A 57,671-nucleotide genomic window follows, 5' to 3' on the forward strand; every position below is an offset into this window, starting at 1 on the left:
TTTCTAAGGTGTCCGATATTCGCGGTAGGGATCAAAGGAAGTAAGCAATGCTTATCAAATCGTAAACACCATTGCAAAAAGAATTGGAATTTATGCAGGTATCACAACGAAGGATACACCTCTATTTATATCCGCTGGATATTTGGGACTAACCGCCACAAAGAATATAGATATTGAAAACATAAAAATTAATTCCTCAGGAATGAAATCGCAAGAATGTTATGAGTATTTATACTCCAGTAATTTTATGATTAGCGAAGAAGATCTTAAATTTCTTTATAAAATAGATTCGTTCAAGGCATGGAGTGAGTCCCCGGAATTTAAAGTTGGTGAAAAATGGCGGTTTACAACCCACCAGCTAAGGCGATCTCTTGCATATTACATTTCACAATCTGCGCTCGTTTCATTACCAACACTAAAAAAACAACTAAAACATTTGAATAGAGAAATGACTGTATATTATTGCCAGTCTAGCCTACCAGAAGACGACTTTTCCGAGGGCGGTCATATTTGTACATTACTTCAAAAAACAAAACCGGATGCCGATACAATAGCCTATCTAGACCAAGTGGCATTATCTGATGACTCACTATATGGATGTCATGGTAAATTTGTTGAAAAAAATATTGCTGCTAATGACATAGAAATTTACTCACAACAAAATAGAAATGATCTTAGAAAACAATTTTTATATGGTGAGATAAGCTATAAGGAAACTGCTTTAGGGGCATGCACAGCTTTGAGTCCATGCTTAAAAAGAGCGATGCGGGAAATTTCTGGTTGCTTAAGTTGCGAGCGAGCAGTCATAAAACCAAAAAATATTGAAAATACCATAAATTATCAGAAGGAATTTGTTGAAGATTTAAAGGCTCGCGACCCAGATAGTATTGAATATAGATCTGAACTAGCAGAACTAAATGCATTAATTGCATATAAAGTGAAGTTTATTGACAAGGATAAATCACATGACAGCAATTGATGAGTACTGGGACGCCCTAGACCGATTGATTAATAATGCACCTCTTCGACTTCCAAAAGGAACGCCAATCAATAACGATAGCGTTGCTCTGGAGGCAGGACGCAGTAGAGGCTCTATCAAGAAATCTCGCAACACATTTTCGGCATTAATTGAAGCTATTAAATCTGCACATGCAGTCAACATTAGAAAAAAACCTAATGCTAAAATTCAACTCGAAAATGAAAAATCAAAAAAGGAAAGCTATCGAGAGCTTTATCATCAATCGCTTAACCGGGAAATTATGTTGTTAGAGCGCCTGGATCAGCTGGAGAAGCGACTTAAGCAGATTTCCAATGTAACGCCAATTTTCAAGGGCAAGCAAAATGTGGATTCAAAAAGAAATTAAACTAAAACCTCGCGCTCGAGGGTTTCACCTTATTACCGATGAAATTCTAAGCCAGCTCCCCGAACTGAAGGAGGTCTCAGTTGGGTTGCTAAACGTTTTTATTAAGCACACATCAGCTTCATTGACCATTAATGAAAATGCTGACCCAACCGTTCGTCAAGATTTTGAAAGTTATTTCAATAAGTTTGTGCCTGAAGATGAGCCCTATTATCGCCACCTTGACGAAGGGTCAGATGATCTGCCAAGCCATATTAAAAGTAGCATTTTGGGCTCAAGTCATTCGATCCCCATAACTAACGGGAGACTCAATATGGGAATTTGGCAAGGGATCTATTTGTGCGAGCACAGAAATTATGGGGGCGGAAGAACAATTGTACTTACTATAAACGGCGAATAACGACATGTACAAATGCAATATATTTGGCCATATTTTTGATTGGGACATGGACACGCAGGAATACAATGATTCTGCATATATAAAGGCTTCTGCGTGTCCATATGCCTAGTTAATCACCCGTAACAACGATTTACCAGCACATTTAAAAGCCAGCATTCTGGGTGCAAGCCTCAACATTCCCGTTAGCGATGGGAGATTAAATATGGGAATTTGGCAAGGGATCTATTTGTGTGAGCACCGCAATCACGGTGGTAACCGCACGTTAGTAGTGACATTACAAGGCGATGTGTATTAATTTTTAACACAATAAAAACCCCGAAAATTTGAACTGCACCTTACTCAGTTGAACACTCCGTCCAACTGAGTAAGGTGTAGTTCTTATGTCTAAATACTCCAAATATTTTAAGCTGGACGTCATCAACACTTATCTATCCCGACAAGATAGCCAACAAACCCTGGGCTGAACTTACGCCCAAGGAGTTGCTGCGTCAGATTGAATACTTGCAAGCGGAGAACGCCTATTTAAAAAGTTGGATACCTTAATCCAGGAAGAAACCTTGGCGCAAACGTCAAAGCAAAGGCCGTCAGAGGATTAAGGCTTCATTCTCGGCTCGGTGATTTAACCCGCATCGCGCAATTGCCGCGCAGTGTTTTTTACTACTGGAATAGCCAATCGGCGGTGGTGGACAAATATCACAGCATCAAACAGTTGATCAGGCAGTTTTATGAGCGACACAAGGGGCGCAATGGATATAGGCGCATCGCAGTGACACTGAGAAAACGGGAAAATCTGATTAATCACAAAACCGTGCAACGACTGATGCACAGTTGGGTTTGAAATCGATTGTCCGTCCCAAGCGCTATAAATCTTATCGGGGCGCCGTTGGCAAGATAGCGCCCAATCGACTGGCACGTGAGTTCAGTACCCCTGCGCCGGGCGAGAAGTGGGTGACTGACATCACCGAATTCAAAGTGAATGGCGAGAAGGTGTATCTGTCACCCGTGCTTGATTTGTATAACAGCGAGGTGATTGCGTATCAGATCCAGACGCGTGCGACCTACGATCTGGTGGGCACTATGCTGAAGAATGCATTGAAGCGATTCAAACCAACACAGAGACCGCTGCTTCATAGCGATCAGGGATGGCACTACCAAATGCCGGCGTTCAGGCGAACACTATGTGCGCATGGTTTGGAGCAAAGTATGTCGAGGAAAGGAAACTGTCTTGATAATGCATTGATGGAAAACTTTTTTGGTGTGCTGAAAACAGAGTTTTTCCATCGCCAACGATTTGAGTCCGTAACGTGTTTTATAAAAAAGTTGAAAGCCTATTTGCGGTATTACAACCACGACCGAATTAAGCTGAAACTAAAAGGACTGAGCCCGGTGCAATACCGAATTCAGTCCTCTCATTAACCCCGCCGGTTGTGTCCAACTTTTGGGGTGCAATTCATGTTTACTACGACCAGATTACAGGCCTACAACGTTTTCAGCTTGGGGGCCTTTTTGACCTGGCTTAACGTCGAACTCTACTTTTTGGCCTTCAGCCAGAGTTTTAAAACCCGCACCGCTGATAGCGCTGTAGTGAACGAATACATCTTGACCCGCTTCACTTGCAATAAAACCAAAACCTTTGGATTCGTTGAACCATTTAACGGTACCAGTACTTCTAGCCATAATAAACCTCGATGTTCTTTATCAATAAAAAATGAATACCCCAAGGTGGAGCTATGCTGGCGGATTCAGATGCTACTTATGAAGAACAAAACGTGGTGCTAATAGATGTACTGCTAGAACAACGAGGTGACTTACCATAAATATCGCTGCGAACAGACCAGCTGATTAAATATATTCCCAGCTTTTCTTGATGTAAAGGCTTTATTGTGGCGGTTTATTCGCGTTTTCTGGCAATAAGCGATTGAATGTGCGGCAATTTGTCACTCCCGCAAATGGCTACAGCCCGATAAGATGGGTTCATTCGATCACCTCAAGCTCCCTCATCTTTCACTTAACCGGGTTGCCGGTTAATCTCCTTCGGGCTGGTTTGCCAGCCCTTTTTTATCCGCACCACTCCGCTACCATCTGCCAAGTTGCGCAAAATGCGACTATAAGTACCGCCTGTGTACACCATTACCGGTTCAGTTGCGTTTAGAATGCGCTCGGGCAGACTGACCCCACCAATAACAGGTAAAGGAAGCAATCCATGCAACAGGTTCATAAGGTCATTGGGGCAATCCCCTTTTTTATCGCGGTATTTCTTAATGCATTTGTCGATCTTGGCCATAAGATCGTGGTGCAAAACACCGTATTTAAACTTTACGATGGCAACGAGCAAATTTTTCTCACCGCGATAGTCAATGCGATGATGCTACTGCCGTTTATCCTCCTGCTTAGCCCCGCTGGATTTTTATCCGATGTGATGCGCAAAACCCGCGTGATGCGCGCCATGGCTTGGTTTGCTCTAGCGCTGACTTTGTTAATTACCACCTTCTATTATCTCGGCTGGTTTTGGGCTGCCTTTGGCATGACACTTTTACTCGCTGCACAAGCTGCGATTTATTCACCCGCCAAGTTTGGCTACATCAAAGAATTATTCGGCAAAGAGCGCCTTGCACAGGCAAATGGCGCAGTGGGTGCACTGTCGATGATCGCGATTCTGGCTGGCATTGCAGTGTTTTCCATTTTCTTTGAAATGTTTTATCCCGCAGGCGCCAGTTCAGAGAAGCAAGCTATTCAAGCCATTGCCCCACTTGGCTGGTTATTGGTGCTCAGCGCCGTTATCGAAGTGATAATGATTCATCGCCTGCCGGAACAAGCCGCGCCGCAAACTACTGCCCGTTTTTCCACCAAAGCTTATTTAACCGGAAAATTATTTGCCGAGGATATGGCGCCGGTTATGCGCCGCCGGGTGATTCGTTTATCGGTTGTCGGCCTCGCCATTTTTTGGGGTGTTGGCCAAGTGATGCTCGCTGCTTTCCCCGCGTTTATTAAAGAAGAATTACACATGGACAACGCGATGATTGTGCAAGGCATTCTTGCCTGTAGTGGCATTGGTATCGCGCTGGGTTCAATTATCGCCGGGCGTTTTTCCCGCAATTATATTGAAACCGGGCTGCTGCCCTTAGGCGCATTGGGCTTTGCATTAGGACTGTTGTGTTTACCGCACTTGCATTCCTACAGCGCGTTTGTGATTGCATTTTTATTTATCGGTTTCAGTGGCGGTGTCTTTACCGTGCCACTCAATGCAATGATTCAATTCCACGCGGGCGAACATGAATTAGGCCGCACCCTCGCTGCAAATAACTGGGTACAAAATGTGGTGATGCTGGTTTTTCTCGGCGTGACCGTTGGATTTTCCTATGTTGGATTTAGCAGTAAAACCCTGCTGGAAATGATTGCCGTTATTACCCTGATTGGTTGTTGCTACACCATTTATGAGCTGCCACAAAGTCTGGTGCGCTTTGTTTTCTCGCGAATTGTTTCGCAACGCTACCGCGTGCTGGTGCAAGGCATGAAAAATATTCCAGCCAAAGGCGGTGTATTACTGTTGGGCAACCACGTCAGTTGGATTGACTGGGCGGTATTGCAACTTGCCAGCCCGCGCCCGGTTCGCTTTGTGATGCTGCGGGCGATTTACCAGCGCTGGTATTTAAAATGGTTTTTCGATTTGTTTGGCTGTATTCCAATCGAGTCCGGTGCGCAGAGCCGCAATGCATTGGATACAGTTGCCGAGAGTTTAAATAATGGCGAAGTCGTTTGTTTATTTCCTGAAGGCGCTATTAGTCGCACCGGTCACTTGGGTGAATTTCGCCGCGGTTACGAGCGCGCCTGTGAAAAAGCGAATGACGAGGTGGTGATCGTGCCTTTCTATTTACGCGGTTTGTGGGGCAGTCAATTTTCCCGTTCATCTGCCCATTTGAAAAATAAAAATCGCCCACTATTGAAACGCGATTTGATCGTCGCATTTGGCAAATCCTTGCCCAAAGAAACTAAAGCCGATGTGCTCAAACGCCGCGTATTGGATTTATCCATTCACTCTTGGCAAGAATATGTAGACGGTTTGGATACCATTGGCCGCTGCTGGATTGACGCCGCAAAAAAAATGGGCAACCAACTTGCGATAATCGACACCATGGGCACCGAGCTGAGCGCGCACCGCGCATTGGCAGGCGCCAGCGCTATCGCCAGCCGCATTGCAAAATTGCCCGATCAAAATATTGGTGTACTGCTACCAACTAGCGCAGCGGGTGTACTCACCAACCTCGCCGTTGTACTAACCGGCAAAACTCTGATCAATTTAAATTACACCGCAAGCCAAGGCGCGTTTGCATCGGCACTCGCGCAGGCAAGTATCAACACCGTATTTACCTCGGCGCGCTTTTTGAAAAAACTGGAAGACAAAGGCATTCCCGCAAACAGTTTATTGCAAGGCGTGAATGTAATTGCCATGGAAGATTTTGCCGGCAACATTTCTACCACTGAAAAAATTGCACGCCTGCTATTAATTAAAATTCTGCCCGCATTTGCATTAAAAGCACTTTGGGCACGCAAGCAGAATGCAGATGACATAGCCGTGATTTTATTCTCCAGCGGTAGCGAGGGAATTCCTAAAGGGGTGCAGATCAGCCACAAAAATATTATCGCCAATGTTAAACAAATTACCGATGTATTAAATGTGGAAGAAAAAGATGTGGTAATGGCCAACTTGCCGCTATTCCATGCATTTGGTTTAACGGTAACCCAGTTTATGCCGCTGCTGGAAGCGGTACCCATGGTGTGCCACGCCGACCCAACCGATGCGTTAGGCAGTGCTAAAGCTATAGCGCAAAACCGCGTAACGGTTTTATTCGGCACTTCTACCTTCCTGCGTTTGTATTGCCGCAACCACAAAATTCATCCACTGATGTTAGAGAGCTTAAGGCTTGTTGTTGCTGGCGCAGAAAAATTGCAAGAGGAAGTACGCACGGCCTTTAATCTGAAATTTAATTTGCCGATTTACGAAGGTTATGGTGCAACTGAAACCACGCCGGTGGCCAGCGTTAACCTGCCCGATAAAATGGATACCCAGTACTGGCAGGTGCAAGCGGGTAATCGCCCTGGCTCAGTGGGCATGCCCCTGCCCGGCTCCAGCTGCATGATTGTTGACCCTGTGACATTTCAAGAGCTGCCCACCGGTGAAGCGGGCATGATTTTAATTGGCGGTGCGCAAGTGATGGTGGGCTATTTAAATAATCCGGAAAAAACCGCCAGCGCCATTAAAGAAATACAGGATATGCGCTGGTATGTGACAGGTGATAAAGGTGTTATTGATCAGGATGGTTTCCTATTCATTCAGGATCGCTATTCGCGTTTTGCCAAAATTGGCGGCGAGATGGTGAGTTTAACGCTGGTAGAAAGCGCCTTGAAAAAAGCGATCAACAACGATGCGATCGATATCATTGTAGTGGCCATTGAGGATGCGAAAAAAGGCGAGCGCCTAATCGCCATCGCCAATGCCGACGTGGCAAAAGATGAAATTCGCACCGAGGTGTTAAAACAGGGCTTAAACGCACTCGCTATTCCCAGCGATTGGATGCTGGTAGAAGCCATGCCGCTGCTTGGCTCGGGTAAAACGGATTTTAGTTTGGCGAAAGCCATGGCGAAGGAGTGGAGTCAAACAGAGAACGTGTCATCACTCGCTTTGGCTGACTAATCTTTCATCAAGGGTGCGCGCACAGCCACTGTGCATACCCTTGATGTAAATCAACTATTTACCCCTCTCGGCAAAGCTGCAACAATCGCTTTATCTAACTATCCCCCACCCAATCCACTTGAGGGATAACGACCCCTTGAGGTTTCTGCACTATGACCATCAATAACACAATCGTAAAATCCCAAGATTCCAGTTGCCCGCACGACAAAAAGGTCAACTGCGGCAACTGCAGATTAAATACTATCTGCTTGCCCATTAGCTTACATATTGACGATATAGATCGGCTCAACAGCATCATTCAGCGTGGCAAGCCCCTGCAAAAAGGCGATTATCTGTATCGCGCAAATGATCCGTTTGATTCAGTTTACGCGATCCGCTCTGGCGCCGTGAAAGCCATGACCATTAGCGATAATGGCGAAGAACAAGTTACCGGCTTCTATTTGCCCGGTGAAGTTGTGGGTATGGATGGCATTGGCGACAATCGCTATACCAATTCCGTTATTGCACTTGAGACAGCATCTGTGTGCGAAATACCGTTTAATCGTATGGAAGAGTTAAGCTTGCAGATTCCTAATCTGCAGCGGCATTTCTTTCAATTAATGAGCCGCGAAATCACTCAGGATCAACAGGTCATTACTCTACTCAGCAAAAGTAGCGCAGAAGAGCGAATTGCCGCATTACTCTTAAGCATCTCTAGCCGCAATAGCCGTCGTCAATTATCCGCCAATGCGTTTCGCTTACCCATGTCACGCACCGACATAGGTAATTATCTGGGCCTGACGATAGAGACAGTCAGTCGCATTTTCACTCGCTTGCAAAAACAAGATGTGATTACAGTGGATAAAAAAGAAATTGTAATTAATGAAATGGATAAGCTGCGCAGTATCGCCAATGGCGAAGCTGACCACTAAAACAGAACGAGCAACTACTACCGAGCAACCGCCAATGACCAACCAAAGTCGTTTAGAAAAAACTCTTGCCGCATTTGATGCCGCCAATTTACAAGACCCCAATACCGAGATAGTCGATGGCAAAGCCGTTGCTAAAGAATGGATTTATGCACAGCGCATGAGCGCGCAACTGCATCGTTTTTGTGAGGCACCATCGGAAGCGCTGCAACTCGCCGCGCGCAGCCAACATATTTGCCGCTGGAAAAGCCCTCGCAGTGATTACCCCATGGATCGCAGCGGTTATAAAAAGTGGCGCTTGGATCTGGCGCAGCTGCACGGTGAAATCGCCGGTGAAATCATGGCGCAAGAAGGTTACGACACAAGCATAATTGAACGAGTGAAAGATCTGCTGTTGAAGCGCAGTTTAAAACGCGACGATGAAGTACAAGCGCTGGAAGATGTTATCTGCCTGGTATTTATTGAATTTTATTTAGAAGATTTTGCCAGTAAACATGACGAAGAAAAACTCATCGATATTATTCGTAAAACCTGGAACAAAATGTCTGATAAAGGCCATGCAGCCGCACTAAAGCTACCGCTATCCGACGCTATGCTTGCACTTGTTGGCAAAGCGCTAGCAACAGAGTAAACACATTGATAAACGCCCTCAACACTCAAAATCGATAAAAGGAAAATCTCATGTACTTAACACTTAAACACCTTCATCTTACTTTTGTGGCCTTATCACTACTGGCATTTGTTGTGCGCGGACTGTGGTTATTTATGAATTCCAACATGCTAAGTAAAAAGTGGGTAAAAATACTGCCACATATCATCAGTACAATTTTATTGGTTAGCGGCATAGTATTAGCAGTACACCTGAGTATGTCACCCGGCAGCCAACCTTGGTTAATGGCAAAAATCATTGGTTTAATCGTCTACATTGGCCTGGGTGTGGCAGCATTTAAAGTACCAAATCCAAGCGCAAGTAAAGCACTCTGGATAAGCGCGCTAATTGTATTTGCTTATATTGTCAGCGTGGCTATTAGCAAAAATCCGCTGGGCTTTTTTAGCTAACCCGAAAATCAGTTCTTATGATGAGAGGCAGCCAAACGCTGCCTTTTTTTATTATCTTTCGCCGCTGCCTCTCTTAGCTTCCTCATTATTATTACCCTATTCCTGATGAATCAAAAAATTCAATTCATGTTTGCATTTTCGCAGTGACGCCCTAGTCTTAATACTAATGGCTATATCCAAGCCCTATTTTATTTACAATACTTGACGCGCCTTTAAAAGTGATTTATATCACAGTCCAGTTGTTCAGCTTTCATATAACTTTAATAATCGGTGAGCCCCTATGAAAAAAATCCTCTTGATCATCGCCCTGTTATCACTATCGCAATTCGGTTTCAGTTGCGATGAAACCTGCAAGCGCACCAAGGCAGAAACTGCCAATAACGTGAAGTTTGCCAGTTACTTAAATGCCAAATATTGCAAATCAACCGGTCTGGATTTTTTAATGCAAGGTCGTAGAAGCCTGCAGAGTTATCGCGACAAACAACTGCCTACTGCACATCGTGGCGGCGCCAAGAATATCCGCAACTTCATTTTACAGCGCAAAGATTGGCTGCAAGAGTGCGATAATTACTTAGACCTAACCGAGCAAGGCCGCATTTTCCGCGACAAAGAGACAACAGACAAAATAATGGCCGCCATGACTGGTACAGCAGAAGAACTGCATAAGATCATGCGCCGCCCTAAATCCGACATTGAAAGTTTGGAGATGGTTATCGCACCAGCCGCGACCAAATTTGATGAGCTTTTCAAGTTGATTGATGCACACTATCTTGAATTACAAAGACGTGGGCTTCTCTAACAACAGCTAAGTAGTAGCAACGAGACTTTAGCCCTAGCGACCATAAAAAAACCGGCGAATTACGCCGGTTTTTTTATGGTGCCTCAACTACCCACATAGGCTCAGGAGTTCTTTTTCAGTGAAAGCACTGATCGCTGGGGCTTATCAGGCCGATCGGCAAACCGTTTTGCCAGCTCTTCACGGGCTTTAATAGCTTCAGATTTTGCATCCTGCGCCGGACTGGACTGCCAAGATTTAAGCGCATTGCCACCAGACTTGGCTAAAAACTCCAACCCTGAACGCAATAAGCGCGCCTGATCGACAAAGCTCATTCCTTCGGGAAACTTGCCTGGATAAACCTCGGACGGATCTTTTGGATTACCTTCAATACGAATAGCAAATCCACTGGCATGAGTTGCCGTGCCTGCAGCCATATCAGCTGTCCAATCGTCAAAATTCATAGATACCACAGATGTTTATTAACGGAAACGGCATTAAAACATAAACTAATTGTGTGACAAAATAGCTAAAGACTATTTGTTAGCGATTAGACCTATCACCACCGGCAGCCAACGACAAGCGACGCTGCTCTTCGCGGTGCTCAAGCTTTTGCGCCCGACGCAGTTGACGCTCTGGTGGCAGCACACCAATGTGGGCTTGATTGCGCTGCTTGGCCAATTCGATTTGTTTTTGTCGCTCGGCAAAACGAGTCGTTTGCTCTGGGGTCAACTTATCGAAGCAGCGTGGACAGCAAACCCCCAGCATATAATGCTCTGATTTTTTATCATCTTCAGTGATCGGATAACGGCAACCGTGGCATTGGTCGTAAACACCCTTTTCTAATTTATGATTGACCGCTACACGGTTATCGAACACAAAACACTCACCGCGCCACAGGCTTTCTTCTTCCGGCACTTCTTCCAAATACTTCAATATGCCACCTTCAAGGTGGTACACCTCTTCAAACCCCTGCTCTTTTAAGTAGGCCGTGGATTTTTCACAGCGAATACCGCCGGTGCAGAACATGGCCACTTTTTTGTGTTTGGTAGGATCAAGGTTTTCTGCAACATAAGCCGGAAACTCACGGAAGGTTTCAGTTTTCGGGTCTATTGCACGCTCAAAAGTACCTATTTCATATTCATAAGAGTTGCGTGTATCAACCACTAACACATCGGGATCGCTAATCAACGCATTCCAATCACGAGGCTTAACATAGGTGCCCACAATCTGCTGTGGATCTATGCCGTTGACGCCCATAGTGACGATTTCTTTTTTGAGCTTGACCTTCATCCGATAAAACGGCTGCTCGTCATAAAAAGATTCTTTGTAACTTAAATTATTAAAGCGGCCATCAGCATCTAAAAAAGCAACCAAGCGATCAATTCCCTCGCGCGAACCAGAAACGGTACCGTTAATACCCTCCTCCGCTAACAGCAAGGTTCCCTTGATACCCAATTGATCACAAAGATCTTTCAGGCGCGGAACCAGAAGTTCGTAATCGGGTAATTTAACGAATTTATACAGGGCGGCGACGACAATTTGGCTCATAAACATCACTTAACGGGTTAACAATAATCAGATATAGGTATTCAAAGGCAGCAATATGGCGCAGGGCGCGCATTATAGGCGTTTAGTTTTTGCACAACCAGCATTTATTATTGGTCATGTTTACTCCCCCCCAAACACTGGGGAGATTCCGGAACCTCACTGTTCGCCAGCCACTCCTCTGGGCTAAAAGTGTGTAAAGCCAGCGCATGAACACCGGACTGCAACTCCTCTGCCAAACAGGCGTAGATAGCTTGATGGCGCTGGACTTGTCGCTTTCCAGCAAATGCGGCAGACGCCAAGACCACCTTGAAGTGAGTTTCGGAGCCAGGTGGCACCGAATGCATGTAGCTCTCATTAATAACATCCAGATGCACAGGCTGAAAATTGGCACTCAACTTGGTATGGATTCGACTTTCAACAGGATTCATAGCTTCAACCTTTCCGCAGGCAACAACAGCATCACAGAGGGATAGACAATTACTATCCAATCAAATCTGTTTATGCAAAAAAACTTGCCGCATTTTAGCGACAAAGATCTACACTGTGTTGACTTGGCGCAACCAGTGAACAGTTAAATTCAAGGTTATAACGATAATCAGCCCGAAAGAAGAAGTATCGACTATGAATGAGCACAAGTTTTTTTTCGACCGCCGCAAAGGCAATGATCGCCGCTTGGATCGCGACCCCTGCAAAAATATGCCGCTAGACCTCTATCACCGTAAACGCCGCAAATCTACCGACCGGCGGACAGAAGAGCGCAGTGTGGTAGATGACTATCTGGCGTTTTTAAGTGATGCAGATACCGCAGGCAAAACGCAGCATTGATTTATATAGGCAGGAGCGCCGCTTACTGCGCCCTGAAAAAACGAAATAGAGACATCGGGGCGCGGCTAGCAGCGCCCCGAATGGGATAAGAGAATTAGGCGAAGGCTCCTGCACTAGCCTTGGCGCGGATCAGCGTAGGCTCACAGCCCGTTTTCGCTTGATAATAGAGTTCAACAGCAGCAACTAATTGTGGAATCACCGTCGCTGGCGCCATAGCGACAACACAGCCACCAAAGCCACCACCGGTCATACGCGCACCCGCTTTGCCCTCACCGGCATCAGCAAGAATATTCACCAATGTATCAATTGCCGAAACCGTGATATTAAAATCATCGCGCATGGAAGCATGAGACTCTGCCATCACTTTAATCAACCCCGCCAGATTGCCTTCGGCAAGCGCGTTTGCCGCTGCCAGCGTACGCTGATTTTCAGTGAGCACATGGCGCGCACGGCGAAAACTCAACTCATCCAACTGGCCTTCGGCCGCCAGTAATTGTTCCAACGCAACTCCGCGCAGTGAAGTTTGGCCAAAATAAGCGGCCGCTTGTTCGCACTGTTGGCGACGCTGGTTGTATTCACTATCAACCAAGCCGCGTTTCACACCGCTGTGCACTATGAGAATTTCCCAATCTGCTGGAACCGGCACTGCTCGAGCAGTGAGCTCCTGACAATCAATCAGCAATGCCGCATGCTCTTGGCCGCGTGCTGAAATCAACTGATCCATAATCCCGCAGTTACAACCAACAAAATTGTTTTCTGCAGCCTGCCCCATCAAGGCGGCCTGTGTAGGATCAACTTGCTCGCCACTAAGCGCTGTCAGCGCGCGAATCAACGCCATTTCAAGCGATGCCGAACTACTTAAACCAGCGCCTGAATGCAGATCACCGGCGATGTATAAATCACCACCAGCAAGAGCAAAACCCTGAGTGCGCATTTCTTGCACTACACCGCGCACATAATTAGCCCATGAGGCATTCCTGTCATCAACCTGATCTACATCAAGGTCAACAGTGACTAACTCATTATCAAAGTTGTACGCGACTAATCGCAGGCTGCGGTCAGCGCGCGGTGCGAACGCAATATAGGTGTGATAATTGATTGCCGCAGGCAAGACAAAACCGCCATTGTAATCAGTGTGCTCACCAATCAAGTTCACCCGACCCGGTGCCTTGACTACCGCCACTGGCGCCACGGCAAAATAGTGTTCAAATAATTCGCTCACACGAGCATTGGAGAGAGTCTTCATGCTCGTCTTACCTCAGTCTAAAATGAATAGGGCTTTGTTGACGCAAACGTTCTGCGGCTTGCTCAGGAGATAGGTCGCGCTGGGTTTCAGCCAACATTTCATACCCCACCATAAACTTACGTACACTGGCACTGCGCAATAGCGGCGGATAAAAGTGTGCGTGCAACTGCCAATGCGCTGTGTCATCAGCCGTAAAGGGTGCACCGTGCCATCCCATTGAATAGGGGAATGAGCACTCAAACAGGTTGTCGTAGCGGGCGGCGATATCACGCAATATGCTACTGAGACTTAGCTGTTGAGCAGCACTGAGTTGCGTGATACGCGCGAGCTTATGCTTGGGCAACAGAAGGGTTTCATAAGGCCAAGCCGCCCAAAATGGCACCACCACGAGCCAATCATCGTTCTCGACTACCACCCGCTCACCATTGGCGGACTCTTTCAGCGCATAGTCCAATAGCAGAGGAATTGCATGTTGATCAAGATAGACGCGCTGCTGTTGATCCTCTTTACTAACCAGCGTAGGCAATTGCGATTGCGCCCAAATTTGACCATGGGGATGAGGATTTGAGCAGCCCATCACCGCACCTTTATTCTCAAAAATCTGCACACTGGCATAGCTTTTACCGAGATCTGCAGCTTCCACCATCCAAGTCTTAATAACCGCGCTCATCTCCTCATCATTCAGCAGCGGTAAGGTTTTGCTGTGATCGGCAGAAAAACAAATCACCCTGCTCGTGCCATGCTCCGCCTGAATTTGAAACAGCGAATCACGGCTAAGGGGTGCATCAGGCACCGCGGGCATTAAAGCGGCAAAATCATTGGTAAATACAAATGTGGTCTTATAAAGGGGATTAACCTCCCCTCCTGCGCGCGCATTTCCCGCACAGAGATAACAAGCAGGGTCATGGGGCGGACTTTCCGGCCATTGATTCTGTTCTTGCTGCCCCTGCCAGGGGCGCTTGGTACGATGAGGGGAAATCAATAGCCACTCACCCGAGAGCGGGTTATAGCGGCGATGAGGGTGTTCGTTTACTGAAAATTCTTCTTTCATAGCATTTCTTATAGGGCATATAAATATGATAATTAACCGATTGGTGTAATTTACCCTAAACAGAGATGCTCTGCAATCAGCGCGCAGTTTTACCCAAAAGAAAAAGCCCCGCATGTTTTGCGGGGCTTTCATGGGAACCACTAGCACTCAAATCAACCAAAGCGATTAAACGCGATAATTCCCCACACAATAGCCAGCAACACCAAACTCATAAAAACCAGCGCTGAACCTATATCCTTAGCGCGCCCGGATAGCTCATGGCGCTCAGAGCCTGTGCGATCCACTACCGCCTCAACTGAGGAGTTGGCCAACTCAGCCATCAATACCCAAAACACACTACTAATTAATAAAATCAACTCTATGTGAGTTTGCGCAAGCCAAAACGCCGTAGGAATCAAAACAACCGCTAACCCCACCTCCTGCCGAAAGGCAGCCTCGTACCTCCAGCTGGCAGCAAACCCTTTCATCGAATAACCAAACGCATCTATTACGCGCGCGATACCGGTTTTGCCTGGCTTACTCATTCATTGTCTCCACTGGGTTGTCACTACAGATTAATTACATGGTCACACAATAGTCACACAGCAATGTTACTAATAGATGGCGCAAGCAAAAATTAGATTGCCTGTGCGATTTCATCTGCAACTATTTAGCAACGGCGGTGAATCATGAACACTTTTTTACAGCGCGTCCATCACTTGGATACCCTCGCCTTTTTGTGGGTTCATGTGACTAAAGGCTTTCAGTATCGTCGCTCCGTCAAATTCATTTCGCAGACCGGCGATGGCCCATTCTATTTAATTGTTGCCCTCTGTTTATTGGCCCTCGAACCTGTTGCGGGCACACATTTTTTCTGGGCCGGTATTATCGCCTATATTTTTGATGTCAGCTTATATTTGCTCTTGAAAAACTTGATCAAGCGCGATCGCCCAGCAGTAAAAATCACTACCTATCAAGCGTGGATCACACCATCTGATCAATTCAGTTTTCCCTCGGGGCACACGGCTGCTGCCTTTTTATTTGCCTGTTTGATTTTTAATTTTTATCCAATATTTGCAATTCCCTGTTTTATTTGGGCCAGTGCGATTGGCATGAGCCGCGTATTACTCGGCGTACATTACCCGACAGATTTAGTCGCCGGAGCACTGCTAGGTAGCGCCTGCGCCTTCTGGGGCATTTATTTGCACTCGTTAATTATTGCATTGCATTAGCAGAGTGATGATTAACCCACTCGATATTCAACCAAAGAGCGAGACCGCATGAAAATATTGTACGGAGTTCAAGGCACTGGCAATGGCCACACGACGCGCGCGCGTATTATGGCGAAAGCCTTTGCCGATGTTGGCGCACAAGTTGATTGGGTTTTTTCAGGCCGGGAGCGTGATAAGTTTTTTGATATGGAAGCCTTTGGCGATTTCCAATGCTATCGCGGGCTTACCTTTGCCACCGAAAAAGGAAAGGTTTTATTTGTAAAAACCGCACTGACCTCTAACATCGCCCAACTTTATCAAGACACCAAAAAAGTTAACGTAGAAGGTTACGATTTTATTATCAATGATTTTGAACCGGTGTCCGCTTGGGCAGCAAAACGTGCAGGCAAAAAAGTGATTGGTATCTCGCATCAAAACGCTTTTTTTTACGATATTCCCAAAGCCGATAGCAACTTTATCACCGACTGGTTCATGCATAACTTTGCGCCTGTCACGCAAGCAATTGGATTGCACTGGCATCACTTTAATCAGCCAATATTGCCGCCGCTGGTGGAGCCGTCGCACTACCCTAATGTCTCTACACCAAAACATTATTTGGTCTATCTGCCATTTGCAGGACTGGACGATATAGTTCCGCAGCTGCGCCAATTTCCCGATTACGACTTTTTTATTTATCAACCAGTGCCTGCGGCTTATGACGAAGGGCACATCCATGTTCGCCCCTTCTCCCGCGAAGGCTTTCAAATGGATTTGCACAGATGTGAAGGGGTGATTTGTAGTGCCGGCTTTGAACTGCCCAGCGAAGCCATTCATTTGGGTAAAAAGATATTAGTGCAGCCCGTTGCCGGGCAAATGGAACAAAAGTCCAATGCTGTAGCGCTGGAAAAATTAGGTTATGGCCATGCCGCTAAACAGTTTGATCTGGCAACCTTAAGTAAATGGCTGCCACTAAAACCGCCAGCTGGTCCGCGCCATTACCCAGATGTCGCTAAAGCACTCGTGCATTGGTTAATGAATGGCGGCGGTGAAAATATCAGTGATTTACAGCAGCAGTTATGGAAAGAAAGTATCGCGCAGGAAACACAGTTGACAGGATTGCTGGCTAAATAAAAATGGTTTGAACTAATCCAACGAGACTTTTTGACGCGCCGATTTAATCGACCCTCGCTGGGTTTTTGCATCCATCCGGCGCTGCTTGGAAGAAAAGGTTGGTTTGGTTGCGCGGCGCATTTTTTCAATTTTTATTGCGTCGATAATAATTTCTTGCAGACGCGCGAGCGCATCCACACGGTTTTGTTCTTGGGTGCGAAAACGCTGGGCTTTGATGATAAGCACGCCCTCACTGGTGATGCGTTTATCACCCAAGGCCAGTAATCGCGCTTTGCAAAATTCACTTAATGAAGAATTTGGGATATCAAACCGCAAATGTATCGCACTCGACACCTTGTTGACATTTTGCCCACCCGCACCCTGAGCGCGCATGGCGTTACACTCAATCTCACTCAGGGGAATGACAATCGACGCATTCACGCGCAACATATTAGTGTTGCCCTGCCGCTTGGTAAAAATGCAGTGGTTTTCGATCGTCGACCAATACTGGCTGCAGATTCCGATCCAATCGGCTACGCCATGAGTGCCAGCGCACAATCACCCCACCTAAAAGCAACCCAACAAAACCACTGAGTGTAGTAATACCTTCGTGAGCAAATTGGTGATGGGCCACGGCGGTAGCAATCAGCAGGGTGATTAAAGGCAGCATATAAACCAGTAACGCACCCTTGGCGATAACGTCTTCGGGGATGCCAATTTGGATTTCATCCCCCAAGTGGTAGGTTTCCGGCTTGCGCCCTTCCAGCAGTACCCAAATATACGCTGTGTGACCATCCCACTTATTGATCAAACTTTGCCCGCAACCTTTTTCGGCTTTACAGGAACCGCAGGCCGATTTCTGGATGGTTTCCACCCAAACACCTTCAGCTTCTATCGCCACTATGCGACCAGTTTCGAGAATCATACGCTTACCTTGAATGTGCAGACTACTAAAGGGAATTAGAGCCCATTTATATTCTGCGCAATTTTTTGCGCGGTGACGACCGGTATTTCACCAACTACGGTGATGCGATAACTTTTGCCTTGATGCACCAAGGAATCCATTACCGCCAGAGTTGCGCCACGAGAAGCAACTCCTTCAGGAATTGCACCAGTTGCCAATTCAACAAATACCGAAAATGTTGTTAGCCCGTCGGTATACATCATCATGTCAATATGGTCGCGCACCTGACGCTGACCCGCAAACGCAAAACCAGGTGGCACCCAAGCCAAGCGCCAATGTTCCGACTGTTTCAAATCGGAGGGATTACATTCACTGATCTGGGCAGTTGCCGAGCGCTGCAATTTAGCGGCTGGTTGCTGGCGAATGCTGTCCACATCAGGGCTCAAATCTAGATCGATGAACTGGTAACGCTCTAGTGGCCGAGCCGACTCATCGACCAGCCAGGATTTCAATACCAGGCCAGTCTCATTATCAATCGTCAACAATGAGCTGTGACGATAAGTATCCAATGGCAGCGCGAGTAGCGCAGTCGCTTCGCGCCCTGCGACCCGCTCCGGACCGCGAATTTCAAATTTATACAATTGATCCATTCGTGCCAGATTAGCGCCTAGTTGGCCAATCTTACCTTGCAATAGTTGATCGCCAAGCGATGCGCAACCTATCGCCTTACCCGAGCGCAAAAATTCCCGCTCTGGTCCATTCAAGTGCTGTAACCGCTCATGTTCTATACCATCTTGCACCCAATGGATAACCCGGAAACTTTGCAATGAGGGATTATCTTTGTGCTGATAAGTAAAAGATCCCTGATAATTCAGGGTGTGCGGAATACTCGCCATTTTTTGCAATAGTTTGGTTACTTCTTGCGACTGGGTAATATTGGATTGTGCTTGGGAAGATGTGACAACTACATCTTGAGCGTGCAGATTAAGCGATACCAACAATGGGAATACAAATAAAACGGGGCGAATAAACAGCGGCGTTAACATTAGAAACTCGCGAGAGAGTGGATCAAGGGAGCAGCATAACTGCTCCACCTGTTAAAGCAACGGCTAGCTAGAACTATTCCTCTTCCACCAGAATAACGCGAGTATAAGGCAACATACCTTGGCCGCTATTAATCGACGCATTATCGGTATGCTCTTGAATCAGCTGGTTAACGTAGGTACTCACGTCTTCATTATAAATAGGTGCCGCTTCTTGGCGTGGCACAAACATTACCCGACGATTTTCCTGTGGGCGCGATTCATAACCACTTTGCACAGCTACAGTTCGCGCAGAAAGTGCAGGCGCATTGATACCAGAGGGCAAATTGGCCGCTTTGGTTTCGGTCGCTGCAACAGGTGCAGAAACAGCATTGTTAACCGCGAATTCTGCCGTTTGTGGTGCCACCGTTTGATATTGCTGCACACCAACAATCAAAGCCCCAGCGACCGATGCCGCTACTGCAACACGGCCTGCCTGCTGCCACCAGCGCAACGGCATGACAACCACATTGCCCGAGTCAGCTTGGTTAGCCTCTGGTTGCAACGCAGCCTGTGGTTTAAGCGTATAAGTTTCTTCAGCATCAATTGCCGCACTGATACGTGACGCAAAGTCGCTGGAAGCAATAACAGGGAGTTCACCCTTAAGGCCTGCACTGGCAATTTGATAGCGAGACCAAGTAGATTTGAGTTCAGGGCTTGCATCAAGTGCCTTGAGCAGCCGCTGAATCTCCAACTCAGACGCCTGATTATCCATAAGTGCTGACAAAGATTCGGCAAGCACTGGTGGTTGGATTTGCTCTGTCATTCTCGCTGGTGCCTCTGTTAGAAGTGCTCGCAGGTGCGCAAAAAAAATAATTTATGCATTGCGTTATTAAAGGGCCAGTAACCTTAATACTTAACAGCTCTGACCCAGCTGCTTTCTATGACTAGACAATAGTCAATTGGTTCACGAAATTACAAAAAAATGTGCAAGTTTTTCAATAGGGTTGCTATTTCCCTTCCACGCTCTCATCAACTTGAGATTGGCTAATCTTCAATGAGCGGTTTGATGCGTTTATCAATCGCCTCGCGCGCGCGGAAAATACGCGAACGCACTGTGCCAACCGGGCACGCCATTACCTCGGCGATCTCCTCATAGCTCAAACCATCAATTTCACGCAGGGTCACCGCAGTGCGCAGATCATCCGGCAGATCCTGAAATGCCTGCTCAATCGTATCCTGCAGCTCTGCGCATAAAATATTATGCTCAGGTGTATTTAATTCGTGCATGCCGTCATTGCCATCAAAGAATTCAGCATCTTCGATTTCCACATCGCTGGTTGGCGGGCGGCGGTTGCGCGCAACTATGTGATTTTTGGCGGTGTTAATAGCGATACGGTAAATCCAGGTGTAAAACGCACTATCTCCGCGGAAATTGGGCAGCGCACGATAGGCTTTAATAAAGGCCTCTTGCGCCACATCCTGAGCTTCGGCGTGATCGCGAATAAAACGACTAATCACCGCCAGTACTTTGTGCTGGTATTTAATTACTAGCAAATCAAACGCGCGTTTATCGCCTTTTTGAACTCGCTCGACCAGTTGCTGATCAATATCAGGCGCCAGTTGCGCTGTCATTCTTTTAACCCCCAAGCGCCCTAACCTTGCTGGTTATGGGCAAATCTATGTCAGTATTCCAGAGCTAATCGTCTCAATTCAGAAACCGACCTCACTAAACCAACTTTATCACCTGCTATCCATGGAGCGATTTGCAATGGTGCAAGTATTTTTCTACAACCTCAACTATTAAAGCTGGTTGGCTCATAGACAAAACCATGCTTAAAAAGTTCATGAATGATTATACGGAGTTATTAGCCCAAAGGCTGTTTACTTCGTATAAACCTCTGCGGGCTTGATATACTGCGCCAAAATCTACCCGCTTCACCTAATCCTATCGCCCACTGGGTCATACTTGCATGAAAAAACACTATCAATACGATGTTCTGGTTATTGGCTCAGGCGCAGCCGGTTTGACACTGGCGCTAAGTCTAGCCCAACAAGCGCGGGTTGCTGTGCTCAGCAAAAATGAAATCAACCAGGGCTCTACCTGGTTTGCCCAAGGCGGCATAGCAGCAGTATTGGACGATCAAGACTCCATTGACGCACATGTTGCCGACACCCTGGTTGCCGGAGCCGGCCTCTGCCATGAAGACGCCGTGCGTTTTACCGTTGAGCGCAGTAAGGACGCGATTCAATGGCTGATTAACCAAGGCGTCAATTTCACCAAGGAAAATAACAACGGCGATTATCACCTGACCAAAGAAGGCGGCCACAGCCACCGACGCATTATTCACAGCGCCGATGCCACCGGCCAAGCGGTGCACTCAACCCTGATCGAACAGGTTCAGCAACAAACCAATATTGATATTTTTGAACACCACGTTGCGGTCAACCTGATCTCTCAAGCCGATGCAGATTCGCGCAAACTGCGCTGCAGCGGCGCCTATGTGTTAGACAGCAAAAATGATGCGGTGCATGTATTCCAGGCCAAAGTGGTTGTTCTGGCAACAGGCGGTGCAAGCAAGGTTTATTTGTATAGCAGCAACCCGGATAGCGCCAGTGGCGATGGCATCGCCATGGCGTGGCGCGCCGGTTGCCGGGTGGCCAATATGGAATTCAATCAATTCCACCCCACCTGTTTATATCACCCAAGGGCGAAAAACTTTTTGATTACCGAAGCACTGCGCGGCGAAGGCGCGTATTTGCGCTTGCCGAGCGGCGAACGTTTTATGCCGCGCTTTGACGAGCGCGAAGAGTTGGCGCCGCGCGATATAGTCGCCCGCGCCATTGACCATGAAATCAAACGCCTGGGTTGCGACTGTGTATATTTGGATATTAGCCACAAACCCGAAGAATTCATTAGCGAACACTTTCCAACGGTAAAAGCGCGCTGCCTGGAGTTTGGGATCGACATTACCAAGGAGGCCATCCCAGTAGTACCTGCAGCGCATTACACCTGCGGCGGAATTGTGGTAGATAAAAATGGCCAAACCGATTTACAACATCTCTATGCGATTGGTGAAACCTCGTTTACCGGATTACACGGCGCCAATCGCATGGCGAGTAATTCCCTGCTCGAATGTATTGTCTATGCACAATCGGCCGCGCAGCATATTTTGGCCAAGCTCGACAGCATTCACGCACCAGAGTTATCGCCGCAATGGGATGAATCGCGCGTAAGAGATTCTGATGAAGACGTTGTTATCTCCCATAACTGGGACGAATTGCGCCGTTTTATGTGGGATTACGTGGGCATTGTGCGCACTCACAAACGCTTGGAGCGCGCGACACATCGCATCAAACTGCTACAAAAAGAAATCGCCGAGTATTACAGCAACTACACCGTCAGCAGTGATTTGATCGAGTTGCGCAATCTGGCAATTGTAGCGGAGTTGATTATTCGCTCGGCTCATGAGCGCAAAGAGAGCCGCGGCTTGCACTACTCGCCCGACTATCCGGAAAAATCACCTATAGCGCGCGATACCATTCTGGTGCCCACTAATTTCGCCGGGCAAGATGTAATCGTCAGCAAAGAAGTCTAAACACTCGCTTACGCCTTGGGCGTTAAACAAGCGCGCAACCAGCGGCGTAAGCGGGCGTTATCGGTTTTAGTTAGCGCGTCACAAAACAATAACAAGCGGCAAACTTTGCCACCTTCGGTGTCGCGCAAGGGCAAAATAATCAACCAAGACCAACACAAAACCTCACCAGCCAGCACTAAGTGACGGGTATGCCCCGCCTGCTCCAGCAGCCAATGATTGTCAGCAAAACCGAGCGCGCCGACCACAAAACAGTCGCGTGTTTGGCGATACGCCCACCAAACCCCACCCCAACACAACAGCAGAGCCAGCCCCCAGAGAACCTGTTTAACGATAAAAGGATAAAAGACCAACAACAGACTGGCGACAAACGCGCTGTAACTATAGCGATAAAGCAGAGAGCCTAAACGGGAGCGATTAATAGAGACCGCTGCCAATCGCGGCAGCGGTTTTAATGCAGATGAATCAGCAGTAATCAGATTGGAATCAACTGCTTTTTTGAAGACCGGTATTTGCACGAATAATACCTACAATCCGTTGTAGTTCAGGGTTGGCAGGGTCATTCCTGCGCATAAACCAGGCAAATAAATCCTGATCCTGCTCCTCCAATAACAACCAGTAACGCTCTTTGTCAGCCTGTTCCAAGGTTGGATAGACATTTTCCAGAAATGGCATCAGCACCAAATCCAGCTCCAACATTCCGCGCCGGCTACCCCACAACAAACGATTGATATCCACGCCACTACCTATTTTGATGATTCGACAGGCAACGATTATAAACGAGCTGCAACCTATGCGCGAACCCTCAGCACAACTATGTCGCCGCCAATACACAGTAGCTCAGCAAAAACGGTATGATGCGGGCAACATCACCTTGATTAATTTAGGTTTTGTCATTAACACCATACAGAGAATCACACACTTTAGCGGTATTGATCGTCATGACTCACGCCAGCCTCACCACCAACCATTCCACCTACCGGGTAACCCTTAATCAAACTCGATTACTGCTAGTCAAAGGGCCAGATGCCAGCAAGTTCTTACAAGGTCAGGTCACTTGTGATCTGCGCGAGTTAAGCGCTCCCGTCACCCGCATTGGCGCACAATGCAATCCTAAAGGGCGCATACTACTCAGCTTCCGCGCCCTGCAAATGGATGCAGAAACCATCGCCCTGCGTATTCCCGCATCTATGCTGGAAAAGGCCAAAAGCTCGCTCGGTAAATACATCGTCTTCTCCAAAGCCAAGTTGCACGATGACAGCGACTATAGCCTTTATGGGATTTATGGCGATGCAGCCCAACAAACAGTTGAGGCCGTTTTTAAAAAGTTGCCCGCAGGGAATGATGGCTGGATCGAACAGGACGGCAACTTTCTAATCCAGCTGGATGAACATCGCTTTGAATGCTGGATTAAATCAAGTGAAGTCGCCAAGTTTGAACAACTAACCAGCCACACACTTTCCGGCGACATCAATGGGTGGGAATTACAAAATATTCGTGCAGGCGTTGCCGACATCCACCCTGAAACATTGGAGCTTTTTACCCCTCAGGAAATTAACTACCAACTGATTAACGGCATTAACTTCCGCAAGGGCTGTTATACCGGTCAGGAAATCGTGGCGCGCTTGCATTATCGCGGCAAACTAAAACGTCATATGTACCGTTTTACCCTGAGCAGTACCCAGCTCCCAACACCCGGTAGCGCACTGATCAACGCCAAAACCCGGCAGGCCTGCGGGCACCTTGTTGCCGCTGCTTTCGCCGCCGACGGCCAAATTGAGATTCTCGCTTCTTTATTGGATGAGCAATTAGATCAGGTAACACTGGAAAACAGCGGGGAAATTTTCAGTCAACTACCGCTTCCCTATGCTATACCTACAGCAGATGACATCATTGAATAAACGCTGCTATAGGATCACGCATGAACCCGATTGCTGAAAAAGTTCGCACTGAAATTATCACCGCCATCAACAACGACCGGCTTGTTTTACCTACCCTCCCCGAAGTTGCGCTAAAGGTACGGGAAGTCGCCGACGACCCGGATGCCGATATTGATAAGCTAAATGGTGTGATCGGTGGGGATGCCGCGTTGAGCGCCCGTATTATCCGTGTCGCCAATAGCCCACTGCTACGCGCTAGCCGTGCCATTGAAGATTTGCGCACCGCACTTATGCGCCTCGGCATTCAATACACCTGCAATATCGCCACCGGTCTTGCGATGGAACAAATGTTCCAAGCCACGTCCGACCTGGTCGATATGCGTATGCGTGAAGTTTGGAGTCGCTCCAGCGAAGTTGCGGGCATTAGTCACGTATTGTGTAAACACTACACCCGCTTGCGGCCAGACCAAGCAACCCTCGCCGGTCTCGTGCACAAAATTGGCGTGCTCCCCATTCTCACCTACGCAGAAGATCACCCCGCACTGCTCAAAGACAGTTTCACCCTCGATGCAGTCATCGACGAATTACACGGGCCAATTGGCGATCTCATTTTAAAAACATGGGGATTCCCTGAAGAGCTAGCTCATATTCCAACGCAACATATCGATTTTGCGCGTCAAAGCCCTAAAGCGGATTATGGCGATATAGTTACCGTAGCCATGCTGCAAAGTTATCTCGGCACAGACTCACCCATGACCAAAATAGATTGCACCAAAGTAACAGCTTTTGAGCGCTTAGGTCTCGACCCAGATATGCAGATTGCAGAGTCAGAAGATTTAAGTGAAGAAATGGAAGCAGCCATGTCGCTTCTACTTTAAAAGTGGTGACCGTTAAGCATTAGAAAATAGTTTTTTAAACAACTCAACGTCAGGTGGGCCACGATGAATGTGAAAGGGATGTTCGCTTGAATCAGGCTCTGCGCACCACCAACAACTTTCCCCCTGACTGGATTCAAGCGTATTGAGTGCGGCTAAAACAATTGAAGCAGGCACTTCAGATCCAACATGCTCAACAAGAAAAGCACATATCGAATCCAGCAAAAAACTTTCTTGTAGTAAAATAGGAAGCTCATTCGCTAGCGAAGGCAGGTATGACACAGAATCAACACAGCTCAAGGTTTCCCCGCGTAAAATAGCAACAAAAGGAAAATACCTTCCTACAGAATCAACACTCGGCATAACCGCACCGTATAGATATTCTTCCCCCCAGACTCCGGGGCAAATGACAAAACTCCAGACCGGTGCAGTTAAATAACTATTCAACCAATCTTGATGGTCGGAAAATAAGCCAACCATGCCTGCGCTAAACCAATTATCAAAATACTGCACATAACTGTAGGGCATATCCCGCGATACAAAATCACCAGAACTGGGAATTTTCCCATAAAAACCACAATTGAACGGAGATGACGCATCACTCATACTAATTTAATCGCACAGGACACGAAAAATCGCTTAACTCAGCCAAATAAAATGGATTGTTAACGCTACTAGAAGTAATTTCAAGCACCACTTTATATCCTTGAATAAACAAGGTGGAAATAAACTTTTCCGGTTGTAAACGACGCCGATCCCCCGAATCAAACAAACGCATCAATGCCCAAGGGCCATTTACGACCAAAGACTTTCGATTGGCTTCTGCGCTACTCAATTCGATTCGTATCTGATTGCTGCCCAATGGGCCAGGCCAAGAAACAGCTCGTGGAATTTGTGGCCCATGAGCATATTGAAATAACTGCCCATCGAAATCGAGGGAAAGCTGGCTAATCGCCGCGTCCATTTCCAGCACCTTGAACTCAAAATTTAATGCAGGCATGGAGGCACCGGAAGCAAAAAACACATCGCGAATTTTTGCCGCTTGCTGAAATGATTTAATCGGCAACTGTCCATTATTGGCTTGCCGTAGAGCCCATACTCTACCACTAACATCAGTGATCGATTTTAAATGTGTATTAAAAAAACTATCCATCAATCCGCCAGGTGAAAATAGTTTTGAAAAATCAGCATAGGTAGCATCACGGTTAGAATTGCGATCAAAAGGATAACGCCCCCGTATAGCAACGCGACAGAACTCACCCACCGAACTTTCCAACTCGGCACTTAAGGCTCCCCTAATCCCTCCATCAGCCTGCCTTCGACCTTCATCGGTCAATCCTTCCAGAACCGTGCGTATAGGGACAGGATAACGTACGGCCTCTGCACGGATTTTTGCAACTGTGTGTTGTTGATCCAACGCCCTTACGCCACTGCGGATAGAAAAATCAATATTAGAAAGATTAACATATACATCATTAAATAATTTCAGCAGTGCATTTACTTCGGCCTCTTTGTTAGCACCAAGACTAAACTCTATTAACTCTTTGAAACGAGCACCGACTATTTCTTCGAACTCATCATCCATTAACGTCGTCAGAGATAACCCCTCAACATGACTATTCAAACCTGAAACTCTAGCAGTGACACGTTTCGCCAACTTATCAACCACCTCACTGGATTGCTCAGGCAAACCCTCTGAAAGATTTAGCTCCCGCGCAGCCGCGTTTAATAATTTAATTAACGGCGAGTCCGCAGAAGATAAAATACGTGCGATATCGATAGATTCAGACATGGAGCGAGTATCAGCTAGACGCAGATCGCCAAGATAATTATCCCAAACTGTCGCATACTCCTGCAAATACAAGCGATTTATTGCTCGCTCTGTATCCGTTTTATTTAAATCATCCATACCTTTTAAACCAGCAGATGAAAAAGAGTCCAGCACCCAAGACTCTTCTTTAGCAATTCCTGCAAGCTCAGCATCTAACGCTGGCAAAAACACTTCGCGATAGCCCGCTCGAGTAAAAAATCCAGGAATACCATCGCTTAATAGCTTCCCACTGCTACGCTGAAATACGAAATTGCCTTTTGCACCGCCACCACTTAGAAAAGAAAAATCAGTCATGTTATTTTTCATTAAGCGAGCCTTAATCGTTTGATAAGCTCGTTCAGCGAAAGAAAAACCACTAAGTGCTCTACGCTTTTCTTGAACCAATGTTTCATTTAATGCAAACGGAGAAATCAGCTCTTGCTGAGAAAACAAATTGCGCAGATGAAATAACATAGCCGCTTGTTGCTCACGAGAAATATCCTGAGAAAAACGCTGCTTGAAATCTGCCTGAACAAATTCCAGCAACTGCTTACCATTATAATGCTCCGACTGATTAAGCATTAAATAAGCTTTCAATGCTTGGTAAGTAGAGTCCAAGTCACGCCCTGTTGAGGCATTAAGCAACTGCTCCAATCGTTGCGCCACCACAGGCAGCAATTTACTTCGCAAAGCGCGTTCATAGATATACTGAGTTGCAGTATCAATTTTCAATCCTTGATACAAACCAAACGTCATTTCAAGTGGCGGACTGTCTGCGAGAAAGTCATCCCCAGCTGCTATACAACATAGCTCGTTAAGCGAGGGAAGATATCGAACAAAATCAACCACACCGGAACTGGATAAGCCTATGAATTCTGTAGCTGCAGCTTTGTTTTTTGCTTCGACATCCTGTAAATAATCAATATTTTTATAATAACTTCCCGCCAAAAAAACAGAAAAGGTTACAAACATAAGCAGAATTAAACTGTGTGCCCCCAGCCCAAACCATAATTCCTTTTTTTCCTCCAGTCGATTTTTACCCGCCAAATGTGCCTCAGGAAAAATAACCTTGGTAATCAGATCTTTTAAGAAAAAACTGCGCCCACCAACACCTTTCTTATTAATGTTTATACTCGAACTAACACCGAAGCGGCGACCTAGCGCGCTCAACACCCGATCAAAAGGTGTTCCTTCTTGAGTACCGCTAGTAAAATAAACACCTCGCACTAAAGCCCCAGAGCAATCGCCACCCAAGAAAATCTTATCTACCATGTCGCTTATTAATGGAAGGCAATTAGAAAAATTTTGTGGGAACGCATAAGCTTGGGCTCGACGCGAAACATCCGTCTCACGTAACATAATATCCGGCACTCCATCGAATAAGCGCCGGGCAATCAGACCCAATTTCTTACGAATTAACTCATTCACCCCGCTCTCAGCAGACCCATGATTAGTCTGAAAGGGGAAAGTAAATCCCAATACCTGCTCACGCTCCTCTTTAGAAAAATCAGCAAAATAGTCGCCAAAACCACCTAGAAGATCCGCTTTGGTGATCAGAATATAGACAGGGAAACTAATGCCTAGTGATTTCCCTAGCTCATTCAAGCGCGCCTTAATAATGGCCGCGTGCCTATCGCGCGACTGTTCGCCACCAGCCAAAAGATCACTCATTGCAATGGTTAACACCGCACCGTTTAAAGGTTGTCTTGGTCGGAATTTTTTCAACAACGCTAAAAATCCAAGCCACTCATCTTTATCATTTTCACTGTGGCTTTCATGTGTAATATAACGACCTGCTGTATCGATAAACACGGCATCATCAGTGAACCACCAGTCACAATTACGCGTGCCTCCGACTCCCTTTAAAGGCTCTCGCCCAACAACTTCGGCCAACGGAAACTGCAACCCACTATTGATTAACGCTGTGGTTTTTCCTGAACCTGGGGCGCCAATAAAGACATACCAAGGAAACTGGTAAACAAATTTTTTCCGTAAGCCAGAGAAAAAACCGTTACGAGCCTCGTTAGTGGTAATTTTTAAGTGCCCCATAGCATTGGCAAAATTATGACTCAACTCATCTAATGCAGGCGCATTTTGCGATTCAGACAATCCCTTACCGGCCAAGGCATCAATAAACTTGTCATTAATTCTATGTACGCGCCAAACAGAAACTAATTTTTTAATTAAAAAATAAGCAAGCAATAGCGAAATCAGCAAAATCCGATGACTAATGGCCTCCAATGGCCGCCATTCTGCAAACGCAAACAATGGGCCGACAAACCAGATGGCACAGATAAGCGAGATTATTGCAATTAGCTTCCACAACACAGGGTGAGATAAAAAGTGAATAATTTTACGAATCACGAGAACAACTTCCTTTTAGTATTTTGTAGATGCAAGCAATATTTTTACTTCAACCCGACGATTCAGTGATCGCCCCTCTTTTGTATTGTTTTCAGCAAGAGGTTCAGCATCACCCAATCCTCTTACTTCAATTAGGCGATGCCCCAAAAGGCTTATCTGTAACTGCCTCGCAACACTCCCTGCACGGTCCACCGATAAATGCCAATTAGACGGAAATCGTGCAGTGCGAATAGGAACATTATCCGTATGACCAGAAATCACAGCGCCCTTTCCATAACGGTTAACAGCATCAGCAATTTTATTAATCACCTCCAAATAACTTGTATTGATGGCAGCGCTGCCAGACTCAAATAGACCATCCCCCATAAGAGTAACCACCGCGACGCCCGCAGATTCACGTACGGTCACCAACCTCAGCTTAACCTCCTCCTGAAGCATTAGTGATACTGGATTGTCAGGCTGAGCGACTGGCGAGGCAACTACTTTAGGTATAGGCAAGGCAACAATTTGAGCAAATACGAAGTCAGAATAAACCGATAACTTAAGTGCAAAATAGACAAACAAAACCGCGCCCACAATCACACCAAATAGCGCTGACACCCACACCGGCAACAATGTCCATATAGCGGTACGCGGTTTTGCATACCCCATCCAGTGAGAAGATAACGCTTTAATTTTTTCACCCTTAAGGTTGGCAAGCATATCCGCTAATCGCAGGCGTAATAACTCCAACTGGGATTGGCCGTTGGGTACTATTTTATATCGCCCTTCAAAGCCGAGAGAGATGCAAAAAAACATTAGCTCGATAAGATCGCGATGCAATGCAGGTGTCTGCGATACCTTAGCCAAAATTTGGAAGAACTTTTCCCCTCCCCAAGTCTCATTGTGAAACGTTACCAACAGACTGTAGCGAGGCCAAACACCTCCTCCCCCCCAAGGAGTTTGAGCAGCTGTTTCATCAATCACAGTGCATAAACAATACCGCGCGGCAGTAATATGTTCAGGCGATATAGCTTCAGCTTTTGCTCTCGCCTCAAATTTTTTAATTTCTTCAATTAAGTAATTACGCAGCAGGGAGGGGTCAGGATTGTGCACCAAAGTGCGAACCTGATAGATCATATTTAAAATCGGATTAGCAACCGCCAAAAGCGGATTACTCCCAGAAAAAACCTCATCCGACTCATTAGAAAATGAATTGGATATAGGCACCTCAGTTGTGGCCTTCGCTCTCCCTCCGGGATTTGGAACCACAAAGGTTCTGGACGTGCTTACTCCGAATGAATCAATATCGAGCATAATAGTTCCCTATAATCGTTAGATTATCTACGTATTGCCCAGCATTGCATTTGTAAATCGGGAAAATCACCCGCCACATGCATAGCAATAGTACCTGTGGCCTTAAATGCGGCCCACATATCCGAACTAGCATCCAATTCAAAATAGTGCGTCCCTGTATGATAGGGAATTTGACGTGGCGCTATAGGAAGCGCACTCAATAAAATACCCGGCAACTGCAAATTGACCAAATCTCGAATTTTATCAACTGACCCAATTTTTATTTGCTTAGGAAAACTTTGTTTCAGTACATCAGGAGGAACGCTTGCGTGAACAGCTAAAACAAACTGACAGGAAGTAAATAGATCACGATCAACTACCTGACCAATACGAACACCATAGTTTTTTTCTACCAGCTGAATTTCAATCGCATTTTGTTCCAACACAGTAGACAAATAACGCCTTAGTATTTGCACCAAAGGAACAAAAGATTTATCTAGATCATCATGAAAATATAGTGGTAAATCACCAGTGCGTTTGTTATCACTTGCAAAGGTCGCTAACTCACCACAAAGCGCAATCAACATTTTATAAGCCTCTTCAGGGGTTCCACCCTGACTTTGCAATAAATGTGTTAATTGAGGCTCACTGCGATTCAGTAATTGCAACATCAAGAACTCACCCACCTCGGAAACACCGCCTCTGCCAGGCTGACTAATACGTGTACTCAATACATCAGCGCGTTGCTTTACCAAGCCAAGCACTTCGTTTAACAAGGATGTCAAACCGCTTGATGCGGAGCTAGAAATTAAGGTAGGAATATATTGATGATCTAATAACAACTGCCGATCAGTGCGTCTATCTAAAATTCGTACAAGCCCCAAAGCGACCCAGGAGTCTGTCAATTCGGATTGCAACAATAACCTTAAGCGAGGCTTAGCCAATTGCAATTCTGCCGCTTCGCCACCCACAGAATTGATGTCGTCTGTTAAAACATCCTCTACTGAATAACGAGCTAGCCCTGCTTCATCCGCATCAAAGGCAACCAATTCAGTTTGATTATTGTGTATGGGTAAAGCGAGATAAATAACTTGATCCGCTACACCATCTTTTACCGTAAGCGGCTTAGGTGCATCACTAACAGAAGAAAAACTAAACGGCGTACCATCTGGAAATACACCTTCAGCCTCTAAAATCGCAATAACACCAAGAGTCAGAGACGATGTATCTAACTGCAGTCGCCTAAACCCCCAAAAATAATGTGCAGGCGCTTGCGCTCGCTGATGGCGCATCACCTCCATATATCGTTCTTGCTGCTGAAAATGTTGTGGTCGTAAAAACATTCCCTCAGACCAAACAACCTTTTTATAAGTATCCATAAAAACAAAAACTCCCATTAATGTTTTGTAGGCAGAGGCTCTAAGTGAATACTATTCCTTTTGAGCAACACCTTATGAGAATAAACAACGGTCCCATTGAACTTGGAAAAAAAACCTTCCGTTGATCGTGGATAGTCGTATACAAGCTGCCAAGTACTACTATCAATAACTCTATACCCAGCTACAATGCCAAAGGCACCTTCACCCTCGGCAATGACATAATTAAGATCAATAGTTTGACCTGGCTGAACCGTAATAAAGTTGATTTCAGTAAGATCTTGACCCAGTATGGATTTACCATTTTCAATCAGCGAAACATAGTCTGCCTTTTTAAACGAGGAAGAATTTTTTAGTTGGTAAATAATTAGTGCTAGCGGTGAAGCACGGCCATTAATATCAGGATTTAAATCGGACGAAGCAACCAGCGTTAACGATATTTTATTTTTTTTAGCTGTGGGACTAGAACAGGAAACAATCACCAAAAGTGATGTTAAAAGAACACATTTTATAAACAGTGCAAAATGGAAATTACGCTTATTGCAAAGCATAACTACTTTATTCTTGAAAATCGTAATTACGCTATAGCTTATCGCTGCCATGTCAAACTATATCCATATGGAGTTTGGAAATATCACCAGATCCCAAGCTGAGCGTTATATCGTTTGGACTGCCAACCCAGACCGCCAAAGCACTATAATTGTCTTGCGTCGCAGAGTTTCTATCTAGCACCAATTGTTCCATTCTAATTAACCACTCTTGAGCGGAACCAGCCAACCCCAAGGAAGACACCATTGCATCAGCATCTACCCCTTCCCAAAAACCATCTGAACACAATAAAAACGCATCACCTTCATTGAGAGAAAATGGTTCGTCGAGCGATTCAAAGTAAACCTCTTCGCCGGTACCTAAAGCTGCATAGAGAATATTTCGTGCAATACTACCTTGAACCAAACTCTCACTCATCGCAGGGGAATCAATAAAGCGTTGTTGCAAACTATGATCTTTAGTTAAAAGCGTGCAGCTACGTCGCCTTATCAAATAAATACGTGTATCACCTAGATGAATCCACTGCGCCAAACCTGCATCATCATTTAAAAAGAGACAAGCAACAGTAGTGCTCATTTTTTTTAATTGATTGGCTAGGGTTTGACCATAACGAATAGCGGAATCAGCCTGATGTAGCAATTGATCCACATGATTTTTTTTAATGCTAGGTTGAGCTGAAAATCCCATTAAAAATGTTTTTACCGCTGTTTCCGATGCCACATCACCACCTCCGTGGCCACCTGCGCCATCAGCCACAACAAAACAAGCTCCGTCTTCTGACATCCAATAACCACAAGCATCTTCGTTATAGTCCCGAGCGCCCTGCCGAGAAAGAGTGGCGAACTCTATTCTCATGCCTGATGTTGCTAAATAAGAACTCATGCACGCTCCCGAGCTTCACACATTCTGTCTATTTCTTGCTCATAGGCTTGTGAAAATGCCTGCTGAAAACGTAATTCAAAATCTTCCTTAGCATTACCGGCCACGCCTGAGTAATGTGTTTCATACAATTCCCAAAGTTTGGATTTTTTTGACATCGGCAAGAATGAATCAATGAAATTTTTATTGACCATGTATTTGTGAATTTTTTCAGGACTAAAATCCTTTACAACATCATAAACAGCCGCTCTCGCACCAGACATCATTCCAATTTGATGGGCCAAAAGATCATCAAAAGCATCATCAATAGCCTCCAACGAATGCATAAAACCGGGAACTCGTTCACCAAGTAGATGCACTAATGCTGAGTGAGCATCAGGTGCAAACTTCAATGGATTATTACCAGAGGAAGCAATAATAGTTACGTCAGCGCGGATCTCATGCTTAATTTGTGCTCGCTCATGCATCATATTGACCACACCAGCAGTTAAATGAAGCAATATCCCGCCTAACTTCTCAAAAAAATCCGCAGTCAATTCAGGTAGTTTATTTTGTTCTATTTGCAACCCGCGAGCTAAAGCATGGCGATGCTCATCGGACAAGCCAACACTTGGATTAGATGCTCCAACCGCAAATTTATTACCAGGTATCTGTTTTGCGCTGTGATCGTGAACTGGCACAAAAATATCAGACCCAGATTCCATCTTTTTTGCGGATGATTGATAAACAGAGTCAATTGCACGAGCTAAACGAGGAGCTACAAATAAAGAGCCAATTTCACCCCCTTCATCAAGAGGATAAGTTTCCGAAGAACTCTCTGCGGCACCTGAAGTCAATAAAACCAAAGGATCAGACTCTTCCTTTTTCAGCAATTTGTCGTCTGAAACATCATCACTAGAATTAAGTAAACTTTCATGCAATCCCAATTCACTTAAATTATTGAGTAGTACATTATTATCACTTTCATCATTAATAGATTCTAATGACACATTACTAGGAATGACATTTTCTAGAATTTTATCAGCTGAAAAAAAATCGAAGTCGTCAGGAATAATGCTTGTGGGACCTGGAAAATTGAAACTTGATTCCGCGGTCCCTATAACAGACTCATTAACAGACGATGTTTTTACTGGCTCCAATTTTAGTATATATGCGCCAATCATCAGGGAATCTGTAAGACTAACAACAGCTGACAAACCAGGTTGCAATTCGGTGGCACCAATAAATATACCAGTCGAACTGCTTACATTATTAATAATTGCTGATGAGTCATCTCTATAAGCGAGATGCGCCTGAACACGAGAAATTAAACGGGAAGGATCCTCGAGCACAAGATGATTAGTAGAGCCCCTACCAATGGAAATACGCTCACCAGCACCAAAATCACAAAGCACACTGTCATTGTTTATTGATGCACCATTATAAGAAATGGCCTTGACCATTAATCTTGAAGAGTACGACATGAAATCTATATCCATATAGTTGCAGAAAATATTTTCTGAAAGTAATTAACACACTATTGATAATGTTACTCATGGAAAGTGGCGCCATCATAGCGATATTTTTTTACATCACAAATCGAAAATGTAGATCTGCATCACAAAGATAAATTTGATTTGTAAATAGAATCGCCCCCTGTAAATTAAAGGGATGCAGTTACTAAACTTGCAAATTAATTTGTGAAGTACATCCCGCATTAACCAATAAACATATCTCACTACTTATAGCGGAATCTGCATGGACGCCAATGCAACTGCAACACCACCAACAAAACAGCCCACCTCCAGCGAAAGAGGAAACTATTCCGCATCAGCCCTTGCCAATGGTGCAAAGTTAAAAGAATTTGTTGTCACTGGAATCATTGGTGAAGGTGGATTTGGGATTGTTTATTCAGCTAATGACACCCTGCTACAGCGAAATGTAGCAATTAAAGAGTATATGCCTGCTGCTATTGCAAGTCGGCAGGCGTCATCGCACATTAATCTACGTTCAGTTCGTCATCAACAAACCTTTGCCGCAGGTATGCAAGGATTCATTGACGAAGCAAGGTTACTAGCGCAGTTTAAACACCCTGCCCTCGTGGAAATATTGCGCTTTTGGGAAGCCAATGGCACAGCCTATATGGTAATGCCGCACTACTCAGGCAAAACATTGCGCAACCTGTTAAAAACATCGCGCAACTTGTGCTCAGAACGCTGGTTAAAATGCATTCTAGGCCCAGTACTCGATGCCATCGAACTGCTTCATACCAATCATATTTATCATCGCGATATCGCACCCGATAATATTGTTATTCAAGACAATGGCCAACCCGTACTATTGGATTTAGGTTCTGCAAGACGTGTAATTGCCGGAATGCAAAGTGCTCTTACTGTCGTCGTAAAACCTGGCTATGCCCCGATAGAACAGTACACGGAAGACACAGCTAACGAACAGGGGCCATGGACCGACATATACGCACTCGGTGCCGTACTGCATTTTGCGATTACCGGTTCAGCACCAGCTGCATCAGTGTCACGAATGATGCGCGACTCACTAAAACTTCTAAACATTAATGATTATCCACAATACAGTGAGAGCTTTTTATCAGCGATAAATAAAGCACTAGCGTTACGTCCATGCGATAGATTTCAATCTATTGCTGATTTTCGAGACGCATTAACTATACACACCTCATTAACTGGCAATACCCCCCTTGTTGAGTTAGCACAAGAAAACGCAAAAAAACAAAAAGGTAACTCCAATCATCTACATAAAGATGACGAAATCACCCTTATTCTCTCAGAAGATGAAATAAGTGTTTTTAAGGAAAAGCTCCTTCAAACACTGCAATCACCCGCCACAAATAGTCGGGTTAACGACAACATACTACAAGACCATATGTCGCCCAAGAAAGATACTTCTATAAGTACTTTTGCCGATGTGAAAGATCTAATTGAAAACACGCAGATTACAAACTCCAATAAAGATGGACTGAAAAAAGCAACTACAAATCATGCGCAAAATGCAGAAGATCAGATTCTCAAGAATAAGAGGGGTACAAGAACAACTCAGCAGAACTCTGCCCCAATGGAAAGGCGCTTTCTTGCACTTCCGCTAGTAATTGTATTCTCTGTATTAGCTGGCATTATTTTAGCAGTAGCTTTTGTTGTCACCGACAGCAATTCTAACGACGAAAAAACAAGAAGACATGCTATCGAAGAATTACAACAAGATGAAACATCAGTCGAAGCGGCTATTGCGCTGTCGCCAGTACAAAACCATGACTTATTAAATAATCAAAACATTGCTGAACATGCTATCGAAAACAATTTTTTAACAACGCCCCCCTCAAGTATTGCCGGGCAACAAGAATTTCCAATAATTATGGAAGCAGGCGAAGCAAACCAAAATAAATCAGAAGAAATTTCTGCCGTGCGTGAAAACTCACCAGCACAGCAAACCATTGATGAGTCCGAAAATATTTCCACACAAAATAATGCGCAACCTAAGGATAACAACACCCCAATAACATCAAATTCCATTGCTCCCAGCAAGGTGAAAACTGTAGAGAGCGCAGCTCAAGCCGTTCAAATGAGTTCAATAAAAGTCACTCTAGTTCCTTGGGGTGAAATTTGGATAGACAACCAACGCTACGGTGTGAGCCCACCGCTTCGCGAAATATTGCTCGCGCCAGGCAACTATACCATTGAATTACGTAATCCAAGTTTAGCAACCGAAATCCGCACCATACATTTTGAACAGGGTGATAAACCAGTCATTTATCACAATTTTACTGACCCAAAAACTAACCCTGTTAGCACTAAAAAAGAAACAAAAAATAATGAATCCATAGAAGCAGCAGATAAAAAAAGTGAACAAACAGCTGCGCAGACCGAAGCGCAAGAAAATAGTGAGCAAAAGTCTCAACCACAAGAAAACTCAAAAGAAAGTACCGCTCAACCTATCACAAAAGATAGAACACTGAATATTAAAGTAATACCTTGGGGTGAGATCTATTTAGATGGAAAAATGAAGGGGGTAACTCCACCATTACGTCAAATTACGTTAACACCTGGCGATCACATTATTGAGATTCGCCATCCAAGCTATGCCACAAAAACCATCAAAATAGGTGCAGAAGATCCAGCATCGGAAACGCTCGAACATCATTTTCAATAAATTTATCAAGATACGGAAGCCATGAAAGCAATGCAGTTAACTACATGTTTAAAAAATAATTTATTCGCCATTATCACAATATCAAGCCTATTAATATGTGGCTGCAACACTACACCACAGAAGCCTGTAGAGCTCACCCCGTCGCAGATAAAAGTACAAGCGGGAAAATCCAGCTTTCAAAATGGCGAATATGGCGCAGCGGAACGTTCATTCCTTGACCCGAGCATTTGGCATGGCGAGAAGGAACTGCAGATTGAATCACTAAAATATTTAGCTTTTATCTATTGCGTTACTGATCGAGTAACACTCTGCCGCCATTCTTTCTATAAAGCACTGCAATTAAATCCAACTTTTGAACTGACACCGGCTGAAAGCACTCATCCTCTATGGGGCCCAGAATTTGTTGTGGCTCAAAGCGGTTTGAAAGGAAACTAATTAATATCGTGCTTAAAGGACAAACAAATGGATTACAGCAATATTGATTTTTCTTTTGACGCGCTTGAAAGCAAATTACTTCACAGCGAACATCGCGGCATAGAAATTGATTACGATCCGGATTTTCTAGAACTGGAAAACATGGTAGCCGTAAAAGCTGAACAGCAATATGGCGATACTATCATTCCTGCTACACCTATTGATTGGTCTAAAACACTAACCAAGGCATGCGAATTACTCAATAAAAGTAGAGACTATCGGTTGTGTTGCATTATTACTCGCGCACTAACACATAAGTATGGTGTTCGAGGAACACTTAAAGGTATTGATGCAATTCGCTTGCTTACGGAGCACTGCTGGAATGAATGTTTTCCCTCCACCGTCTATGATGGAGAAGCAGATTTCTTCCCTCGCGCAAATGCCATTGCAGAGCTCAACTCCAATACAGGCTTGTTAGGTGATTTACGCGCAAGCGAAATTAAACTAGGAGCAAGTGGAAAACTGTCAATCGGCCGAATAGAAAAAATTCTTAGTGGAAGAGTCGATAACGAAGACTATACACGCGAACAACTATTACAAATATTGCAAAATGAAGCTCTAGCAGATAACAGTGAATTACTAGCAATAAAAGAATTACACACTCAAGTTGTCGCACTAGAACAGCAGCTTTCGTTGTTATTTGGAAGCGATCAAGCACCTGACTTTGGACACTTGAAGAACCTACTGAGCCAAGCCAATCCAATTCACTACAGTGATAGCCCTATCGAAGTACAACCGATAGATGAGGATCCTGTATCCCTAAATTTATCAATCAATCAACAAGAGTTAAGCGCCATATCAGGCCAGATAAAATCTCGTACTGATGCAATAAAAACACTCGACAAAGTCTGCGAGTTTCTTGAGAAAAATGATCCATCAAACCCTGCTCCTCTGCTGATTAAACGCGCACGCAACATGATTGGACAGGACTTTTTTACTATTCTTAGCCAGCTGGCACCCGATGCTATAGCTCAGGCAGAACAAGTTACCGGAACACAACTTTAACAACCAACATCTGCGCATTGCAGGGGAGCTACCATGAGCAACAGTCAAAGCAGTCAGAAGTTTATCGCACGCAATCGTGCACCACGTGTGCAGATTGAATACGATGTAGAAATTTACGGCGCCGAAAAAAAGGTTCAAATTCCATTCATCATGGGCGTAATGTCTGATCTCGCAGGCAAACAAAAGGAAGAAATGCCGGCAATTGCAGACCGTAAATTTCTTGAAATTGATGTCAGCAATTTTGATGATCGAATGAAGGCACTTAAACCACGCGCGGCATTCCGCGTAGACAACACATTGACGGGCGAAGGTGAGCTGACAGTAGATTTAACATTTAACAGCATGGACGATTTTTCTCCATCTGCAATTGCAAAAAATATTGCACCACTTGCACAACTACTTGAGGCTCGCACCCAGTTAAATAATTTACTGACCTATATGGATGGAAAAACGGGCGCAGAGGAACTGATTAGTAAAGTTTTACAAGACCCAACTCTGCTAAAAAGCCTGGCTCTGCCAAGCAACACTACCGAAACATCAGAAGCTGCTGACGCAGTGTAATCCAGGCCACCGACAGGAGCATCCCCATGGAAATGAGCGAAGCTATCAGAACTCAGGAGTCGCAAGTTAATTTCAGCGATTTTTCCAGCCTATTACAAAAAGAATTTAAGCCAAAGACCGATGAAGCTAAATCAGCAGTGCAATTTGCTGTGCAAACATTAGCTCAACAAGCTCTATCGATGTCGGGCACTATTAATAGTGACGCATACAAAGCCATTGAATCTATCATTGCTGAAATAGACATGCGCCTATCTGAGCAAATCAATACTGTAATTCATCACCCCGACTTTCTTAAACTAGAAAGCGCTTGGCGTGGGCTGCATTATTTAGTCAACAATACCGAGACGGATGAAATGTTAAAAATTCGTTTCATGCCTATTACCAAACAGGAGCTTCATCGCACTCTGCGTCGCCATAAAGGCGTAGGCTGGGATCAAAGCCCTATTTTCAAAAAAATCTATGAACAAGAATACGATCAACTCGGCGGATCACCTTACGGCTGTGTAGTAGGCGATTACACTTTTGATCATTCGCCACCCGATGTTGAATTACTCGGTGAAATGGCAAAAATATCGGCTGCCGCCCACTGCCCATTCATCTCTGCCGCTGACCCAGCGGTAATGCAAATGGAATCATGGCAGGAACTAGCTAATCCACGTGATCTGACCAAGATTTTTGAAAATACCGAATACGCCGCATGGCGCAGCCTGCGTGAGTCAGACGATTCGCGCTATTTGGGGCTTAGTATGCCGCGCTTTTTGGCGCGCACACCTTATGGTGCAAAAACCAATCCTGTTGATGAATTTGATTTTGAAGAAAGCATTGATGGCGCAGATCACTCACGCTACTGCTGGGCAAACTCTGCTTATGCAATGGCGGTAAATATCAATAACTCGTTTAAGCAATACGGTTGGTGCACGTCAATCAGAGGTGTTGAATCGGGTGGCGCAGTCCCTAATTTACCCACACACACTTTCCCAACAGATGACGGCGGCATTGATATGAAATGCCCAACCGAAATTGCCATTTCCGATCGCCGTGAAGCGGAATTAGCAAAAAATGGATTCATGCCATTAATTCATCGCAAAAACACTGATGTGGCTGCATTTATTGGCGCCCAATCATTACAAAAACCCGGTGAATTTTTTGACCCTGATGCAACAGCAAATGCCAACCTAGCCGCTCGCCTGCCCTATTTGTTTGCCTGCTGCAGATTCGCACATTACTTAAAATGCATAGTGCGCGACAAAATAGGATCATTCAAAGAACGTGAAGATATGGAGCGTTGGCTGAATGATTGGATCATGAATTATGTAGATGGCGATCCTGCCAACTCATCACAACAAACTAAAGCATTAAAACCGTTAGCAGCTGCGGAAGTATACGTAGAAGAAGTGGAAGGAAATCCAGGCCACTACACATCAAAATTTTTCTTGCGCCCTCACTATCAATTGGAGGGACTGACCGTTTCATTACGACTGGTATCTAAATTGCCATCGGTAAAATCGGGCGGTCAATAAATATTAAGATCCTGCTGTTGAAATATGGCGGGATCTTAATAAACCAGGTATCACCATGTAAGGTGGTATGTATTTATGATGTTGTATTAACTAAGGAAGAATGACTATGTCTGCACATGAATCCCTACAGGATTTTTTTATCAAAATTGAAGGCATTGCTGGCGAATCAAAAGATTCCAAACACGCGGGCCAGATTGACGTTTTAAATTGGGGCTACGCAGTATCTCAATCCTCTTCCGCCAATACAGGCGGTGGTGGCGGTGTTGGTAAGGCTCACTTTAGTGAACTGGTATTTACTCACTACATTGATAAATCCACACCTAACCTAATGAAATACTGCGCTAGCGGTAAACACGTTCCAAGCGTGGAACTGTCTTGCTGCAAAGTAGGTGATGGTCAACAAGAGTACATGAAAGTTGTAATGACTGACGTGCTAATCACTCACGTTCGCCCTACTGGCGACTCAAGCAGCCCACGTGTAATGGAAGAAGTTGGTCTCTCTTATTCCACAATCAAAGTGGAAGTAAAAGAACAAAATGCCAACGGCTCTATGGGCGCAGCAGTTACCGGCGCCTGGGATGTAAAACAAAACAAGGCCGCTTAATTTGCCTGTCAGTTGCCTGTTCGCAGGCAACTGTTTTTTTGATATTACATTGACTGCTGTCACAACATAGCACTTGAAAATACTGTGAAAAAACGGGCCAACGACTTTTTAGAATTAGAAAGATGAACATTAATAAGCATTAAAAATCTATCAGAAAAAGCCAAGGAATAACGGAATGCAAGCAACAGCAGTCAAAAAAACTCACTCACATGACATAGCAATCGCAGTGCAAATTGAACAATTGTATGCAGATATTCGCAACCATCCTGGCAAAGTTGAATATCGAATTCATTTGGCTCAATTATTAATGGTAAATGGGCAGTGGAATAAAGCATTACAACAATTACAAACAGCAGCGCAGCTTGATACCAAAGCTGCTGCTATGGCACAGAGCTATCGTGCCCTGATTCAAGCCGAAACTGCCAGAGAACAGGTTTTTCAAGGGTTGGTCAACCCTCAACATATTTCTAGCCCGGATGACTGGGAAATTTTGTTAGCAGAATCACTCGTTGCGCGTGCGCACCATCAACTGGATGCGGCCGAAAAATTTTTGCAGCAGGCATTTAATGATGCACCGGCATGCGCATTTACCATTGATGGATCAGCTGCTGCTTGGATTGCCGATGGTGACTCGCGTCTTGGGCCAGTATGTGAAGTATTTATCAACGGACAATACTTTTGGATTCCTTTCAATAAAATACATCAAATTACCATTGAAGCACCGCAAGATTTACGCGATCTTGTATGGATCCCGGCCACCATCACACTGACCGATTTCTCCCGCCATTTCGGTTTTTTGCCAAGCCGTTATCCATTGAGCTATGCGCAGGCCAACGATCAACTTAGTTTAGCCAGCCTGACCGAATGGGCAGCAATTGATGAACACAGCTGGGCAGGATTAGGACAAAAAATACTAGTGACCAATCACGGAGAATATCCGCTGCTTGCCGTACGAACCCTCACCCAAATAGTGATGAGTGAATGACAGTGCAGCAACCACCCACCACTACTAATCGTATAGCACGCAGCAATCGGCTAACGCCAAGCTTATTAGATCGTCTAACCGATCATCAGCCAATTAATAAGCGTGAAGCTGTCAGCGTACAGGGAATGAGTAAGCGCGATTATCGTGCAAGTGTATTACGTGATATTTCATGGTTGTTGAATACCACTAATGCAGATTCAGCACTTCCGTTTGATGAGCTAAATTATGCTAAAAACTCTGTATTAAATTTTGGTGTCGCTGCTTTATCAGGGCAATATTTGGTAGATGATGACCGCAAGATGATTGCTCATTCCATTACCCAAACATTGCTAACATATGAGCCACGTATAATCCCAAAAAGCTTGTTCGTAAAAGCGTTGCCAATGGATGATGGTTATGCCGCGCGCAATCAACTTTCTCTAGAAATAAAAGGGCAGCTGTGGGCTGAGCCATACCCCCTCGAGTTCTTGCTGCGCAGCCATATTGATTTGGAAATTGGATTAGTCCAACTCACTGATATTCTGGACTCATCACTATGATTCAGAAAATGCTGGAATACTACAACAGCGAGCTAGCCTATCTGCGGGAAGCAGGTACACAATTTGCTGCACATTACCCTAAAATTGCCGGGCGTTTAGCGCTGAATGAGTCAGAAGTTGCCGATCCTTATGTAGAGCGTTTACTTGAGGGGTTTAGCTTTTTAACCGCACGTATTAAGTTAAAAATGGATGCGGAATTTCCGCGTTTTATTCAGCGCCTGATTGAAGTGACCTACCCTAACTACCTGGCGCCAACGCCTTCAATGTGTATTGTGCAGTTCACCCCTGGTGAATTAGTGCGGACCCAGCGCAGCACCTACCTTGCCCCCAAAGGAACGCGCCTGCGCTCTCATCCTATTCCCGGAGCGAGCTATTGTGAGTTTCGGACCGCACACAATGTAGAGCTACTCCCACTTAAATTAACTAATGCTAAATTTCATGCAGTGAGCAGCGAACTCAAACATCTTTATGCACCTACAAAACCTGCCCCAGTGTCTTGTTTACATTTACGCTTTTCACTGAGCATACCACTGGAATTTGGTGAGTTGAGCAATGATAAAATACCGATTCATTTAAGTGGCGACTTACAATTAGCTTCACGTCTTTACGAAATTATCATGGCGCATAATGTAGGGATTGCTCTACGAGCAGTCAGCGGCAGTGAAGATAAAGGTTGGCATTTTGAAGCTAATGCAATAGAAACCGTGGGGTTTAGCGAAAGCGATGCATTATTACCTTACGAAAATCAAAGCTTTCAAGGATATCGCTTATTGCATGAATACTTTTCCCTGCCCGGTCGTTTTCACTTTTTTGCTCTGCAAGGTATCAAACGGTTTTTATCGTCCAAACCTAAATGCCGCGAATTTGAAGTCGCCATACTATTGGACAAATCTACCGCCGATTATGAAAAATTAGTTGACAGCACTCAGTTTGCATTATTCTGCACACCCGCAATAAATCTGATTTCCATGCGAGCGGATCGTTTGCCACTGTCAGATGGCCGCAATGAATTTCATCTGGTGCCGGATAAAAGTCGCCCACTCGACTACGAAGTGTACAGCGTGAGTGCGGCAGAGGGTTTTGATCGCGATCATCGCATACAGCGTCAATTTCGCCCGTTTTATGCAACACATGCTGATGATCGCAGCAATCACGGTGCCTATTTTTCTATTCGTCGCGAACCGAGAGTTGCTTCGGAAGATATTTTACAAAATGGGGCTCGTTCAACCTATCAAGGCGCAGAAGTATTTATTTCGCTCGTCGATCAACAGGATGCACCTTTTGATAGAAAACTGCGGCAGTTAGGTGCCGATATACTGGCTACTAATCGCGACTTACCGCTATTAATCCCGACTGGATCAGAGCAAGACTTACGCCCCGTATCATCACTGCCAGTGGAGGGTGTACGTATTATTAGCGGGCCGACCAGGCCGGTGGCGGCGGTTGACGAAGGTCATATGCATTGGCGTTTTATCAGCCACTTGAATCTCTCTTATCAAAGTTTGGCGCAGCCCGACCCAGAGCAAAATGCAAAAACCTTGCGTGAATTATTGGGTTTGTATACTGCACTCGGCGATGCAGCATTGGGGCGCTATAGCAGTGCATTGATAAAATGTGCAATGCAACCTATTACCCGCCGCATGCCGGGCAAAGGGCCATTAATTTTTGGTAGGGGCACAAGTATTAAAATCGAAGTGGATGAGATTCCGTTTGCAGGCGCCAGCCCGTATGTTTTTGGTGCAGTGTTAGAACGCTATCTCGCTCGTCATGCAAGTATTAATTCGTTTACTGAAATGCAATTAGTCAGCGCTCAACGTGGTTTGATTGGTCACTGGCCAACCCGATTTGGCGAACGAGGCAATCTATGACGAACCTCGCACAATCACCGAGCACAACAGACGTATTACTGAGCGAGTTAGCGGCAGCGCCCTATTCAATGGATCTATTTGCACTGATGCGCCGCTTGGAAGCAAGCGACAGCACTACAACTAAATGGGGCTTTGCCAATAAATATCGCGATGAAAAATTGCAATTTGGTCAAGAACCATCATCCATTTTTCCGAGCTCCACCATCGCTAAACTCTATCAATACTCCAATGGTAGAAAGCCAAAACTAGCCATACATAGCTTTGGCTTGTTTGGTGCAAATGGCGCTATGCCACTAGTATTTACCGAATACGTCAAAGAGCGAATGGCGCATCATGGCGATTATGCCCTGAGTGATTTTATCGATATTTTCCACAATCGTTTAATTATGTTGTTTTACCGGGCTTGGGCCGATGCTAACTCCTGTACCAATATGGATGGCGCAGAGGAAAAATTTACCACTTATATTTCCAGCCTCTGCGCCTCTAGCCTGCCAAAGAGTACAGCAACAGATTCAATTCCAACTCACGCACGTTGGCACAACACAGGGCATTTGTTGCGACAGGCGCGTACCGCAGAAGGCTTAAAAAATATTTTATCCAGTTTTTTTAAAGTACGGGTACGCATAGAAGAATTTGTTGTACGTTGGTTAAATTTGCCAGCGGAAGAACAAACGCAGCTAGGAAACTTTAAAGGAACCCAATTGGGGTTTGATGCGGTGCTTGGGCGAAAAGTAATGAGCAAACAACATCATTTTCGTATTCATTTTGACTCGCTAACCATGGATCAATACGAACAGTTTCTTCCCAACACACTTAAATACCAACAATTACGCGATTGGGTTCGCACTTACACAAGCAAGGAATTTAGCTGGGATTTACAGCTAAACCTTAAAAAAACCATCAGTAACACTGGGTTACAGCTTGGCAATAGAAAAAATCTTGGCTGGAACACATGGCTTGGAAATGTATCGAACCACAATAGATATACAACCACCAAAGTAAGCTTTACGCCGGACCCGGAAAACACGCATCAATTTTCTTTTTAAACTTAAATATCAAAACACTCTTGAAGACTTTTATCATGATTAAAACAATATCCTACGTAAACTTTATTAAACATAATCTTGGCCTCGCAAGCCTGATACTAGCTAGTCTGCATTTACCAACACAAGCCGCTAACGAACCTGACCTCTACCTTATTCAAGCATTTGAAGGCGTGTGGAAAATGGAGCGCAGCGCCACCACGCTATTAACTGACCGTATAAATACACGAGCCGAACAAGGTATATTGTTTCACGAACCACAAGTGAAAGATGCACCCATCTATTTACGCAAATCCTACGAAGTCGGTGAAATCGAATATCGCCATAAGAAATATCCTGCCAATGAAACCCCGTGGGGCAATTTCCCGCATTTAAATCCTGACACTATGCGCTTAATCGAAATCAGCATACCGCAAACACGCTATTTAATTTTATCTGGTGAGGGTGAAAGTCTATTTTCTGCCACAGACTGGAATCGCTATCGCTTTTTGCATGTATTTGATATGGGACGAAGCCGTTATATCACCAACTATTACTCTGTTTTTGCCGAAGCACATTTAGGGGAGCGAGTGCTTGGTCGACTACCCAATTCATCTGTATTAAATTACGCCCGCGTGGTGCCCGCACAATGGGATGCAAATAACAATATTAGTGGCTATGAAGTACTACTTTACAATCTGGATCGTAATGGTATAAACCGCGCTCTGGAAAATAATGCACCTATTTCATACACCCTCACTAAAAATGCTGAAGGCCCGCTATGGACGCTTAGCTCAGCAGTATCTACCCCAGTTGCCGATGAGTTAGATCGAAAAGGTCATTACTTCACCGGCGCTCGCTTGTCTAGCCAGGAGCATCAAGCACGTACATTGGCATCACAACCGCCCAAAAAGAAAACCCGCAAAAAATCAAAAAAAAGTAATGGTAAAAAAACCACCGCACCTCTTATGCAAGATTAATTGAACAAAAAGGAATTTTTATGCGCGAGATAAGCCGCACCGCTCTGTTTGGAAAATTAAATCCGGTTTTGTATAAAGCCATTGAAAGCGCAACCGTATTTTGCAAATTGCGCGGCAATCCCTATGTGGAATTAGCTCACTGGCTGCATCAATTAGTGCAGTTAGACGATAGCGATATGCATCGCATTGTGCGCCATTGCCAATTGGATGCCAGCCAAATTGCCAGCGAGATTACGCTAGCTATAGAGCAATTGCCGCGTGGCGCCAATAGCATTAGTGATTTGTCACCTAGCATTGAATCGGCGGTTGAGCGCGCGTGGGTTTACGCCACACTTATGCTGAATGAAGTGCAAGTGCGGAGCGGCAGCTTATTATTAGGCCTATTAAAAACACCAGAGCTGCGCAGCAAACTCACTACTATTTCACCCACTATTGCCAAGCTCGATAGTGAAAAACTTGCCGAGGAATTTACTCGTATTTTAAATGAGTCACCAGAGCAAACACTCAGTGCTAGCGACAACTCGTTGGCCGTTGGCAACCCCGGTGAATTTAGCGGCGCTATGGCGCCCGGCGCCCTGGGAAAGCAGGAAGCGCTCAATCGTTTTGCAGTAGATTTAACTGAGCGCGCACGCAATGGTGAGATAGATCCTGTTACCGGTCGCGATGAAGAAATCCGTCAGATCATCGATATATTAATGCGTCGCCGCCAAAATAATCCGCTACTCACCGGCGAAGCTGGCGTGGGTAAAACCGCCGTTGCTGAAGGTTTTGCGCTGCGCCTTGCGCAGGGCGATGTACCGCCACAACTCAAAGACGTGCGCTTGTTGTTACTAGATATTGGCTTGCTGCAAGCAGGCGCCAGTATGAAAGGTGAATTTGAACAACGCCTGCGCCAAGCGATTGATGAAGTACAAACTAGCGCCACGCCGATTATTTTATTTATCGATGAAATTCATACCCTAGTTGGTGCCGGTGGCGCAGCCGGCACAGGCGATGCCGCTAATTTATTAAAGCCCGCACTCGCGCGCGGAACCTTACGCACCATAGGCGCAACAACCTGGAGCGAATACAAAAAATATATTGAAAAAGATCCTGCACTCACCCGCCGTTTTCAAACCGTTCAAGTAGGTGAGCCAGACGAGCAGAAAGCGATTGCGATGTTGCGCGGTATTACTGCCAACCTTGAGCAGCATCACCAAATACTTCTGCTCGATGAAGCCATCACTGCTGCAGTAACGCTGTCACATCGCTATATTCCCGCGCGCCAGTTACCCGACAAAGCCATCAGCCTGCTCGACACTGCCTGTGCGCGTGTCGCCATTAGCCAGCACGCAACACCAGCAGCGCTAGAAGACTGTCAAAAACGTATTGCTAATTTACGCACCCAAGCGGGTATTCTCGACCGTGAAGCGGTGTACGGTTTGGCCGATCCCGAGCAACAAAAAGCTTGCCAAACAGAATTAGATTTAGCACTCGTCGAAGAAGAAACATTACGCGATCGCTGGGTTGCAGAAAAAACCTGCATCGAACAATTATTACAATTACGCCAACAATTGTTTACGGCGAATCAACAGCCTGAAGAAACCGAAAGCGATATTGACCTCGTTGCACTACGCAAGGAGCATCAAACATTACTTGCACAACTTGCCGATATTCAAGGTGAATCACCGCTGGTATTACTTGCCGTGGATGAAGCCGCCGTTGCTACAGTCGTCGCCGACTGGACCGGCATTCCACTCGGGCGCATGTTGCGCAATGAAATTACCAATGTATTGCACTTGGCCGACAATCTCGACCAACGCGTGATTGGCCAGCGCCACGCATTGGAATTAATTAGCCGCCGCATTCAAACCGCGCGCGCGCATTTAGATAACCCCAATAAACCTATCGGCGTATTTATGCTGGTTGGCCCTTCTGGTGTGGGTAAAACGGAAACCGCATTGGCACTTGCTGAAACACTTTATGGCGGCGAGCAAAATCTCATCACCATTAACATGAGTGAATTTCAGGAAGCGCACAGTATTTCTACACTCAAAGGTGCGCCGCCAGGTTATGTCGGTTATGGCGAAGGTGGTGTGTTAACCGAAGCCGTGCGACGCAAACCCTACTCAGTGGTTTTATTGGATGAAATTGAAAAAGCCCATCCCGATGTGCACGAATTATTTTTCCAAGTATTTGATAAGGGCTGGATGGAAGACGGTGAAGGCCGCGCAATTGATTTCCGCAATACCGTCATTTTGCTCACCTCTAATGTAGGCACTGATTTAATTAGCAGCCTCACCCGCGACCCTGATTTATGCCCGGAGCCAGAAGCGCTTGCCGGTGCCTTGCGCGAACCGCTACTGCAAGTATTTCCGCCGGCATTTTTGGGGCGCATGGTGGTAATTCCCTATTACCCACTAAGCCATACCACCCTCGCCGATATAGTGCGCTTGCAACTCGCGCGCATTCAGCAACGAGTATTAGAGCAACACCATATTAATTTCACTTACACCACAGCAGCGGTGGATTTAATTATTCAACGCTGTACCGATGTGGAGTCAGGCGGGCGAATGATCGATGCGATTCTTACTCATCATTTACTGCCAGTAATTAGCCGTGAACTCTTGGGGCGCCTTGCGAACAATACGCCGCTCACCAGTATTCATTTGGATGTTAACGCGAATGAATTTAATTTTCACTTTACGCCCGCGAACATTGAACCTTCTATCACTCAGATTGCGCCCAGCGCAGCAGTAGAGGCATAACGGAATCGATCATGCAAAGGAATTACAATTTACTCAGCCCTTTACCGCCAACCGATTTACGCTTTGTCAGTATGAAGGGTACCGAGGCGGTATCGCAGCTCTTTGCGCTCACATTAAATTTGCAAAGCCCGCGTAAAGACATCAACCCGAACGATCTGCTCGGCCAGCCGATATCAGTCGCGATTAGTCTGCCCGGCGGCGGCGTGCGCCACATTAACGGCCAATGCACTCAGTTTTCCAGCGCCGCAAAATCGGGGCGCCATTACGCTTATAGCGCGGTAATTCAACCCTGGCTTTGGTACGCTACACGCAGGCAGGACTATCGCATCTTCCAACACAAAACCGTCAAAGACATGGTGCAAGAAGTACTCGCGCCCTACGCGTTTGAATTTCGTTTTGATTTAACCCGCAGCTATCGCACCTGGGAATATTGTGTGCAATACCGCGAGACAGATGCAAACTTTGTGATGCGGATGTTAGAACATGAAGGCATTTGGTTTTGGTTTGATCACAAAGCCGGTTCCCATGCATTGGTGATGACCGATGACATTGGCAGTGCCAGCCCCGCACCCGGTTGCGCCTCACTGCCCTATCGCAGTTCCGCACAGGGCAACCCCAATGAAGATTTTGTTAGCGAGTGGCATGCCGCTGGCGCAGTGACATCGGGCGATTACGCCGCGCGCGATTATTCGTTTAAAGAAGCTAGCGCCCTGCTCGATACTCGACAACAAAAACCGGGCGAGCACGCGCACAATAGTTTTCAAATTTTTGATTATCCCGGCAGCTACTACGAAGCTGGTGAAGGTAATAGTTACGCACAAGTGCGCATGGATGAATTACACAGCCCCCATCAACGCGCCAGTGGTCAAGCTTCTGCGCGCGGTATTGCACCCGGCCGCTCGTTTACCCTAAAAGATCACACCCAAGCACAACTCAATCGGGAATATTTAATTCTGGCTTGCAGTTATTTTTTTCAAGCCAATGACTATGAAGCCGATTCAGGCACCACACCGTTTGCGATGGAAACCAGTGTCTACGCGCACCCGAGCAGTCAACCTTTTCGCCCTGCACGGGTAACACAAAAACCCATCAGCCAAGGGCCAGACACTGCCGTCATCACCGGCCCCGCTGGCAAAGAAATTCACACCGATGAATTTGGTCGTGTGATTGTGCAATTTCAGTGGGATCGCTACGGCAACAATGATGAAAACTCCTCCTGCTGGATTCGTGTATCACACCCCTGGGCCGGTTCCGGTTTTGGTGGCGTACACATACCGCGCATCGGCCAAGAAGTATTGGTGGATTATTTAAACGGCGACCCGGACCGCCCGGTCATCACCAATCGCGTGTACAACAATTTGCAACCGCACCCCTGGGGCTTACCTGCTAACGCCACCCAATCCGGTTTTCTCACCCGCTCAACCCCCAAAGGCACCGCGGAAGATGCCAACGCGTTTCGCTTTGAAGACAAAATCGGCGCAGAACAAATTTGGATTCACGCACAGCGCAATCAAGACATAGAAGTCGAACACGATGAAACCCATTGGGTCGGCAACGACCGCAATAAAACAATCGACCGCGATGAAACCGTGCACGTTAAACGCCACCGCACCGAAACAGTAGACGGCAACGAAACCATCACCGTACATGAAAACCGCAAAGAGCGCGTGGATAAAAACGAGACGATTAGCATCGGCGTTGATCGCACCGAAGATGTCGGCAAAAACGAAACCATCACGATTGGCAAAAATCAATCATGCGATATAGGCGGTCACAAAAAAGAAACCATCGCCAAAACCAGCATGCAGAATGTTGGCTTGGCACGTATGGACAATGTGGGAGCGGCCTACAGTTTAAACGTAGGCGCGGCGATGAATACTATCGTTGGTTTGAGTAATACCGAACAAGTCGGCCACACCAAAAATATTCAAGTCGGCAAAAATACCACACTCAACACCGGAGAAAATTTGGTGCTGGAAGCAGGTAAATCCATCACGCTCAAAGTGGGTAAATCCATGTTAGTAATGGACAGCGACGGCAAGATTACCTTAACCGGCAGCGACATCACTTTTGAAGCCAGCGGCCCATTGCAAATCACAGGCAAGGATATCGACCTGAACTAGGTCGATCACAAGGAATTGGATTGATGCAGTTTGTAAATTTGACGCCGTTTCACAGCATGGCTTTTCAATCGCTGGATAACGCTGGTCACTACTGCACAACAGTGGTGACCAAGGTGGGTTATCGCATTGTGATTGACCCAAGCACCGGGAAAGGTGAATTGCAATTGATTGAGCAAGAGCCACTGCCACTGGTTCTCGCCGATGAGCATTGGGATGACGACCCGCAAGGCAGCATAAAACAGGAATCGGATCTAGCCCCTTTTAAACCGCGTTGTGATTTATTAATCGCTGGCAACACCTATGCCCCAGAAGGAAAACCAGCTGACCAATGGCCAGTACGTGTACGATTAACACAAATATCTTCCGAAAATAACAACCTAAATACAAACAACAATTCGGAACAAAACTCTGCATCAACAACGCTAATTGATAAAACACTTTATATTTATGCGCCCGGACATTTTCATAAAACGTTTTTTGGCTGGGCATTAAAGCGCGATAAAAATACCACGCAAATACCGCTGCGCTGGGATTATGCATTCGGCGGCGCAAGTAAAATTGCAAACCCAAAATATCAGCAAGATCCTAATCAGCCAGAATGGTTACTCAACGAGGCGTGTTTCAGCAATCCAGTGGGCTGCGGCTGGGTTGATAAACGCCACCAAAAATTAGCGCAAAAAGCCGCGCAGCCTTTATTACAAACTATTCCTGCCCCCTGCTTTTTTTATCCTAATGAAGCGATTACCGAACCTGTTTTTATCCAACAGCCCAAAACCATTATCAACGCAAAGGATATGCAAGATATCGCTAAACAATATCCCTGTCGCCCTGCAGGTTTTGGCTCTGTAGGTCGCAGTTGGGCACCACGCGTTTCACTCACCGGCACTTACGATGAACAATGGCAACAAGAACGCTGGCCATTATCACCAACGGATTTTGATGAGCACTACTGGAATGCAGCCCCACTCGATCAACAATGCGCGTGGCCACGCCCCGACTGCCAACTAGAAACATGGTTTTTATTTTCACCTGAATTAGCACCACAAGGTTATGTGCAGATGCAATTGCCAGGGCACAGAGCATTTGTGATGGCGCGCTTACAAGACAACACACCTATCCCACTCGCAGCGAATATCGACACCGTTCTACTCGATACAGAAAAACAACAGCTCGAAGTGGTCTGGCGCTGCCGCATCAAACAAAACAGCACAATAAAACAACTGGAAGCACGTTTTGAAATTAATCCTCAGGCGCCGCTACTGAAATATGAATCAACCACACATCAAACCAACACAACATTGAGTGAGGCAGTCTAATTATGTCGAACGATATTACTGCGCGTAAAAATTGCCAATGGTTGGTTATCAGCATGGCGCCCGATGTGTGCAAAACGCCTGTAGGCAGCGCGATTGTTCCCATCCCCTACCCTATCATCGCCAAACTTAGCGACTCGGTAAAAACCGTGACAAATGTAAGAGCTAATAGAGATGAATTACTCACTATCAGCGGACACATCCCAAGCACTCTGGGCGATCAGGCTGGCGTACAAAAAGGCATAAAGAGCAGCACAGTCGGAGCTAAATGTTCATACAAAAAAAGCCAACACAGCAGCACAGTACGCGCAGGAAAGCAGCGAATACTACGCCATGGTGATAAGTATTGGATGAACCACTAATGCACTCGTTTTGCGCCATCACCACTACCGGCTCTTGTGCCTGGGACTTGGCTATTGTGCCGGTGATTGCGCGTTTTAATTCATATCGGAAATCATAATGTCGAAAAGGAAAATCACCGCATGACTGGAAGCAGCGCATCGGTAAATACACAACCGATACAGGTCAACACCCTCAGTAGCCAGATCACCCATCATGGCAACATGACCATTGTGAATAACCCCAAAGGGGTAACCATGGCTTGGGAAGCACCTGCCAATATGGACGTTGCTGAAACTGCGCACTATATGGGCGTTAGCAACCTGCGCCATGAAGTACATACCGATATGGCCACAGGTGAATCTACCAGCATGGCCTATACCGAATTAACGCATGAAGAATACGAAGCCTATCGAAACTCACGCCAAGGCCGCTCACTCGAATTACCGCCGCAGCCACCAGAGAAAATGGGCAACACCATCGGCACCATTACCTTCACGCCAGCACCTAGCGGTAAACGCGCCGAGTACGCCAATCCCCCCGAAAAAGAACCACAAGAAAGTAGCGATAAACCCAACGAACAATTACAAGCGCTTATCGATCAAAAAAACGATGACCGCAGTCTGTGGCAGCGCACCAAAGACGGCGCCGCATCAGCATGGGACAGCACCAAACGCATCGCCAATGCCTCATGGGAAAACCCAGGCGAATTCGGCAAAGGGCTAGCAAAGGGAATCGGGAATTTACCCTCTGATATTGCCAACCTCGCAGTAGAAGGTATTAAAAATGGTGGTTTAAGCCCACTGAACCTTAACAACTACGCAAAACTGTTAGATTACCAAGCGATGAATGCTTACGAAGCAGGTAATATTGCCAGCGCCAATGCCATGGCAAGTAGAGCAAACAGTATTCGCGAGTTCGGACAAGTTGGTGATATTTTTGAACTCACCAATGACGCACAAAAAGGTGGATCATTTGCCTCTATATTTATTCCGCTGGGAACGCTGGTAAAAGCGCCTGCTGCCGCTGCAAAAGGCATGCGCACCGCTAAAACAGCAGACGCAGCTGCAAACACCAGCAAAGCGGCGAACACTGCCGGAGATGTGAACAAAGCCGCGCATGTGGATGATGCTAGCAAGGCGCCTGAACCCAAGGGACCTAATGGAAATGGGGGAAAAATAAAACAAAAAATTAAATCTCTTCGTAGAAAGTATCTTGGAAAAACTCCGGGCAAGAACTCAAAAACAGGGCGAGAAGTTCAGGAGAGAATGAGAAAAGAAGGAAAGTTGAGAGACGGAAAAAAAGGGCCTGAATTTAAAGCATCTGACGGGGAGTGGTATCCGCTAAAAGATGCAGATATGTCACACAATCCAACTGACGCTGTCAGCTGGTGGAACAAAATAGGTAGACAATATGGTGCCAAATCACCCGAAGTACGCAAATGGATGCTTGACTCGAAGAACTATACGCTAGATCATTTTTCAATAAATCGATCCGCTGGTGCAAAACTTACAGAAACCTATTTACCCCCATTAAAATAAGGAAAACATATGCAAAATTTAGATGTATCTATAAGAGACAAGATCGACGAAACTCTTATTGAATCCTACAAACAATTTAAGGCTGAAAATCTTGAAAAAGCTATTCTACTCGCAAATAGCGCATGGGAAGACATACCCGAGCCAAAATTTGATTGGGATGTAAGTAAAAGCTTTGTATTAAGCATTGCAGAAACATATAGGGACTGTAAGCTTTTTGATAAAGCAATTAACTTACTAGAAGAGTTGTTTTCATCAAAAACCGTAAAAAGTCATCAAGATGGCCCCTATTTTATGATGGGAACAACTTACTATGAGATGGGAGACACAAAAAATGCGATTAAGTGGTTATCTGAGGCAAACGCAATATCAAAAGGGCGCTGCTTTCGCGAAGAAGACCCCAAATACCTAAAATTCTTTCTGGAAAATAAAAAGGGATAATAAATGGAACTGCCTGACGATATATATACTGAAATTGAAGAACTTTCAGAAGCTGGAAACCAGCTATGCGATGATGAGAATTTCACCGCTGCAATTGAAAAATGGAACCAAGCCTTGATGTTACTTCCCGATCCAAAATCTGACTGGGAAGCATATACATGGCTGTCAGCCTCCATTGGCGATGCGCTTTACCAGTTAAAAGATTTTGCCGCTGCCCGCGAGAAATTTTTCGATGCACTCAATGGACCAGACGGAAGAGAAAACCCATTTGTACACTATCGCCTGGGACAATGTGAAATTCACATTGGCAACGAGGAAAATGGTATTAATCATTTGCTACAAGCTTACATGCTCGACGGCGAGGATATCTTCCAGGCAGAAGACGATGGCGCAGTGTATCTACAAAAGCTTTCAGAGAAAAATCTTACATAAACATCCACACCAGAACGACTTAGCCCATAAAATGGAACCACCGCAGATCATTATATTTAACGTTATCAATAGCACTTTTATCTGGAACTAAAAAAGTATTATTTAATAAAACGGAAATTACGCAAACGAGTGATTTAATTAAAAATGAACCACTCGTTTTGATTGTTAGAAAAGTAGCATAACTTCAACACGCCACCTAACAGGTTATAAACCCAGAACACCACACTCAACAAGGACTGATGTATGACATCCATTACACTACAAAATTTTATCGCCACACACTTACCCTCCCCTAAAAATACACGAGCCAGCGCCGAGACTATCGCATCCTACAAAGGTTTTTTACCCAGCAGCTTATTAGAGCTTTGGCAGACAACAGGATTTGGTTTTTACGGCGACGGGCTGATTCAATTGATTAACCCTGACGACTACAAAGAAATTCTCTGGGCATGGTTATTGCGCGATGAAGATATGACCCGACTCCCAATAGCACTCTCTGCATTTGGTGATATTTTTTACTATCGGAATTTAAATGACGAAGATAGTGAAGATGATGATGAAACCCATGAGGATGTTTCATTTCTTGATCCGCACATACCTGAATCAGGCTGCACAGTGTGGTCACTGAATGACTTTTTTAATGAATGGCTCTGCGATAGTGAAGTGATCGAAAATTTCTTGAATAGAGACATGCTAAACGCCGCCACTGAAAAACACGGCGAACTGGAAGAAAACCAAATATTTACATTTGTTCCCGCGCTAAAACTAGGCGGTAGAAGATCAGCCGAATACACCGATCGCTGTGATGCCGAATGCCAACTGAATTTTCTTTTGCAACTTGCACAAGACGCATAGAAAACTGATTTCAAATAAGAGGGGCAAGGCAGCAATAGCTTTCACCAAATCTCACATTGTGCACCCCATACTTATATAGACGAAGAAAAAAAGGCCCACACCGGTTAAAGTGTGGGCCAAACGAGCAAGGGGATTTTTAAACGATTAATTTACCGGAATAAACTCGATGCGATCAGCATTCCATTCCCATGTTGATGCCGTCGTGCCAGCAGAAATAATCCGCACGTTATGCGTGCCTTGGGTCAGACGCACGCTACTGCCAACTTCCAGCAGTGTAAACACATCCCAATTGTTATTGTTGGGCACAGTCTTTTTCGCCACTGACACACCATCCACCAACACCTCAATAGCACCACCAGTTTGGGTGGTGCCGAGATAAGCATTGATACGATAGTTAGCAGTTGCAGTCACATTGATGCTGTAGTCCGCCCAGTCACCGGTTTGGTTGTAGTTAATAGCACCTACT

At 45.5% G+C, this 57,671-nt stretch carries 59 protein-coding genes (1 of these 59 running past the window's edge); 36 read left to right on the top strand and 23 right to left on the bottom strand.

The window, feature by feature from the left end:
- The first annotated feature begins 247 nt into the window (after nucleotides 1-247).
- The 6 genes from AWU77_RS14715 to AWU77_RS14730 all read left to right on the top strand — a co-directional run bounded on the left by AWU77_RS14715 (nucleotide 248) and on the right by AWU77_RS14730 (nucleotide 3,177).
- Nucleotides 248-979, top strand: a complete 732-nt coding sequence (locus AWU77_RS14715; RefSeq protein WP_152625366.1) for a hypothetical protein — start codon at nucleotides 248-250, stop codon at nucleotides 977-979.
- Nucleotides 966-1,364 carry a hypothetical protein gene (locus AWU77_RS14720; protein ID WP_062064838.1) on the top strand — a complete coding sequence of 133 codons (399 nt, stop codon included), beginning with the start codon at nucleotides 966-968 and terminating at the stop codon, nucleotides 1,362-1,364. The genes AWU77_RS14715 and AWU77_RS14720 overlap by 14 nt, the downstream gene beginning before the upstream one ends.
- Nucleotides 1,342-1,761 carry a secondary thiamine-phosphate synthase enzyme YjbQ gene (locus AWU77_RS14725; RefSeq protein ID WP_062064840.1) on the top strand — a complete coding sequence of 140 codons (420 nt, stop codon included), beginning with the start codon at nucleotides 1,342-1,344 and terminating at the stop codon, nucleotides 1,759-1,761. The genes AWU77_RS14720 and AWU77_RS14725 overlap by 23 nt, the downstream gene beginning before the upstream one ends.
- A gap of 112 nt (nucleotides 1,762-1,873) precedes the next feature.
- Nucleotides 1,874-2,056: a YjbQ family protein gene (locus tag AWU77_RS20170; RefSeq protein ID WP_084618458.1), complete on the top strand. Its 183-nt coding sequence runs from the start codon at nucleotides 1,874-1,876 to the stop codon at nucleotides 2,054-2,056.
- Between the two features lie 387 nt (nucleotides 2,057-2,443).
- Nucleotides 2,444-2,599: an IS3 family transposase gene (locus AWU77_RS21035; protein ID WP_375600842.1), complete on the top strand. Its 156-nt coding sequence runs from the start codon at nucleotides 2,444-2,446 to the stop codon at nucleotides 2,597-2,599.
- Nucleotides 2,596-3,177: an IS3 family transposase gene (locus tag AWU77_RS14730; protein WP_193747543.1), complete on the top strand. Its 582-nt coding sequence runs from the start codon at nucleotides 2,596-2,598 to the stop codon at nucleotides 3,175-3,177. Before AWU77_RS21035 ends, AWU77_RS14730 begins: the two co-directional genes overlap by 4 nt.
- 54 nt (nucleotides 3,178-3,231) lie before the next feature.
- Here the strand turns inward: AWU77_RS14730 and AWU77_RS14735 are convergent, their stop codons facing one another.
- Together AWU77_RS14735 and AWU77_RS14740 are read right to left on the bottom strand one after the other, a co-directional pair.
- Entirely contained in the window at nucleotides 3,232-3,438 is a 207-nt protein-coding gene (locus tag AWU77_RS14735) for a cold-shock protein (RefSeq protein ID WP_062064842.1), read from the bottom strand.
- 331 nt (nucleotides 3,439-3,769) lie between these two features.
- Nucleotides 3,770-3,979 carry a hypothetical protein gene (locus AWU77_RS14740; RefSeq protein ID WP_062064844.1) on the bottom strand — a complete coding sequence of 70 codons (210 nt, stop codon included), beginning with the start codon at nucleotides 3,977-3,979 and terminating at the stop codon, nucleotides 3,770-3,772.
- On the opposite strand from AWU77_RS14740, the gene AWU77_RS14745 reads away from it, so the two are divergent.
- The 5 genes from AWU77_RS14745 to AWU77_RS14765 all read left to right on the top strand — a co-directional run bounded on the left by AWU77_RS14745 (nucleotide 3,965) and on the right by AWU77_RS14765 (nucleotide 10,219).
- Entirely contained in the window at nucleotides 3,965-7,453 is a 3,489-nt protein-coding gene (locus AWU77_RS14745; protein ID WP_062064846.1) for an acyl-[ACP]--phospholipid O-acyltransferase, read from the top strand. The genes AWU77_RS14740 and AWU77_RS14745 overlap by 15 nt on opposite strands.
- Nucleotides 7,454-7,605: 152 nt before the next feature.
- Entirely contained in the window at nucleotides 7,606-8,364 is a 759-nt protein-coding gene (gene fnr / locus AWU77_RS14750) for a fumarate/nitrate reduction transcriptional regulator Fnr (RefSeq protein ID WP_062064848.1), read from the top strand.
- 34 nt (nucleotides 8,365-8,398) lie between these two features.
- Nucleotides 8,399-8,992 carry a DUF4202 domain-containing protein gene (locus AWU77_RS14755; protein WP_062065267.1) on the top strand — a complete coding sequence of 198 codons (594 nt, stop codon included), beginning with the start codon at nucleotides 8,399-8,401 and terminating at the stop codon, nucleotides 8,990-8,992.
- A gap of 50 nt (nucleotides 8,993-9,042) precedes the next feature.
- Nucleotides 9,043-9,420, top strand: a complete 378-nt coding sequence (locus tag AWU77_RS14760; protein WP_062064850.1) for a SirB2 family protein — start codon at nucleotides 9,043-9,045, stop codon at nucleotides 9,418-9,420.
- A gap of 280 nt (nucleotides 9,421-9,700) precedes the next feature.
- Nucleotides 9,701-10,219, top strand: a complete 519-nt coding sequence (locus tag AWU77_RS14765) for a hypothetical protein (protein ID WP_062064852.1) — start codon at nucleotides 9,701-9,703, stop codon at nucleotides 10,217-10,219.
- Between the two features lie 101 nt (nucleotides 10,220-10,320).
- Here AWU77_RS14765 and AWU77_RS14770 read toward each other — a convergent pair whose 3' ends face one another.
- From AWU77_RS14770 to AWU77_RS14780, 3 genes are all read right to left on the bottom strand, one after another.
- A complete protein-coding gene (locus AWU77_RS14770; protein WP_062064854.1) occupies nucleotides 10,321-10,659 on the bottom strand; it encodes a hypothetical protein in 339 nt (112 codons plus the stop codon).
- A gap of 79 nt (nucleotides 10,660-10,738) precedes the next feature.
- Complete coding sequence (locus tag AWU77_RS14775) at nucleotides 10,739-11,746, bottom strand: rhodanese-related sulfurtransferase (RefSeq protein ID WP_062064856.1); 1,008 nt, start codon at nucleotides 11,744-11,746, stop codon at nucleotides 10,739-10,741.
- A gap of 107 nt (nucleotides 11,747-11,853) precedes the next feature.
- On the bottom strand, nucleotides 11,854-12,174 hold the full coding sequence (locus tag AWU77_RS14780; RefSeq protein ID WP_062064858.1) for a BolA family transcriptional regulator: 321 nt from the start codon (nucleotides 12,172-12,174) through the stop codon (nucleotides 11,854-11,856).
- 193 nt (nucleotides 12,175-12,367) lie between these two features.
- On the opposite strand from AWU77_RS14780, the gene AWU77_RS14785 reads away from it, so the two are divergent.
- Entirely contained in the window at nucleotides 12,368-12,571 is a 204-nt protein-coding gene (locus AWU77_RS14785; protein WP_062064860.1) for a hypothetical protein, read from the top strand.
- 94 nt (nucleotides 12,572-12,665) lie between these two features.
- Here the strand turns inward: AWU77_RS14785 and galK are convergent, their stop codons facing one another.
- From galK to AWU77_RS14800, 3 genes are all read right to left on the bottom strand, one after another.
- Nucleotides 12,666-13,817: a galactokinase gene (gene galK / locus AWU77_RS14790; RefSeq protein ID WP_062064862.1), complete on the bottom strand. Its 1,152-nt coding sequence runs from the start codon at nucleotides 13,815-13,817 to the stop codon at nucleotides 12,666-12,668.
- Between the two features lie 7 nt (nucleotides 13,818-13,824).
- On the bottom strand, nucleotides 13,825-14,868 hold the full coding sequence (locus tag AWU77_RS14795) for a UDP-glucose--hexose-1-phosphate uridylyltransferase (protein ID WP_062064864.1): 1,044 nt from the start codon (nucleotides 14,866-14,868) through the stop codon (nucleotides 13,825-13,827).
- 152 nt (nucleotides 14,869-15,020) lie between these two features.
- Nucleotides 15,021-15,392 carry a diacylglycerol kinase gene (locus tag AWU77_RS14800; protein WP_062064867.1) on the bottom strand — a complete coding sequence of 124 codons (372 nt, stop codon included), beginning with the start codon at nucleotides 15,390-15,392 and terminating at the stop codon, nucleotides 15,021-15,023.
- A gap of 144 nt (nucleotides 15,393-15,536) precedes the next feature.
- Between AWU77_RS14800 and AWU77_RS14805 the strand changes: the two genes are divergently transcribed.
- Complete coding sequence (locus AWU77_RS14805) at nucleotides 15,537-16,079, top strand: phosphatase PAP2 family protein (protein ID WP_062064869.1); 543 nt, start codon at nucleotides 15,537-15,539, stop codon at nucleotides 16,077-16,079.
- A 48-nt stretch (nucleotides 16,080-16,127) separates the two neighbouring features.
- On the top strand, nucleotides 16,128-17,189 hold the full coding sequence (locus tag AWU77_RS14810) for an MJ1255/VC2487 family glycosyltransferase (protein ID WP_062064871.1): 1,062 nt from the start codon (nucleotides 16,128-16,130) through the stop codon (nucleotides 17,187-17,189).
- A gap of 12 nt (nucleotides 17,190-17,201) precedes the next feature.
- Here the strand turns inward: AWU77_RS14810 and arfB are convergent, their stop codons facing one another.
- The 5 genes from arfB to rpoE form a co-directional block, all read right to left on the bottom strand.
- Nucleotides 17,202-17,618 carry an alternative ribosome rescue aminoacyl-tRNA hydrolase ArfB gene (gene arfB, locus AWU77_RS14815; RefSeq protein ID WP_062064873.1) on the bottom strand — a complete coding sequence of 139 codons (417 nt, stop codon included), beginning with the start codon at nucleotides 17,616-17,618 and terminating at the stop codon, nucleotides 17,202-17,204.
- Between the two features lies 1 nt (nucleotide 17,619).
- Nucleotides 17,620-18,093: a SoxR reducing system RseC family protein gene (locus tag AWU77_RS14820; RefSeq protein ID WP_062064875.1), complete on the bottom strand. Its 474-nt coding sequence runs from the start codon at nucleotides 18,091-18,093 to the stop codon at nucleotides 17,620-17,622.
- A gap of 35 nt (nucleotides 18,094-18,128) precedes the next feature.
- Nucleotides 18,129-19,118, bottom strand: a complete 990-nt coding sequence (locus AWU77_RS14825; RefSeq protein ID WP_062064877.1) for a MucB/RseB C-terminal domain-containing protein — start codon at nucleotides 19,116-19,118, stop codon at nucleotides 18,129-18,131.
- Nucleotides 19,119-19,191: 73 nt separating this feature from the next.
- Nucleotides 19,192-19,920, bottom strand: a complete 729-nt coding sequence (locus tag AWU77_RS14830) for a sigma-E factor negative regulatory protein (RefSeq protein WP_084618460.1) — start codon at nucleotides 19,918-19,920, stop codon at nucleotides 19,192-19,194.
- Nucleotides 19,921-20,141: 221 nt separating this feature from the next.
- On the bottom strand, nucleotides 20,142-20,729 hold the full coding sequence (rpoE, locus tag AWU77_RS14835) for an RNA polymerase sigma factor RpoE (protein ID WP_062064879.1): 588 nt from the start codon (nucleotides 20,727-20,729) through the stop codon (nucleotides 20,142-20,144).
- A gap of 338 nt (nucleotides 20,730-21,067) precedes the next feature.
- Between rpoE and nadB the strand changes: the two genes are divergently transcribed.
- Nucleotides 21,068-22,693, top strand: a complete 1,626-nt coding sequence (gene nadB / locus AWU77_RS14840) for an L-aspartate oxidase (RefSeq protein WP_062064881.1) — start codon at nucleotides 21,068-21,070, stop codon at nucleotides 22,691-22,693.
- An 8-nt stretch (nucleotides 22,694-22,701) separates the two neighbouring features.
- Here the strand turns inward: nadB and AWU77_RS14845 are convergent, their stop codons facing one another.
- Together AWU77_RS14845 and AWU77_RS14850 are read right to left on the bottom strand one after the other, a co-directional pair.
- Nucleotides 22,702-23,208 (bottom strand): protein YgfX, encoded by a 507-nt coding sequence (locus tag AWU77_RS14845; RefSeq protein WP_062064883.1) that lies wholly within the window; start codon nucleotides 23,206-23,208, stop codon nucleotides 22,702-22,704.
- Nucleotides 23,177-23,428 carry a succinate dehydrogenase assembly factor 2 gene (locus AWU77_RS14850; protein WP_062064885.1) on the bottom strand — a complete coding sequence of 84 codons (252 nt, stop codon included), beginning with the start codon at nucleotides 23,426-23,428 and terminating at the stop codon, nucleotides 23,177-23,179. Before AWU77_RS14850 ends, AWU77_RS14845 begins: the two co-directional genes overlap by 32 nt.
- A gap of 203 nt (nucleotides 23,429-23,631) precedes the next feature.
- On the opposite strand from AWU77_RS14850, the gene AWU77_RS14855 reads away from it, so the two are divergent.
- Together AWU77_RS14855 and AWU77_RS14860 are read left to right on the top strand one after the other, a co-directional pair.
- A complete protein-coding gene (locus tag AWU77_RS14855) occupies nucleotides 23,632-24,591 on the top strand; it encodes a folate-binding protein YgfZ (protein WP_062064887.1) in 960 nt (319 codons plus the stop codon).
- Nucleotides 24,592-24,611: 20 nt separating this feature from the next.
- Nucleotides 24,612-25,448 (top strand): HDOD domain-containing protein, encoded by an 837-nt coding sequence (locus AWU77_RS14860; protein ID WP_062064889.1) that lies wholly within the window; start codon nucleotides 24,612-24,614, stop codon nucleotides 25,446-25,448.
- A gap of 12 nt (nucleotides 25,449-25,460) precedes the next feature.
- Here the strand turns inward: AWU77_RS14860 and tagF are convergent, their stop codons facing one another.
- Genes tagF through tagH form a run of 7 tightly spaced genes read right to left on the bottom strand, consistent with a single transcriptional unit; the run spans nucleotide 25,461 to nucleotide 35,161 of the window.
- Nucleotides 25,461-26,051, bottom strand: a complete 591-nt coding sequence (gene tagF, locus AWU77_RS14865) for a type VI secretion system-associated protein TagF (RefSeq protein WP_062064891.1) — start codon at nucleotides 26,049-26,051, stop codon at nucleotides 25,461-25,463.
- Nucleotide 26,052: 1 nt separating this feature from the next.
- Entirely contained in the window at nucleotides 26,053-29,619 is a 3,567-nt protein-coding gene (gene tssM / locus AWU77_RS14870) for a type VI secretion system membrane subunit TssM (protein WP_062064893.1), read from the bottom strand.
- A gap of 15 nt (nucleotides 29,620-29,634) precedes the next feature.
- Complete coding sequence (gene icmH / locus AWU77_RS14875) at nucleotides 29,635-30,915, bottom strand: type IVB secretion system protein IcmH/DotU (protein WP_062064895.1); 1,281 nt, start codon at nucleotides 30,913-30,915, stop codon at nucleotides 29,635-29,637.
- Nucleotides 30,916-30,938: 23 nt separating this feature from the next.
- Nucleotides 30,939-32,273: a type VI secretion system baseplate subunit TssK gene (tssK, locus tag AWU77_RS14880; protein ID WP_193747544.1), complete on the bottom strand. Its 1,335-nt coding sequence runs from the start codon at nucleotides 32,271-32,273 to the stop codon at nucleotides 30,939-30,941.
- 17 nt (nucleotides 32,274-32,290) lie between these two features.
- Nucleotides 32,291-32,872, bottom strand: a complete 582-nt coding sequence (gene tssJ / locus AWU77_RS14885) for a type VI secretion system lipoprotein TssJ (RefSeq protein WP_062064899.1) — start codon at nucleotides 32,870-32,872, stop codon at nucleotides 32,291-32,293.
- Nucleotide 32,873: 1 nt separating this feature from the next.
- Complete coding sequence (locus tag AWU77_RS14890) at nucleotides 32,874-33,701, bottom strand: PP2C family serine/threonine-protein phosphatase (protein ID WP_084618464.1); 828 nt, start codon at nucleotides 33,699-33,701, stop codon at nucleotides 32,874-32,876.
- The gene (gene tagH / locus AWU77_RS14895; RefSeq protein ID WP_193747545.1) at nucleotides 33,698-35,161 is read right to left on the bottom strand and encodes a type VI secretion system-associated FHA domain protein TagH; all 1,464 of its coding nucleotides are present in this window, start codon (nucleotides 35,159-35,161) and stop codon (nucleotides 33,698-33,700) included. Before tagH ends, AWU77_RS14890 begins: the two co-directional genes overlap by 4 nt.
- 274 nt (nucleotides 35,162-35,435) lie before the next feature.
- Between tagH and AWU77_RS14900 the strand changes: the two genes are divergently transcribed.
- From AWU77_RS14900 to AWU77_RS14990, 19 genes are all read left to right on the top strand, one after another.
- Nucleotides 35,436-37,859: a serine/threonine-protein kinase gene (locus AWU77_RS14900; RefSeq protein ID WP_062064907.1), complete on the top strand. Its 2,424-nt coding sequence runs from the start codon at nucleotides 35,436-35,438 to the stop codon at nucleotides 37,857-37,859.
- 21 nt (nucleotides 37,860-37,880) lie between these two features.
- The gene (locus AWU77_RS14905; RefSeq protein ID WP_062064908.1) at nucleotides 37,881-38,294 is read left to right on the top strand and encodes a TssQ family T6SS-associated lipoprotein; all 414 of its coding nucleotides are present in this window, start codon (nucleotides 37,881-37,883) and stop codon (nucleotides 38,292-38,294) included.
- A gap of 27 nt (nucleotides 38,295-38,321) precedes the next feature.
- Complete coding sequence (locus AWU77_RS14910) at nucleotides 38,322-39,338, top strand: ImpA family type VI secretion system protein (protein WP_062064911.1); 1,017 nt, start codon at nucleotides 38,322-38,324, stop codon at nucleotides 39,336-39,338.
- Between the two features lie 33 nt (nucleotides 39,339-39,371).
- Nucleotides 39,372-39,899, top strand: coding sequence for a type VI secretion system contractile sheath small subunit (gene tssB / locus AWU77_RS14915; RefSeq protein ID WP_062064913.1), 528 nt, complete (start codon nucleotides 39,372-39,374; stop codon nucleotides 39,897-39,899).
- A gap of 26 nt (nucleotides 39,900-39,925) precedes the next feature.
- Nucleotides 39,926-41,419, top strand: a complete 1,494-nt coding sequence (gene tssC / locus AWU77_RS14920) for a type VI secretion system contractile sheath large subunit (RefSeq protein ID WP_202966662.1) — start codon at nucleotides 39,926-39,928, stop codon at nucleotides 41,417-41,419.
- Nucleotides 41,420-41,525: 106 nt separating this feature from the next.
- A complete protein-coding gene (locus AWU77_RS14925) occupies nucleotides 41,526-42,023 on the top strand; it encodes a type VI secretion system tube protein Hcp (RefSeq protein WP_062064915.1) in 498 nt (165 codons plus the stop codon).
- 175 nt (nucleotides 42,024-42,198) lie between these two features.
- A complete protein-coding gene (locus AWU77_RS14930) occupies nucleotides 42,199-43,008 on the top strand; it encodes a type VI secretion system accessory protein TagJ (protein ID WP_062064917.1) in 810 nt (269 codons plus the stop codon).
- Nucleotides 43,005-43,547 (top strand): type VI secretion system baseplate subunit TssE, encoded by a 543-nt coding sequence (gene tssE, locus AWU77_RS14935; RefSeq protein WP_062064920.1) that lies wholly within the window; start codon nucleotides 43,005-43,007, stop codon nucleotides 43,545-43,547. Before AWU77_RS14930 ends, tssE begins: the two co-directional genes overlap by 4 nt.
- Nucleotides 43,544-45,415 carry a type VI secretion system baseplate subunit TssF gene (gene tssF, locus AWU77_RS14940; RefSeq protein WP_062064922.1) on the top strand — a complete coding sequence of 624 codons (1,872 nt, stop codon included), beginning with the start codon at nucleotides 43,544-43,546 and terminating at the stop codon, nucleotides 45,413-45,415. The genes tssE and tssF overlap by 4 nt, the downstream gene beginning before the upstream one ends.
- Complete coding sequence (gene tssG / locus AWU77_RS14945; RefSeq protein WP_062064924.1) at nucleotides 45,412-46,461, top strand: type VI secretion system baseplate subunit TssG; 1,050 nt, start codon at nucleotides 45,412-45,414, stop codon at nucleotides 46,459-46,461. Before tssF ends, tssG begins: the two co-directional genes overlap by 4 nt.
- A 35-nt stretch (nucleotides 46,462-46,496) precedes the next feature.
- Nucleotides 46,497-47,417, top strand: coding sequence for a hypothetical protein (locus tag AWU77_RS14950; protein WP_152625368.1), 921 nt, complete (start codon nucleotides 46,497-46,499; stop codon nucleotides 47,415-47,417).
- 20 nt (nucleotides 47,418-47,437) lie between these two features.
- Nucleotides 47,438-50,164, top strand: a complete 2,727-nt coding sequence (gene tssH, locus AWU77_RS14955) for a type VI secretion system ATPase TssH (RefSeq protein ID WP_062064929.1) — start codon at nucleotides 47,438-47,440, stop codon at nucleotides 50,162-50,164.
- 11 nt (nucleotides 50,165-50,175) lie between these two features.
- Nucleotides 50,176-52,287, top strand: coding sequence for a type VI secretion system Vgr family protein (locus AWU77_RS14960; RefSeq protein ID WP_062064931.1), 2,112 nt, complete (start codon nucleotides 50,176-50,178; stop codon nucleotides 52,285-52,287).
- 23 nt (nucleotides 52,288-52,310) lie between these two features.
- Nucleotides 52,311-53,603 (top strand): DUF2169 domain-containing protein, encoded by a 1,293-nt coding sequence (locus tag AWU77_RS14965; protein WP_062064933.1) that lies wholly within the window; start codon nucleotides 52,311-52,313, stop codon nucleotides 53,601-53,603.
- Between the two features lie 2 nt (nucleotides 53,604-53,605).
- Nucleotides 53,606-53,962 (top strand): DUF4150 domain-containing protein, encoded by a 357-nt coding sequence (locus AWU77_RS14970; RefSeq protein ID WP_062064935.1) that lies wholly within the window; start codon nucleotides 53,606-53,608, stop codon nucleotides 53,960-53,962.
- Nucleotides 53,963-54,082: 120 nt separating this feature from the next.
- Entirely contained in the window at nucleotides 54,083-55,480 is a 1,398-nt protein-coding gene (locus AWU77_RS20175; protein ID WP_084618469.1) for a GH-E family nuclease, read from the top strand.
- Nucleotides 55,481-55,489: 9 nt separating this feature from the next.
- Nucleotides 55,490-55,918 (top strand): lipopolysaccharide assembly protein LapB, encoded by a 429-nt coding sequence (locus tag AWU77_RS14980; protein ID WP_062064937.1) that lies wholly within the window; start codon nucleotides 55,490-55,492, stop codon nucleotides 55,916-55,918.
- A gap of 3 nt (nucleotides 55,919-55,921) precedes the next feature.
- On the top strand, nucleotides 55,922-56,350 hold the full coding sequence (locus AWU77_RS14985) for a tol-pal system YbgF family protein (protein WP_062064939.1): 429 nt from the start codon (nucleotides 55,922-55,924) through the stop codon (nucleotides 56,348-56,350).
- A 243-nt stretch (nucleotides 56,351-56,593) separates the two neighbouring features.
- Nucleotides 56,594-57,205: a GAD-like domain-containing protein gene (locus AWU77_RS14990; protein WP_084618471.1), complete on the top strand. Its 612-nt coding sequence runs from the start codon at nucleotides 56,594-56,596 to the stop codon at nucleotides 57,203-57,205.
- Between the two features lie 144 nt (nucleotides 57,206-57,349).
- On the opposite strand, the gene AWU77_RS14995 is transcribed toward AWU77_RS14990, so the two are convergent.
- On the bottom strand, nucleotides 57,350-57,671 hold the 3' portion of the coding sequence (locus AWU77_RS14995) for an Ig-like domain-containing protein (protein WP_062064941.1). The gene runs 4,163 nt beyond the window's last position; only the last 322 of its 4,485 coding nucleotides appear in the window; its start codon lies beyond the right edge, outside the window; it ends in the stop codon at nucleotides 57,350-57,352.

Origin of the sequence: Cellvibrio sp. OA-2007, assembly GCF_000953825.1 — a bacterium.
Lineage (GTDB): Bacteria > Pseudomonadota > Gammaproteobacteria > Pseudomonadales > Cellvibrionaceae > Cellvibrio.

Excerpts from the sequence above, each read along its gene's own strand:
- tssJ (WP_062064899.1), bottom strand. The coding sequence starts at position 32,872 with ATGGCAGCGATAAGCTATAGCGTAATTACGATTTTCAAGAATAAAGTA.
- galK (WP_062064862.1), bottom strand. The coding sequence starts at position 13,817 with ATGAAGACTCTCTCCAATGCTCGTGTGAGCGAATTATTTGAACACTAT.
- arfB (WP_062064873.1), bottom strand. The coding sequence starts at position 17,618 with ATGTTGCGCGTGAATGCGTCGATTGTCATTCCCCTGAGTGAGATTGAG.
- fnr (WP_062064848.1), top strand. The coding sequence starts at position 7,606 with ATGACCATCAATAACACAATCGTAAAATCCCAAGATTCCAGTTGCCCG.
- tagH (WP_193747545.1), bottom strand. The coding sequence starts at position 35,161 with ATGTCGTACTCTTCAAGATTAATGGTCAAGGCCATTTCTTATAATGGT.
- icmH (WP_062064895.1), bottom strand. The coding sequence starts at position 30,915 with ATGCTCGATATTGATTCATTCGGAGTAAGCACGTCCAGAACCTTTGTG.
- AWU77_RS14960 (WP_062064931.1), top strand. The coding sequence starts at position 50,176 with ATGCAAAGGAATTACAATTTACTCAGCCCTTTACCGCCAACCGATTTA.
- AWU77_RS14740 (WP_062064844.1), bottom strand. The coding sequence starts at position 3,979 with ATGAACCTGTTGCATGGATTGCTTCCTTTACCTGTTATTGGTGGGGTC.
- AWU77_RS20175 (WP_084618469.1), top strand. The coding sequence starts at position 54,083 with ATGACTGGAAGCAGCGCATCGGTAAATACACAACCGATACAGGTCAAC.
- AWU77_RS14910 (WP_062064911.1), top strand. The coding sequence starts at position 38,322 with ATGGATTACAGCAATATTGATTTTTCTTTTGACGCGCTTGAAAGCAAA.
- AWU77_RS14760 (WP_062064850.1), top strand. The coding sequence starts at position 9,043 with ATGTACTTAACACTTAAACACCTTCATCTTACTTTTGTGGCCTTATCA.
- AWU77_RS14860 (WP_062064889.1), top strand. The coding sequence starts at position 24,612 with ATGAACCCGATTGCTGAAAAAGTTCGCACTGAAATTATCACCGCCATC.
- AWU77_RS14780 (WP_062064858.1), bottom strand. The coding sequence starts at position 12,174 with ATGAATCCTGTTGAAAGTCGAATCCATACCAAGTTGAGTGCCAATTTT.
- AWU77_RS14855 (WP_062064887.1), top strand. The coding sequence starts at position 23,632 with ATGACTCACGCCAGCCTCACCACCAACCATTCCACCTACCGGGTAACC.
- tssG (WP_062064924.1), top strand. The coding sequence starts at position 45,412 with ATGACGAACCTCGCACAATCACCGAGCACAACAGACGTATTACTGAGC.
- AWU77_RS14810 (WP_062064871.1), top strand. The coding sequence starts at position 16,128 with ATGAAAATATTGTACGGAGTTCAAGGCACTGGCAATGGCCACACGACG.
- AWU77_RS14980 (WP_062064937.1), top strand. The coding sequence starts at position 55,490 with ATGCAAAATTTAGATGTATCTATAAGAGACAAGATCGACGAAACTCTT.
- AWU77_RS14755 (WP_062065267.1), top strand. The coding sequence starts at position 8,399 with ATGACCAACCAAAGTCGTTTAGAAAAAACTCTTGCCGCATTTGATGCC.
- AWU77_RS14745 (WP_062064846.1), top strand. The coding sequence starts at position 3,965 with ATGCAACAGGTTCATAAGGTCATTGGGGCAATCCCCTTTTTTATCGCG.
- AWU77_RS14900 (WP_062064907.1), top strand. The coding sequence starts at position 35,436 with ATGGACGCCAATGCAACTGCAACACCACCAACAAAACAGCCCACCTCC.
- AWU77_RS14770 (WP_062064854.1), bottom strand. The coding sequence starts at position 10,659 with ATGAATTTTGACGATTGGACAGCTGATATGGCTGCAGGCACGGCAACT.
- tagF (WP_062064891.1), bottom strand. The coding sequence starts at position 26,051 with ATGAGTGATGCGTCATCTCCGTTCAATTGTGGTTTTTATGGGAAAATT.
- AWU77_RS14725 (WP_062064840.1), top strand. The coding sequence starts at position 1,342 with ATGTGGATTCAAAAAGAAATTAAACTAAAACCTCGCGCTCGAGGGTTT.
- tssC (WP_202966662.1), top strand. The coding sequence starts at position 39,926 with ATGGAAATGAGCGAAGCTATCAGAACTCAGGAGTCGCAAGTTAATTTC.
- AWU77_RS14930 (WP_062064917.1), top strand. The coding sequence starts at position 42,199 with ATGCAAGCAACAGCAGTCAAAAAAACTCACTCACATGACATAGCAATC.
- rpoE (WP_062064879.1), bottom strand. The coding sequence starts at position 20,729 with ATGACAGCGCAACTGGCGCCTGATATTGATCAGCAACTGGTCGAGCGA.
- AWU77_RS14800 (WP_062064867.1), bottom strand. The coding sequence starts at position 15,392 with ATGAGTAAGCCAGGCAAAACCGGTATCGCGCGCGTAATAGATGCGTTT.
- AWU77_RS14830 (WP_084618460.1), bottom strand. The coding sequence starts at position 19,920 with ATGACAGAGCAAATCCAACCACCAGTGCTTGCCGAATCTTTGTCAGCA.
- AWU77_RS14805 (WP_062064869.1), top strand. The coding sequence starts at position 15,537 with ATGAACACTTTTTTACAGCGCGTCCATCACTTGGATACCCTCGCCTTT.
- AWU77_RS14905 (WP_062064908.1), top strand. The coding sequence starts at position 37,881 with ATGAAAGCAATGCAGTTAACTACATGTTTAAAAAATAATTTATTCGCC.
- AWU77_RS14720 (WP_062064838.1), top strand. The coding sequence starts at position 966 with ATGACAGCAATTGATGAGTACTGGGACGCCCTAGACCGATTGATTAAT.
- AWU77_RS14925 (WP_062064915.1), top strand. The coding sequence starts at position 41,526 with ATGTCTGCACATGAATCCCTACAGGATTTTTTTATCAAAATTGAAGGC.
- AWU77_RS14775 (WP_062064856.1), bottom strand. The coding sequence starts at position 11,746 with ATGAGCCAAATTGTCGTCGCCGCCCTGTATAAATTCGTTAAATTACCC.
- tssF (WP_062064922.1), top strand. The coding sequence starts at position 43,544 with ATGATTCAGAAAATGCTGGAATACTACAACAGCGAGCTAGCCTATCTG.
- AWU77_RS14825 (WP_062064877.1), bottom strand. The coding sequence starts at position 19,118 with ATGTTAACGCCGCTGTTTATTCGCCCCGTTTTATTTGTATTCCCATTG.
- tssB (WP_062064913.1), top strand. The coding sequence starts at position 39,372 with ATGAGCAACAGTCAAAGCAGTCAGAAGTTTATCGCACGCAATCGTGCA.
- AWU77_RS14785 (WP_062064860.1), top strand. The coding sequence starts at position 12,368 with ATGAATGAGCACAAGTTTTTTTTCGACCGCCGCAAAGGCAATGATCGC.
- nadB (WP_062064881.1), top strand. The coding sequence starts at position 21,068 with ATGAAAAAACACTATCAATACGATGTTCTGGTTATTGGCTCAGGCGCA.
- AWU77_RS14950 (WP_152625368.1), top strand. The coding sequence starts at position 46,497 with ATGATTAAAACAATATCCTACGTAAACTTTATTAAACATAATCTTGGC.
- AWU77_RS14990 (WP_084618471.1), top strand. The coding sequence starts at position 56,594 with ATGACATCCATTACACTACAAAATTTTATCGCCACACACTTACCCTCC.
- AWU77_RS14965 (WP_062064933.1), top strand. The coding sequence starts at position 52,311 with ATGCAGTTTGTAAATTTGACGCCGTTTCACAGCATGGCTTTTCAATCG.
- AWU77_RS14715 (WP_152625366.1), top strand. The coding sequence starts at position 248 with ATGATTAGCGAAGAAGATCTTAAATTTCTTTATAAAATAGATTCGTTC.
- tssK (WP_193747544.1), bottom strand. The coding sequence starts at position 32,273 with ATGGATACTTATAAAAAGGTTGTTTGGTCTGAGGGAATGTTTTTACGA.
- AWU77_RS14820 (WP_062064875.1), bottom strand. The coding sequence starts at position 18,093 with ATGATTCTCGAAACTGGTCGCATAGTGGCGATAGAAGCTGAAGGTGTT.
- AWU77_RS14890 (WP_084618464.1), bottom strand. The coding sequence starts at position 33,701 with ATGAGTTCTTATTTAGCAACATCAGGCATGAGAATAGAGTTCGCCACT.
- AWU77_RS14795 (WP_062064864.1), bottom strand. The coding sequence starts at position 14,868 with ATGAAAGAAGAATTTTCAGTAAACGAACACCCTCATCGCCGCTATAAC.
- AWU77_RS14985 (WP_062064939.1), top strand. The coding sequence starts at position 55,922 with ATGGAACTGCCTGACGATATATATACTGAAATTGAAGAACTTTCAGAA.
- AWU77_RS14970 (WP_062064935.1), top strand. The coding sequence starts at position 53,606 with ATGTCGAACGATATTACTGCGCGTAAAAATTGCCAATGGTTGGTTATC.
- tssH (WP_062064929.1), top strand. The coding sequence starts at position 47,438 with ATGCGCGAGATAAGCCGCACCGCTCTGTTTGGAAAATTAAATCCGGTT.
- tssE (WP_062064920.1), top strand. The coding sequence starts at position 43,005 with ATGACAGTGCAGCAACCACCCACCACTACTAATCGTATAGCACGCAGC.
- AWU77_RS14735 (WP_062064842.1), bottom strand. The coding sequence starts at position 3,438 with ATGGCTAGAAGTACTGGTACCGTTAAATGGTTCAACGAATCCAAAGGT.
- AWU77_RS14765 (WP_062064852.1), top strand. The coding sequence starts at position 9,701 with ATGAAAAAAATCCTCTTGATCATCGCCCTGTTATCACTATCGCAATTC.